The following is a 57671-nucleotide window of genomic DNA, read 5'->3' on the forward strand; positions in this document are numbered from 1 at the left end:
CCAGAGCGGATTCCGGCATGTCGTCAACCATCGGGTTCAGGACGTATTCGCCGTCGATATAACCAACACGCGCGCCGCCGATCGGGCCCATGAACGGAACGCCGGAAAGGGTCAGGGCAGCGGAAGCTGCAACCATGGCCAGGATGTCCGGAGCATTTTCCATGTCGTGAGACAGGACGGTGATCACCACCTGGGTGTCGTTCTTGTAGCCGTCTGCGAACAGCGGGCGGATCGGACGGTCGATCAGACGGGACGTCAGGGTCTCATGCTCGGACGGACGGCCTTCACGCTTGAAGTAGCCACCCGGGATCTTACCGGCGGCAAACGCCTTTTCCTGGTAGTTCACGGTGAGCGGGAAGAAATCCTGGCCCGGCTTCGGTTCCTTGGCGGAAACGACAGTCGCCAGAACCTTGGTTTCGCCGTAGGTTGCCATCACGGCACCGTCGGCCTGGCGGGCAACCTTGCCCGTTTCGAGGACGAGCGGACGTCCGCCCCACTCGACTTCTACACGATGAATATCAAACATCATCATTCCTTACAGCTTTGTGCGTCCCGCTGCTTTCGGTACAGCCTCTTGGGACGAACACATTCCCGGTCGGCCCCGGATGGGCCGGTTACCGGCTGACAGGTCACGGGCAAGACAACGAGCTGCTTTCAAGACCTTGAAAGAAAGCAGCCGGCAATCCTGCCCCATGACATGTCACGAGGCTTCTATAGAGTGTTCCTTTGCATATTGAAACACTCAAGAGCACCAACAGACCGCTGATCCGAACCGGATCGTTGCCGCAGCTGAAAGATGCTCTAGAAAAAACGCGGCGGGCAAGTCACCCACCGCGTAATCTTTTCACCGAACTTAGCGGCGGATACCAAGACGCTCGATCAGCGACTTGTAACGCTCTTCGCTTTTGCCGCGCGTGTAGTCCAGAAGGGACCGGCGCTGCGCAACCATCTTCAGAAGACCGCGGCGGGAGTGGTTGTCCTTGCCGTGACCCTTGAAGTGTTCAGTCAGGTTGTTGATCCGCTCAGTGAGGATCGCAACCTGAACTTCCGGAGAACCGGTGTCGCCGTCTTTGGTCGCGAATTCTTTGATGAGCTCAGCTTTGCGCTCTGCAGTAATCGACATCGCTCTTTCCTTTCAAAGAGTGGTGGCCAGTTAACCTGGCGCGTTGACATGCCGGAAACCCGGCCTGATCCGAATGTCTCCAGAGCCGAGATGTCGTTCAGCAAAGGATCCTTCCGGACGAATTGGACTGAAATGCCCAATGGCGGCGGTATATGGCAGAAAACGGGGGAAAAAGCCAGTGGTTTCTTTACACTCGTCTTCGCGCTCAAACTTGAAGATGAAACACCCGGCTCGGCTGGAAACGGCCCTTGTCGATTGAGCCGATGGCAACCGGCACGCTGGCATGGCTGGCAAAGGCGACTTCCGTGTTCAACGGTGCGTCCCGGCCTCGCAGAAGGACTGCCATGCCCTTTCGGATCTTGGCTGCATCATCAAGGGACACCGGAACCTCCACCAGCTCGTCCATGGCTTCGCGCACAGGCAGAACAAATTCTTCCACCAGGTCATCGATCCGCTGGCCTTCATCCAGCCTTTCGGCAGATTCCAGGATCTCGTCCAGGCCGATCATGTCCTCTTCCCCAAACGGACCGACCAACAGGCGACGCAGTTCGGTGACATGACCGCAGGTTCCCAGACGGCGGCCCAGGTCACGCGCCAGGGCACGCACATAAGTGCCTTTACCGCATTCAGCCTCGAAGACGGCCCGGTTTTCGTCCGGGCAATCCACCAGATCCAGACGATGTACATCGATCGGTCGGGCTTCCAACACGACCTCTTCACCATCCCTTGCCAGATCATAGGCCCGTTCACCGGCAACCTTGATTGCGGAAAATTTCGGCGGCACCTGCATGATGGTTCCGACGAACTCTCCCAGCACGGTAGTGATCGTGTCTACAGACGGACGGACATCCGACGTCGCGATAACTTCGCCTTCGGTGTCGTCCGTGTTGGTTTCTGTGCCCCAGGTGACCTCGAACCGGTAAACCTTGCGACCGTCCATCACGAACGGAACGGTTTTGGTGGCCTCGCCAAAAGCCACCGGCAACAGACCGGAGGCTCTCGGGTCCAGCGTGCCGGCGTGACCCACCTTTTGCGGCGAGAAGATACGCTTGATCTTGCCAAGGGCCTCGTTCGACGTGATCCCGTAAGGTTTGTCGAGCACCAACCAGCCGTTGATGGTGTTTTTCTTTCTTTTGAACTGTTTCTGGCGCGCCATTTTAAGTCCGTTTGCGTTCTTTCAGCGGTGCATCTTTCCGAGAGACCTTAAGAGTTCTCAGTGCCTGTCATCCCGGTTGGAGTGAAGCGCAAGGCCGGGATCCAGTAACCCCGGTGTCAATTTGAGCCGCATCTCCTTGTGCTTGCTGGATCCCTGCATTCGCAGGGATGACAACAGCAGATCATTTGAAGGTCTGTTCGGTTCGGTCACAAATCAACCACGCAGCGGTGGTTCAAACCATGGGGTGACTTGAATGTACGAAATTTGTTCCAAGCCCTAGGACTCAGTTCTCGTCCCGGTCCTCGTCGTCTGTATCCAGATCCCTGGAGACTTCGGGAGAGTGCAACAATGTGCCGATGCGATCGTCGTCGTCGAAACGGGTGTCGAGAACAAACCTGAGGTCAGGCATGTACTTCATCGTCAGGCGACGGGAAATCTGACCACGCAAATATTTGGCGCTGCGATTGAGGGCCTTTTCAACCTTTTCCGCGTTCACGCCACCGAGCGGCATGACCAGGCAGGTTGCCAGACGCAGGTCAGGCGTCATCCGCACTTCGGGGATTGTGACGATTACGCCATCCAGATCCGGATCGGAAAACCTGCCGCGCGTCAGAATGTCGGACAGCTCCTTGCGCACCGTTTCGCCAACTCGAAGCTGGCGTTGAGAGGGTCCACGGCTGTCCTGTCCGTGTTGTCTAGCCATTTTGTCATCCTATCCGCCGTCATTCCGGACAAGTGCAGCAACGCTGCCCGCTGATCCGGAATCTAGCGCATATGCCACGCCCTCGGCGCGTCCAATTGAAAAAGAGCGCGCTTTCGCGCGCCCTCATATCTGGATCCCGGATCGGCGCGCGGCTCAAGCCGCACTGGTCCGGGATGACGTAACCTGCTTCCGGCGCTTAGAGCGTTCTTGCGATCTGCTCGACGCGGAAACATTCGATGATGTCTCCAGGACGCATGTCCTGATACTTGACGAAGTTCATGCCGCATTCCTGACCGGATTCAACGGACTTGACTTCATCCTTGAAGCGCTTGAGCGTGCCCAGTTCGCCTTCGTGGATGACCACATCGTCGCGGATGAGGCGAACGTTGGCGCCACGTTCGACAACACCTTCCGTAACCAGACAGCCAGCCACCTTGCCGACCTTGGAAATGTGGAAGATCTCCTTGATCTCCGCGTTGCCGAGGAAGGTTTCGCGGCGCTCCGGCGACAGCAGGCCGGACATGGCCGCCTTGATGTCGTCCACGAGGTCGTAGATCACGTTGTAGTAGCGGATCTCGATACCATCGCGGGACGCCGCTTCACGAGCCTGCTTGTTGGCACGGACGTTGAACCCGAGGATCGGTGCATTGGAAGCAGCCGCCAGCGTGATGTCGCTTTCGGTGATACCACCAACACCTGACAGAAGGATACGTGCGCCGACTTCGTCGTTACCGAGCTCGTTCAACGCATGGGCGATCGCTTCAGCCGACCCCTGTACGTCCGCTTTCAGAACCAGCGGGAACTCCTTCTTGCCGCTCTTCTGGGCGCTCATCATCATCTGTTCGAGCGATCCGCGAGCCGCAGAAGCAACCACAGATGCCTTTTCACGGATCTGGCGCTGGCGGTACTCGGTGATTTCACGGGCGCGGGCTTCGTTTTCAACAACCGCAACCAGATCACCGGCAGCAGGCGTTCCCTGGAAACCCAGCACCTCGACCGGCTTGGCCGGGCCTGCTTCCTTCACCTGCTTGCCATTTTCATCAAGCATGGCGCGGACGCGGCCCCACTCGGCACCAGCGACAAGGATGTCGCCCGGCTTGAGCGTACCTTTCTGGACCAGAACAGTTGCAACCGGACCACGGCCTCGGTCGAGCTGAGCTTCGATAACGATACCTTCCGCTGTACGGTCCGGGTTGGCCTGGAGTTCCAGAACCTCGGACTGCAGAAGGATCATCTCCAGAAGCTTGTCGAGATTGGTTCCGTTCAGAGCGGAAACTTCAACATCGATAACGTCGCCGCCCATGGATTCGGTCACGAGTTCTTCGCTCAGAAGCTCGGTACGAACACGGTTGGGATCGGCACCCGGCTTGTCGATCTTGTTGATCGCGACAATGATCGGTGCATCCGCTGCCTTGGCGTGCGCGATGGCTTCCTTGGTCTGCGGCATGACACCATCGTCAGCGGCCACAACCAGGATCACGATGTCGGTCGACTTGGCACCACGGGCACGCATTTGCGAGAACGCTGCGTGACCCGGGGTATCGATGAAGGTGATCTTCTGACCATCCTGATCGACCTGGTAGGCACCGATATGCTGGGTGATGCCGCCGGCTTCACCGGAAACGACCTTGGACTTGCGGATCGCATCCAGAAGCGACGTTTTACCGTGGTCAACGTGACCCATAATGGTCACCACCGGCGGACGTGCTTCCATGGTGGAGGCGTCGTCTTCCTGGGTGAAGAGACCTTCTTCAACGTCTGCTTCGGAGACACGCTTGACCGTGTGGCCCATTTCTTCGGCGATCAGTTCGGCGGTATCGGCGTCGATCACGTCGTTGATCTTGAGCATCTGGCCCTGCTTCATCAGCAGCTTGATCACGTCAACAGCGCGCTCGGCCATACGGTTGGCGAGCTCCTGAATGGTGATTGCTTCCGGCAAGGTGACTTCACGCGAAATCTTCTCGCGAACAACCTGCTGCTGACCGCGTTTTGCCTTCTCCTGGCGGCGGCGCATGGAAGCGAGCGAACGTGCACGCTGCCCGTCGTCACCACCGGTAGCAGCGGAAATCGTCAGCTTGGAGCGACGACGGTCTTCACCACCACGCGGGCGAGTTGTCGGTGTCGGGGCCTGTTTCGGCCGCTTGACCGTGCGCAGACCCTTGTTGCTGCGATCGCCCTCGTCAGCTGCCGGTCTTGCATCCGGCTTCGCGCGGGTTTCAGCCGGTGCCTTCCGCTTGCCCATATCGTCGAGGCTGGGCGGTCTGCCACCATCTGCATGGGCAGGTCTGCGCGTGCCCGGCTTTTTCGGCTCGGCTTTCGCAGGCTTGCGGGCCTCGGTTTTGGCAGCAGGTGCTTCCTCAGCAGGCTTTGCGGCTTCGGCGACCTTGGCAGCGGCGGCTTCTTCCTTGGCCTTTTCTTCGGCAAGACGGGCTTCTTCAGCTTCGCGCTTGGCGCGCTCTTCAGCCTCAGCCTTGGCCCGTGCTTCTTCCTCAGCCTTGCGCTGTGCGGCCTCTGCGACGCGACGCTTTTCTTCCTCTTCACGGCGCTTGCGGTCTTCGACTTCGCGCTTCTTCGCCATCTCGAGTGCAGCCGCGCGGGCAGCAGCCTCTTCCTTGGTCAGAGTGCGCAACACGTTGCCGTTGCCCTTCTGACGCTGACCGGAAGCGGACCGGCGAGCCTGTTTGGCTGCCTGCGGGTCCGGCTGTTGCGGTTTGCGCGGCGCTTCAGCCGGCTTTTCAAGACGCTGCGTTGTCGGTGCGGGAGCTTCCGGTTTCGGGTCCTGCCCCGGAATTACAACACGGCGTTTCTTCTTTTCCACGACGACGGCTTTTGACCGGCCATGCGAGAAGGACTGCCGAACAGTCCCCTGGTCGCCACCACCACGCTTGAGGCCAAGCGTCTTGCCGCGCTCAACGCTGATTGTCTTGTCGCCTGGATTTTTCGTATCGCTCATATTGCCTTCAGTCCTGCGCAACCGCCCTGCTATGCGTTGCTCTGTTCTTCTCCTGCGACGGAATACCGGCGAAAATGCTCCAGGTCACGTACCCGTGCCAGAAAATTTTCGCTCGCATGCCCCGCAAGCAGTGCAGCATGTATCACATTTGACCGGCCCAATGCCAAATCCAATTGAGCCGAATCGAACAAACGGACGATTTGGCACCCGTTTGCCAGTTCCTCTCTGCCCGCGGCCACCGCCGCCAGCTTCCTCACCCCGTCTTCTGCAGCATCAGAGGCGTGGATCAGCCCGGCGACAGGATCCCGCCGCAGAGCCGCTTCAACTTTTGCATACCCGGTTACCAACTCACCGGCCTTGCGCGTTATGGAGAGCGCTTGCAGCGCTGCGCGTTCCATAATCGCATCGACACGATCTGCCAATCCGGGTTCGACAAGGGCTTCACCTTTAAACCCTCTGCCGAAGACTTTCTTCCGGTCCTTCTCGGCAACCGCCACAATATCATTCGTGGCCGTCACCCAGACACCGCGACCTGGAAGAACCCGCTTCAGATCCGGAACAACCTGCCCCTCGGGATCAAGGACAAACCGGATCAGCGAGCTGACGGGTTGAACCTCCCGGGTGACGGCGCATTGCCGTTCGGTTGGTTCATTCTTCCTTGGCACGCTGCCACTCCCTTAGATCAACCTGCCTTCGTGCGAAACACAAAAACAGAAAAGTCGATCGAAATTTCCAAGTTCAGAGCAACTTGCCGCAATCTGCAGCCGACAAGATGCTCAAGACAGAGGCTTCCGCCTCTTTTCGTTATCCGTTCAGGATCACGCCGCTTGGCGCTTCTTCTTCAACGGTTTCGATTTCTTCTTCTTCGGCTTCTTCCTCAGCTTCTTCAGCTTCGGCCGCCTGTGCTGCGAGTTCTTCTTCGGTAATCCAGCCAGCAGCAAGGCGGGCAGCCATCACCATGTTTTCCGCATCGGCCCGGGAAACATCAAAGTTGGACAGGGCGCCTTCAAACCGCTTGGTCTCGCCGTCCTTGCGCTCGGTCCAGCCGACAAGATCATCTGCTGCACAGCCAGCGAGGTCTTCCATCGACTTGATGTCGTCCTTGCCGAGAGCCACCAGCATAGCCGTTGTCAGGCCATCAATCGACCGAAGATCTTCCGAAACGCCCAACGCCTGGCGTTCTTCATCGAGTTTGGCTTCCAGCTCGCTCAGGTAATCCCTTGCGCGCGCCTGGATTTCCACTGCAGTGTCGTCGTCGAAGCCCTCGATTTCGGAGATTTCCTCAATCTCCACATAAGCGACTTCTTCAACCGAGGTAAAGCCTTCGGTCGCCAGAAGCTGGCCGACCATTTCGTCCACGTTGAGCGCTTCCATGAAGAGCTGGGAGCGTTCCTGGAATTCTTTCTGACGGCGATCGGATTCTTCCTGCTCCGTCATGATATCGATGGCCCAGCCGGTCAGTTGCGACGCAAGGCGCACGTTCTGGCCCCGGCGACCGATTGCCAGTGACAATTGGTCATCGGGAACGACAACTTCAATACGTTCCGCATCTTCATCGAGAACAACCTTGGCAACCTCGGCCGGTTGCAGCGCATTGACGATGAAGGTTGCAGGTTCGTCATTCCAGGGAATGATGTCGATCTTCTCGCCTTGCAATTCACCAACAACTGCCTGAACGCGGCTACCACGCATACCGACACAGGCACCAACGGGGTCGATGGAGCTGTCCTTGGAAATCACAGCGATCTTTGCACGGGAACCCGGATCACGGGCAACGGACTTGATCTCGATAACGCCGTCGTAGATTTCCGGCACTTCCTGGGCAAACAGTTTTGCCATGAACTGCGGATGGGTACGCGACAGGAAGATCTGCGGACCGCGCTGCTCGCGGCGGACATCATAGATGATGGCGCGGATACGGTCGCCGGTCCGGAAAATTTCACGCGGGATCAGCTCATCACGGCGGACAATACCTTCACCACGACCCAGGTCGACGATGACGTTGCCGTATTCGGCACGTTTCACAACACCGTTGATGACTTCACCAACACGATCCTTGAACTCATCATACTGGCGATCACGCTCTGCTTCGCGCACTTTCTGCACGATCACCTGCTTGGCGGACTGAGCTGCAATACGTCCAAAATCCAGCGGCGGAAGTGGTTCGGCAATGAAATCACCAAGACTTGCTTCCGGGTTGCGTGCCAGCGCGTCGGTCAGTGCGATCTCGGTCGAAACGTTCTCGACAGTCTCGACCACCTGCAAAAGGCGCTGCAGACGGATCTCACCGGTTTTCGGATTGATCTCCGCACGAACTTCCGTTTCCGTGCCGTAGCGGGAGCGGGCCGCCTTCTGGATCGCATCTTCCATCGCGTTGATGACGATCATCCGGTCGATCGATTTTTCCCGTGCTACCGCATCAGCGATTTGCAGCAGTTCCAACCGGTTCGCGCTGATTGCCATATTCCACTCCTCTTGCGCCAAGGATCAAGCCTGTTTTTGTCTGGCGCGTTTCTTTTGCCGCTAAGCCTGTCGCTTAGTTGGGCGTGTTGTCCTGTGTCAGTTCTTCATCCTGGCCGCGGGCGGCAAGTGCCGCCTTTTCGGCCTGAAGAGCTGCGGTAATCAAATCGTCGGTTAGCACCAGTTTCGCTTCGCCAACATTTTCAAGGGGCAAGGAAACAGTGTCTTCTTCACCTTCGCGGGCATCCGGCAAACGAACTTGGGCGGTTCCGTCTTCCGCCCCAAGCAGGGTTCCGCGGAACCGCTTGCGACCGTCCAGCATGACCGTCATCTCTACCTTCAGCTCATGTCCGGCCCAACGATTGAAATCGCCTTCGCGGACCAGAGGGCGGTCGATACCAGGAGAAGAAACTTCAAGATGATATGCCCGGTTGATCGGGTCTTCGACATCAAGAGCAGGAGAGACGGCGCGGCTGATTGTTTCACAGTCTTCCACCGTCATCGTACCGTCAGGGCGCTCGGCCATGATCTGCAGCGTGCAACCATTGGCCGCGCTGATCTTGGTGCGCACAAGACGGAAGCCGAGGTCCTCAATAACCGGCTCCACAATCGCTGCAACTCGGGCGTCCAACCCTTGTTCCGTAACAATTCTTGGTTCGTGTGCGCTCACACTTGGCTCCTGTCTAAAACCGTTGCCGGTTCCTTCGTTATCAGATGCGCCTGATTGTCGATTTACATAAGGCAATCCTGCTTAATTTGTTAGTTTCCGGCCCTGTGTAAGCAAAAAAGAGCGGGTCCCCGTTGGGCCCACTCTCAAAGTGCTCAGATAAGCCGTTTGAGGTGAAACACCGGCTGTATAACGCCAAAGCTGGCAAAAAGGCAATAGCCTCTACCTGAATCCCTCAAAGAAGTTGAACAGCTGCTCCATTCCCTTCGGAATTCCGCAACCTTCAGACCCGGAGAAACGTCAGATAGCGGCCGATGCGTCCTTCGCGGATAGCCTTCGCTTCATATCGCGTTCCCGGCCAGCCCTTCCATGGGGTCTTCCAGTCCCCTGCAGTCTCTGCCATCCATTCAAAGTCTGCGTGATCGCGGCAATTGCGCAGCGTCCAGTCGATGTAGGTGTCGATATCACTGGCAAACCGGAATTGGCTCCCCGGCTTGATCGCACGAGAGTACCGGGACAGGTTCTGCTGATTGATGAAACGGCGCTTCCAATGGCGCTTTTTCGGCCAGGGATCCGGATAAAGCTGGTACGCCAGATCGAGCGAAGCTTCAGGTAACCAGTCAAGGACGTTGACTGCATCGTCGTCGTAGAGGCGGACATTCTTCAACCCTTCCTCCACCACTGCCGTAACAACCTTGGCCATGCTGCCGACAAAAGGCTCCACGCCGATGAAACCGGCGCGCGGGTTTGTGCGCGCACGGTGCAGCAAGTGCTCACCGCCACCAAAACCGACTTCGAGACAGACTTCGTCGACATCCGTCTTGAACAGATCCTTGAGATCCGACGGCGCCGGACTGTTCAGGTCCAGCGACAGCCGCGGCAACTCGTTTTCCATAAGCGCCTCGCGGCGCGGGCTCAGCGGCTTGCCTTTGCGGCGGCCGTAAAAGGAACCTTCGTAACGATCGGTCATCTTCTTAAACTGCAGATCGCCGGCAATGAACCGGCGATCTCTTTCACATACTGATGTTGCGCGCTTATGGAACAGGTTACCCAGCAAGCGGGCGAAGTGAATCCACCAGGTCGGTCTTTTCCCAGGAGAACCCGCCGTCTGCCTCCGGCTGGCGGCCGAAATGACCATAAGCAGCGGTGCGCTCATAGATCGGATTGTTCAGCTTCAAGTGCTCGCGGATGCCACGCGGGCTCAGGCCCATGACTTCACGCAAGGTGCTCTCAAGGCGTGCCTCATCGCAGCGACCGGTGCCATGAAGATCAACATACACCGAAAGCGGATCGGAAACGCCGATAGCGTAAGACAGCTGAATGGTGCAACGATCCGCCAGATCGGCAGCAACAACGTTTTTCGCCAGATACCGGGCGGCATAGGCAGCGGAACGGTCAACCTTGGTCGGATCTTTACCGGAGAATGCGCCACCACCGTGCGGAGCAGCGCCACCATAAGTGTCTACGATGATCTTGCGCCCGGTCAGACCCGCGTCTCCGTCAGGGCCGCCAATCACGAACGCGCCGGTCGGGTTCACATGCCAGGCGGTCTCACTGGAGACCCAGCCCTCAGGCAAAGCCTTGAGGATATAGGGCTCGACGATTTTCTTGACGTCTTCCGACGTCAGAGCCGGGTCGAGGTGCTGAGTGGACAGGACGATAGAGGTTGCGCCGACCGGCTTGCCGTTTTCATAGCGAACGGTCACCTGGCTCTTGGCATCCGGACCAAGAACCGGTTCCGCACCAGACTTGCGGGCTTCGGCCAGCAACTGAAGGATCTTGTGTGAATAGAGAATTGGAGCCGGCATCAGCTCTTCGGTTTCGCGGCAGGCATAACCGAACATGATGCCCTGGTCGCCGGCGCCCTCATCCTTGTTTCCGGCAGCGTCCACGCCCTGCGCGATGTGCGCAGACTGCGCATGAAGGTGTACAGCGATATCACAGTTTTCCCAATGAAAACCGTCTTGCTCATAACCGATGTCTTTCACGGCCATCCGGGCGAGGTGAGCGATATAGTCATTTGTGATATGCGCCGGTCCGCGGGTTTCACCTGCAATCACGATTCGATTGGTGGTTGCCAAGGTTTCACAGGCAACGCGGGCTTCCGGCATTTCCCGCAGATAGGCATCCACAACCGCGTCCGAAACACGGTCACAGACTTTATCCGGATGTCCTTCGGACACGGATTCAGAGGTAAACAGGTAATTCTGACGTGCCATTGGCGATCGTCCTTCTGGGAATGAATATGACTGAAGCGGCGAGTGACATCGCCGCTTCAGCTGCATCAATCTTAGAAGTTACTCGCCACGTCAAGCGCGAGAATAAAATTTCTTAGTCGTCACCGCCCAGAGACCGGACAAGATCAACGATCCGGCGGCGGACCTTCGGGTCTTCGATGCGCACGAACGCCTTATTGAGAGACAGCCCTTCGGAAGAAGACAGGAAGTCCACGACGTAAGATGTCGGCTGTGTTTCCCCGAACCCTTCAGCCTCTTCCGGCGTACCCGGTGCGTCTTCAAAGAAGAAGGAAACCGGTACTTTCAGGATTGTAGCAATGTGCTGCAGTCGGCTGGCGCCAATACGGTTGGTGCCTTTCTCGTATTTTTGAATTTGCTGGAAGGTGATGCCTAGGCTCTCACCAAGTTTTTCCTGACTCATCCCAAGCATCATCCGCCGGAGGCGGACACGGCTACCAACATGAATGTCGATCGGATTAGGAGACTTCTTACTGGGCATCTGCGTCGCTCTTTCTTTTTTTCGCGGCGAATGTCCGCTCGTTTTCGTCTGTACAAGCGCTCCAGTGTCCTCCCACAAAGACCCAGAGACCGGAAGTTTGCCCGCAACCCTTCACTTGCACATGAAGCAGCCCTCAATCGGCTATTTCACGGTTGTATCACACTTTCTTCACTCAACTCAAACAAATTTCATCAATTTATACGCGAGTCGCGGTTGTATTGTGAAATGGCAGCAAAGGCCAAAAGAAAAATCGAAATAACCAGCACCGGTAGATCCCCGGTTGTACCATAAAGCGTTTTGACACTCCTTCGCGGCAATCTTCCGTCAATGATCCCTTTCTCGAAAATATCGAGCCTGGCAACTACGGAACCGTTGCCATCTACGATTGCGGAAATTCCGGTATTGGCCGCCCTGATCAGAGGAACCCCGGTTTCGATCGCTCTGAAACGAGCCTGCGCGAAGTGCTGGTGAGGGCCTGGTGTACGCCCAAACCAGGCATCGTTCGTAACGTTCAACAAAAACGCAGGACCATCTGACACTGCTGATGCAACGCCCGGAAAAATCGCCTCGTAGCAAATCAGCGGCAGAAAACCGAACCCGCCGGATGTCTCCAACGCGCGCCGCTGGTAGCCGGCCTCAAAACCTGAAAATGGTCCAGCGAGGCTCGAAATTCCTGTTTTTTCAAGAAGTTCCTGAAGCGGAACATATTCGCCGAACGGAACCAGCCTGACCTTGTCATAAATCCCCTGAACCGCACCATCGTTTCCGATCACGTAGACGCTGTTGAAATAGTCATATCCATCTGCACTTACTTCGGCCCGATTTGCGCCGGTTACCAGCTCGGTATTTTCCCCCAGGGCCCGAGCGATCCTGAAGAGAGCTCCCGGTTCCTGGGTCAGGAGAAACGGAACTGCTGACTCCGGCCAGACCACAAGCCTCGGTTGTCCCACTCTGGCGTCCCCGCTGAGCGGAGTTTCCGTCATATCCAGGTAAGTCTGAAAAATCTCTTCGCGCAGCTCCGGCCGCCACTTGTCCTTCTGGTCGATCGACGGCTGGATGATCCGGATGTCGAGATCCGCAAACTGCGTCGGCTTGTTCCAGAGACGGAAGGAGCCGAATGCAGCCATGAGGACCAAAAATACAACCGCCAGTCCAACCACAGCCATTCTTTGGTGAAGCGGCTTCGAATCGGCAAGCACCGCTGGTGTGGCAGAAATCGCAACAACCAGAAATGTCAGACCGTAAATCCCCACCAGGCTGGCAATTTGTGCAAGCGATAGATAGTCGGCAATTCCATAGCCGAATGCGTTCCAGGGGAAACCGGTCAGGACGTGGCCCCTGACCCAGTCGGCCAGGGTAAGGCTGGCGGCCAATAACAGGACCCTGTGAAACCTGTCGCTCCAGAAGAGCCCGGCAATGGCTGTCCCCACCCCCGTGAACAGGGCCAATCCGATCGGCATTGCCAGAACGGCAAAGGGCATGACCCATGCATACCGGTCAGCTTCAACCAGAAAGGCGGAACCGATCCACCAGAGACCCGACAAAAAATAACCGAAGCCGAAGAACCAGCCAAGCGCAAATCCGGTACGCAGGCGCTTGAACTTCTGGTCTGTTCCTGTTTCGAGCGCGCCGTCCAAAAGCCAGACAAGACAGGGAAATGTGAGCAGGAGGAGAGGCGCCAGCCCATAGGGAGGAAGCGCGAATGCGGTAATTGCGCCACATAAGACGCACAACAATCGGCGCTGCCACCCCCATGCCAGGAGGAAAGTGTTTGGCAGGACAGACAGCCGCTGAAGCAACAATTGCATAGATTACCGATCCCCTGTTTTAGCGGTCAGGAGGATTGGCGGCTCATGGCAGGTCGGTCAAGGCTTAATGTCAATCAGCGGCATTGCCTGTTCATGGCTGCCGGCAGGGAGACGCGCTGCCACCCATGACCGACAGGCAAAGGATTTCCAGACCGCGGCAACCCTTTGCCGCGATAACTGCATGAAAATGTTTTCGTTGTCAGGAATTCAATCGAGAAGCCGTCACTCGTTCGGAACCTGAGACATCTCGCGCATCCTTGGCCGGTTCAGCTGCCGGCATTCCAGGCCGCTTCGGCCGCCTGCGAAGATCCTGCTGGCGCGTTTCCGCGCGTCGACGGCGGATCTTGAGCCGTTTGATTCGCCTCGGATCGGCGTCCATGACCTCAAACTCAAATCCAGGCATTTCGTCGGGAACGAACAGAAGCTCCCCTCGTACGGGAACCCGTCCAACCGAAACGTAAAGGAGACCGCCCAGCGTATCGACGTCTTCGGAGATCTCTCCCTTCGTCAGATGCGTTCCGAGCGCCTGGTCCAGATCCTCGAGCGGCAGACGCGGATCGGCAATCCAGACGCCTTCACCCGCCGAGGCAAGCATTTCCTCTTCGTCTTCGTCGTGCTCGTCCTCAATGTCACCGACGACTTCCTCAACCAGATCCTCCAGGGATACCAGTCCGTCAGTGCCGCCATATTCATCAATGACCAGTGCCATTTGAACACGTCCGGCCTGCATCTTGGCCATCAGATCCGTTGCAGGCATGGAAGGGGGAACGAACAGCAGATCGCGAAGCAGGTTCGTTTCCTTGAGGGTAATCGACAGGTCAACACACGACAGATCCAGATCGGGCAGGTTGTGCCCCTTTCGGCCCGATCCGTTTTCCAGCGGTGCGTCTTCGCCTGCTTCCGTTACGTCGTTGTCCACAGAAGTTGCAAGGCGGCGCGCAGCACCCCGTTCCGCGATAAATGCCATCAGGTCCTTGATGTGAACCATTCCGCGGGGATCGTCCAGCGTGTCCTCATAGACGGGCATCCGGGAATGACCGCTCTTCCGGAACAGTTCCATAACCCGGCTGAGGCTGGTGTCGAGATCAACCGCGTCAATATCTGCGCGCGGTATCATGACGTCATCTACCCGGAGCTCGCGCAAGCGCAAAATGTTACCGAGAAGCATGCGCTCTTCGGGAGAGAACGCCGTGTCGCTACCGGCTTCACGCGCCAACTCGTCTTCCAGGTTTTCGCGCAAACTCGATGACTGACGCCCCAAGCGCAGCACGCGTTTGAGATTTTCAAGAAGCGCCGCAGATCTCTGCGGCTTCGTCTGTTGCGGGTCTTCCCCGTCCTGAGACTGTCCGGTGGCGGCGGCCTTCGGCTCGCTTGCCGGACTTTGCGGTTCAACTGCGCTCATCATCCATCAATACAAGAACTATACACCCCATGATGCCACTTAATCGCGGTCGGCCACAAGAGGCCTGTCCGCATAAGGGTCATCGACGCCCAAAGCAGCCAGAATGGACTTCTCAAGGCATTCCATCAGTTCTGCTTCATCGCTTTCCTGATGATCATAATCGAAAAGATGAAGCAAACCATGAACGGTCAAATGGGAAAGATGATCCGAGAAATCAACTCCCATCTCTTCAGCTTCCCTGACAATGGTATCATGGGCGAATACTATGTCGCCCAAAAGTGGTCCGTAGACATCCCCTTGCGGGTCGCTGCCGGGAAAGGAAAGAACGTTGGTCGGCTTGTCCTTGTCCCGCCATTGCTTGTTCAACCGACGAATTGACACATCATCGGTGAACAGCAGCGAAACCTCCGTGTTTTCAATCGCTTCCAGGTCAGCCTCCTGGAATGCCGCAGAGATGGCCCGCTCGACCAGCGCCCTGAGCTGACGTTCCTCGGGCCAGTTCCCCGCCTCGATCGCAAGATCGATCAAAAATCCTTCCGGTAAAGCCTCGGACATTGCCTTTACATCCGCTCTCAGGACGCCGCAGCTTTCGGAGACCGAGGAGAGCCATCGCCCTGCTCCGCTTCCCTTTGCCGTTCGGCATAGCGGCGTTCCCGGGATTCTGATGCCTCGCGGGCCGCGTTGTCGTAAGCGGTCACGATCCGTCCTACCAGCTCGTGGCGGACAACATCCGTTTCGTTGAAACGAATATGCGCAACCGCCGGAATATCGGTCAGAAGGCCGAGAGCTTCCCGCAGCCCGGATTTCTGCCCTGCCGGCAGGTCAATCTGGCTCGGATCGCCGGTCACGATCATCTTCGACCCTTCCCCCAAACGGGTAAGAAACATTTTCATCTGCATCGACGTCGTATTCTGTGCTTCATCGAGCAGAACAACCGCGTTGGAAAGGGTTCGTCCGCGCATGAAGGCGAGAGGCGCAACCTCAATCATTCCGGACTGCAAGCCGCGATCCACCTTTTCCGCCGGCATCATTTCGTAAAGGGCGTCGTAGATCGGCCGTAGATACGGGTCGACCTTGTCCTTCATCTCGCCCGGCAGGAAGCCAAGGCGTTCGCCTGCTTCGACGGCCGGCCGAGACAGGATAAGACGCGCAACATCGCCGCGTTCAAGCAATGCAGCCGCATAGGCGACCGCAAGAAAAGTCTTGCCGGTCCCTGCAGGGCCAGTGCCGAAAATCAGGTCAGCACGATCCATGGCACGGATATAGGCATCCTGTGTCGGCGTTCTGGCAACAATCGTTTTCCTGCGTGTTGCGATCTGGGCAAATGCCAGACGGGACTTGGGCTCAAGGGTCGGCAGGGGGAGTTGCGCTTCGGCAGCCGCCGCCATGCGCAGAGCGCCGTCAACATCGCCAGGATGAATTTCCTGTCCCTGCAACAGCCTTTGGTAGAGTGCTTCCAGAGCGGTTCTCGCCTGGGCACAGCCTGCTTGCGATCCCTTCAAGGTGACCTGGTTGCCACGTGCGATCGCATCGACACCCAAACGTTGCTCAATCAGCGCCAGGTTCTGGTCGAACTGCCCGAACAGATCGCCAATCAACCGATTGTCTTCAAAGGCAAGGACGATGTGAGTCATGTCGGAGGCCGGCGCGGCCGCGGAATTCTGATCCGAAGACTTGCGGGAAGAAGATTGGCTGTCGCGCGTCAAATGACGTCTCCCTTAGACCGCCGAGGCCGGGATGGCCCCGGAAACACCGGTTTCATCTTGCCCGGCAATCAGCCGTCCGAACAGTGAATTAGAACCAATCTCGACGATTTCCACCGCTTGTATGCTGCCGATCAAATCTTCCGGCGCGTCGAGCTGTACAGGCTGCAACCATGGTGACTTGCCAACCAGCTGCCCTTCGTTGCGGCCCTTCTTTTCCAGAAGAACATCGCAGGTCATTCCCATTCGGGACGCATTGAACGCCTTCTGCTGCTCGCTCACCAGCGCTTGCAATTCAGCCAGGCGTGCGGATTTCACATCCTCCGGCACCTGATCATCCATTGTAGCACCGGGAGTTCCGGGACGCTGGCTGTATTTGAAAGAAAACGCTGAGCCATACTCGACACGCCGGATCAGATCCATCGTGTCTTCGAAGTCCTGGTCCGTTTCCCCGGGAAAGCCGACAATGAAGTCTCCTGACAGGGCAATATCGGGGGCAGCTTCACGAATCCGGTCCAGTAAACGGAAGTAGTCGTCCCGTGTGTGCCGCCGGTTCATCGATTTCAGGATCTTGTCGGAGCCTGATTGCACAGGCAGATGCAGGTAGGGCATCAGGCTCTTCAGGTCACGGTGCGCTTCGATCAAATCGTCATCCATGTCACGCGGATGGCTGGTGGTGTAACGCAACCTGTCGAGGCCATCGATTTCGGCAAGGCGGCGCAACAAGCGCCCCAGTCCCCAGGTCGCGCCATCAGAAGCTTCACCGTGATAGGCGTTGACATTCTGGCCGAGCAGAGTGACTTCGCGTACGCCCGATGCCGCCATGCGTTCCGCCTCGGTGACAATCTGTTCAACCGAACGGGACACTTCCGCCCCGCGCGTGTACGGCACGACGCAGAAAGTGCAGAACTTGTCGCAGCCTTCCTGAACGGTCAGAAACGCAGACGGCGCGCGCTTTTGCACCGGCTGTTCCGCGCGTTTCGACAGGTGACCGAATTTGGCATCGATATCGAATTCGGTCTCGACAATCTTCGTGCCCTGACGCGCCTTGCTCAGAAGCGAGGGCAGCTGATGATAGCTTTGCGGTCCGACCACCAGATCGACGATGGGTGCGCGTCTGGAAATTTCCTCGCCTTCAGCCTGGGCAACGCAGCCGGCAACGCCAACCATCATCTCCTTGCCCGACCTGGCACGCTCTTCCTTGACCTTCCTGATCCGGCCAAGTTCGGAATAAACCTTCTCCGCGGCCTTTTCACGGATATGACACGTGTTGAGAATGACGAGATCCGCATCTTCAAGGTCTTCAGTTGTCTGGAAGCCTTCCGGCGCAAGGACATCTGTCATGCGCTCGCTGTCATAGACATTCATCTGGCAGCCATAGGTGCGCACGAACACCTTGCGGGCGTTGCTGCCTTTTTCTGCTGCTGCATCTTCACTCAGGGCAACGGCGGCTGGGGTCGTTTCCTGATCTGCTTCCGGACGGCTCGTCATTCGTTCCTCATGGCCTTTTCATTCGGCCTGTATGTTCTGATTGCGAGTGCTGTGGGGACGGAAATTCAAATGATCCGTCTCGCATCACGTCTCCTGCACAGCCTTCACGGCGGGCGGCACTCCAAATTCAGGCGCCAGCTTTAACGGTTTTTTCCGCGTTTGAGAAGAACTCGTGTGATTCGACGATGTCAGAATCTTCACAGAGGTCTGATTCAAGCTCCTCGACCGGCTTCTGCAACAGGGAAGCAATCGTCATGGCCCTGACTTCACGCTCCAGCCGGAGGGTCAAAGCCTTTCGATCAGTTGTCCTGTCGACCAGAACCGGTTCGCCCCAGCGCACGACGACATCAAGTGCGCCTCGGGAAAAGATACCCCACAAGTGCCCTGCCAGTTCCATGTCACCATACCAGGCAACATGCGGCCGATGAGCCCGGCCCATCGGCAATCCGTAAAAGCCCTGGTAGGCTACAGACAGGGGCTGAACCCAGACCTTCGAGTTTTCATCCTCACCAAGAGCCCGGGTTGCCGCACCCAGAAGTGCTGAGCGAAACGGTAGGACGCGATTGCCGTCATTGGAGGTCCCCTCGGCAAACAGAACCATGGCATCGCCGGCCGCCATCCGTTCTGCGATCGCATCGGCAACCTGCGCAGTCTCAGAACGTTTGGTCCGGTTCACGAACACAGTCCGCTGGAGCTTGGCAAACAGGCCGAATATCGGCCAGCCGGACACTTCCGACTTTGCGATGAACGACAGCGGCATCAGCGAGCCGACCACCGTGATATCGACCCAGGATGCATGATTTGACGCAATCAGAAGCGGCCGGTCGGTAGCGGGTTGCCCAATCTGGCGTATATGGATGCCGACAAGGCGGGTTGCGATCTGGTGCCAGATTTGCGGAAGTTTTTTCCGAATCTGAAGCCGAAGCCTAATCGCAATCCACTGCAGTGGAATGAGAACCAGCGAAACGATCGTCAGGACAAAAATGATCAGAACGGCCTTGATCTCAGCCATCGTCCTCTTTGTCCTTTGAAGCTTCCAGCGGCACGCCATACAACTCGAGCCTGTGATCGACCAGCTTGTACCCAAGTTTCTTGGCAATGAATTCCTGCAAGGCCTCGATTTCCTCGTTCCGGAATTCGATGACGCGACCGCTGCGCAAGTCGATCAGATGATCGTGATGCTCGTCCGGAACGGTTTCATACCGTGAACGTCCGTCCCGGAAATCGTGACGTTCGATCATGCCCGCATCTTCGAACAGTTTGACGGTACGATAGACGGTCGAGATGGAAATGCCCGGATCAATTGCCACGGAACGGCGATAAAGCTCTTCCACGTCCGGATGTTCTTCCGAGGCCTGTTCGATAACGGAAGCAATAACGCGTCTTTGCTCGGTCATGCGCATGCCCTTCGCAACACACATATCCGCCAGCGATGACTGCCGCTCTTCCGCCATTGAAATACCGCCCGGTGACTGTTTCAAAATTTCGCACTACAGCGCTTAGCGAAGATCTATGCGCATGACAAGCGCCGTACCGTCTCCTCCACTGTCGCTGTAATAGCCCTTGCGCTGCCCGACTTCCTTGAAGCCGAGGCTCCGGTAAAGCAGCAATGCTGCCTCGTTGGCCGCGTCCACTTCAAGAAACAGCTGCTTGCACCGCTCCGTGTATAACCTGAAAAGGCTGGCTTCCATCAGCTTCTTGCCGACCCCGCGGCCGCGTTGACGGGGATGCACCGCGATTGTGATGACCTCGGCTTCATCTGCGGCAATTCTCAATATGACAAAGCCGAGTGGCGCACGCGTACCGTATGGGCTCGCCCGGCGGGCAACCAGAATGATGGTTCCCTCCTGCGCTTTCATACGCGCAAGCTCATCCACATTCCATTTATGTGAAAAAGACGTTTCGTGGATTTCGGCAATCTTCGGCAGATCTTCGTCCAGCGCCTCTTCAACGACCGGCGGCTGGGCCCAGAACCACCAAAAACTCATTGCCGTTCAATCCTTCCCTTTTTTTGCGGTGTAGCATCCGGCGGCCGCAAGTAGAGCGGCGACGGAGACGATACAACCGGATCGGCCGTCAGCCCGAGCTCGGCAACATCGCGAATACCCGGATAGCCGCTGCGCGACAGGACTTGCTCCGGCGCGGCCCCCAGTACATCGGCAACTTTATCGGCCGCCGATCCTGCCAACCTTATGCTTTGAGGTAATGTGGCTGCAAGATCCGACAAGGTCTGGACCCCTGCCTCACCTGCAGGTTCTCCACAGGCAGTGAATTCCTGGCAATAAACCTCTTCTCCCTTTCCCGTCAGGGCAACAAGCAAGGGAGTGCCTTCGTCCGCCGGCGCACAGGAGCGCGCAATGGCGGCCAGGGTTGTGATTCCGACAACAGGCTTACCAAGAACGAGACCAAAACCGCGTGCCACGGAAAGCCCGACACGAAGGCCGGTAAAACTTCCGGGACCGACCGTGACCGCGACACGATCCAAATCGGAAAAGGCAGTTGAGGTTTCGGCCATGACCTCACCGATCATGTCCATCAACCGCTCGGCATGCCCACGACCGATTTCTTCACCACACGCTTCAAAGCAGGCGGTCTCTGCACCGTTGTCCAGGACCGCGGCGGCGCAATTGGAAAGAGCTGTGTCTATAGCAAGTACACGCATACTGATTGCCACTACCCCGGCGCGGCGTCGGAGTCGAGCCGAGCTTTGGACCTACGTCCAATGGGGGGCTTGCCTTCCACAAAGAAAGCGGGTTCGAAAATAAAAAACCCGGCGATTTCGCCGGGCTTTTACGAGAATGCTGGAAATCGCGTCAAATCGGCCGAACTTCCTCGACCTCCGGAACGAAATGCCGCAACAGGTTCTGAATACCGTGCTGCAACGTTGCCGTTGACGACGGGCACCCTGCGCATGCACCGCGCATGGAAAGATAGACAACACCCTCCTTGAAACCTTTGAAGGTGATGTCGCCGCCATCCTGGGCGACCGCCGGCCGAACACGCGTTTCAAGAAGTTCCTTGATCGTGTTGACGGTCTCCGTATCGCTTTCCTCGAAAAACTCGCCTTCTTCGATGTCTTCGGACTGACCTGCCGTCATGACCGGCTGGCCGGACATGAACTGCTCCATGATCACGCCGAGGATCGCCGGCTTCATGTGCTGCCAATCGGTTTCGTCCTTGGTGACCGTGACAAAGTCATGGCCGAAGAAGACGGCTACAACGCCCGGCACGTCAAAAAGCTTCTCGGCAAGCGGCGAAACGCCCGCATCCGCCCTGGAGCGGAAATCATAAGTACCTTCCTGCAGAACGACTCGTCCTGGAAGGAATTTCAGTGTGGCCGGATTCGGAGTTGCTTCCGTTTGAATGAACATCGTCTTTGTCCCTGCGCTTCAACAACGCGCCCGTTTGACTAGTGTGCCTTGCGCCTCTCCCTCATCGCAAAACACCGATGGGTCCTTCTAACCCATCTTTCAGCAGTTTGGAATAGTTAAAAACTAGATAGGCGCGAATCCCGACCGATCAAGCTTAGAGGACCAGAATCCGGACATATCTAGGCCAATGCGGCGATGGAATCGTCATCCAGATTGCCCGGCACGATCGTTACCGGAATCGGGAATGTACCAGCAGATTTGCCGGCGATGGACGACACCAGAGGTCCGGGACCTTCCGACCCTGTGCTGGCAGCCAGCACAAGAATCGCGATGTCCGCGTCCGCCTCGATCAGTTCCATGATTTCTTCAGCCTTCGTCCCTTCGCGAACCACCGTTTCGGGTTCGGTCCGAGCCACGGAGCGAACCCGCTCCGAAGCCTTGGCAAGGGTTGCTTCGGCTTCTTCCTGGGCTTCCGCCCGCATGATATCCTCAACTCCCAGCCAGTGCTGGAAGTCTCCAGGGGCGATGATGAACAGCAGTGTAACAACGCCCCCGGTGCGCGCGGCCCGCTTGGCTGCATACACAATCGCCCGATCACATTCGGGCGTTTCATCGACCACAACCAGGAACTTCCGGCGGTGGCCTTCCTCGTTACTTTTTCGAATAGCTACCATGGCTGCATGCTGCCATTGGCGCGCATGCATCGCAAGCGGCTAAATTGCCGCTCGCAATGCCGCCGGATCAGAGAATGAACTTGGACAGATCGACGTTCTTCGCCAGATCGCCAATGTTCTCTCTGACAAAATCAGCCGTTATCTCAACCGTTTCGCCCGGCCGGTCCGGTGCCGTGAACGAGATCTCGTCGAGGATCCTTTCCATCACGGTTTGCAGACGCCTTGCACCGATGTTCTCAACAGAAGCGTTCAGATCAACCGCAACCGAGGCAATTTCGTCGATCGCATCCTCGGTAAAGGCGAGTGTAACCGATTCTGTTTCCATCAATGCAACATACTGCTTGATAAGGCTCGCTTCCGGCTCCGTCAGGATTGCCTGGAAGTCGTCCTTGTTCAATGCACGCAGCTCAACACGGATCGGCAGGCGCCCCTGCAGCTCCGGCAGAAGATCCGACGGCTTTGCCACATGGAATGCCCCCGATGCAATGAACAGGATGTGGTCCGTCTTGACCGGGCCATGCTTGGTCGAAACAACAGTACCCTCGATCAGAGGCAGCAGATCACGCTGCACACCTTCTCGGGAGACATCGCCACCTGCGCGGCCTTCGCGGGCACAGATCTTGTCGATCTCATCCAGGAATACGATGCCGGAGTTTTCGACAAGAGAGATCGCTTCCTCGACAACCTTGTCCTCATCCAGAAGCTTGTCGGATTCTTCGTTGATCAGAAGTTCGTAGGAATCGATGACGGTTGTCCGCTTGGTCTTGGTCTGACCACCGAATGCCTTGCCGAGCAGATCGGAAACATTCATCACGCCGACGCTGGCGCCGGGCATGCCAGGCAGATCGAAGCTTGGCATCTGTGCCTGGGCGCGCACCTCGACTTCAATTTCCTTGTCGTCCATTTCGCCGTTGCGCAACTTGGTCCGGAAGCTGTCCCGGGTAGCCGGGCTTGCATTCGCACCGACAAGCGCGTCCAGAACACGTTCTTCGGCCAACACGTGCGCCTTCGCCTTCACAGCTTCACGTTTCTGATCACGAACCAGCGTTATGCCGGCCTCAACCAGGTCGCGGACAATCTGCTCGACGTCGCGGCCGACATATCCAACCTCGGTGAACTTGGTAGCCTCGACCTTTGTAAACGGCGCATTGGCCAGCTTTGCCAGGCGGCGCGAAATCTCGGTCTTGCCGACACCGGTCGGCCCGATCATGAGGATGTTCTTGGGCAGAACTTCTTCACGCATCTGGCCCTGCAGCTGCTGGCGGCGCCAGCGGTTGCGAAGAGCGATGGCGACCGCACGCTTGGCATCTTTCTGGCCAACGATATAACGATCGAGTTCCGAGACGATCTCACGCGGAGAAAAATCAGTCATTTGTTAAGACACGCCTTCCGTATCCTGGTGTTCCATTAGCAAGCAATCGCCGGTTCGACCCATCAGGTCCGCGATCTCACGAAAACCTGCCTTGCGATAGGCCTTCACAGCCCTGAGGTTTTCCGGATCCGGATCGATAAGGATCCGGTCGTACCCCTCGCGCCGCAGCTTCCGGACGAAAGCCCGCAATACTTCAGTTCCAATTCCCTTCGACAACTCATCCTGGTCGGCAAGCGACAAATCAACCCCCACCGCGTTTCGCGGCAGAAGCTCAAGCCAGGGATACTCCCTGATCCAGTCGCTATCCTGCTGATCCTTCACGAACCAGACCTGGATATAGCCCTTGTCGGTTCCATTCAGTTGAAAGATGAAGGGCCGTGTCGTATCGCGCCCTTCAATCATGTCCTTGATGTAACCGAGTTCCGTCTCCGGGTCGCCCCACCATTCGCGCCAATGCGGCCTTGCCAACCATTCGGAAAGCAAGGGCAGATCTTTCTCACTGACGGGGCGGAACGAAATCATTTTTGGTCACTCGACGGCGTCGAGTGACTCGACCGTGACACTTTCGTTTGTGTAAACGCAGATTTCCGCGGCCACCGCCATCGCCTTGCGGGCAATTGTTTCAGCATCATAGTCGGTATCTGCCAACGCCCTGCCAGCGGCCAAAGCGAAGTTGCCACCCGAGCCAATGCCCATGACGCCACCTTCAGGCTCAAGCACATCTCCAGTCCCGGTGAGCACCAGGGAAACATTCTTGTCCGCCACGAGCATCATGGCTTCAAGACGGCGCAGATAGCGGTCCGTTCGCCAATCCTTGGCAAGCTCGACGCAGGCGCGCATCAATTGACCCGGATACTGTTCCAGTTTGGCTTCCAGGCGCTCAAACAAGGTAAAGGCGTCGGCTGTCGCTCCGGCAAATCCGGCAATCACTTCACCTTTGGCAAGCGGCCGTACCTTGCGGGCAGAGTGTTTGATCACGGTCTGGCCGAGAGACACCTGTCCATCACCGGCAATGACGACCTTGCCGCCTTTGCGCACCATCATGATCGTCGTACCGTGCCACTGGGCCGGTTCGCGCGTTTCGCTCATTCAATCCTCTTGAATCTAACTTTTCTTGCCGCCCTATGTAGGCGGCAATAGCGGTTTTTCCAAGCTGCCAGCTTTTTACGGCTCAATTCAAGCCGCAGATTTCAATCCTTCATAAAAACAATATGGGAACAAACCCGGCAACAATCTAATGCGACATCTCGATGCGGGTCGCCTTGAGCAGACCGTCAACCAGCTTGTCGAGCTGCCCGCTGATCCGTTCTTCGATCAGATCTCCTTTGTCATTGAACGCGCCAACCGCCTTGGGCACCGATACCATCTGCGGCAACACCATGGCGCCCAGACCGACTTCAAGGATCGTTCGCATGCCGATCAATCCCCGCATACCACCGAATCCCCCCGGTGACACGGCGCCCAATGCAAAGACCGTGTTCTTGAACGGATCTCCCGGTTCCTTTGCGCGGCTGATCCAGTCCAGCGTGTTCTTGAGCAGCGGTGTGATACCGGCGTTGTATTCCGGGCATGACAGGAAAGCACCATCCTGCCCATGCAGCAATCGGTTGAGTTTCTTGGCATTTTCCGGAACGCCGTCCGTCTCTTCCAGATCGCCGTCATAGATCGGGAGTGGATAGTCCCTCAGCGACAGATGTGTCACTTCCGCATCCAGAATCGCAAGACGCTTGGCCACGAGTGCGGTGAGCTTTCCGTTATGCGATCCGCTTCGCACCGAACCGGAACAGACAAGTATCTTTGGATTGCGCATTTGAGGCCCCTTCCCAACCCTGCGGACATGGCTGCCCGGTTTCCGGAATATGGCAAACGGCCAGGGGATAATCCAGTTCTACGAATACGGAAAAAGTGAAAGCGGACGCAACCAGACCGTTGCGTCCGCTTTCAACTCTCAAGGCGACCGGTTCTAGAACAGGCTGGCGATGAAGCCCGGAATGCTTTTCACGGCGTAGCTCCAGTCATCCTTCCGCCATTTCGACATTTCGTAGACGGAGTCTCCAAGATCCTCGCCCATTTCGGCAAACACCTTGGTCGGCCCCTGTTTCATGCGGTCGACAAGACGGCTCAGGCGCGCCATGTCGATGTTGCCGGTCTGGATGAGATGTACGGTTCCAAGCACCAGGGTCGTCATGCTGTCGATGCCGGAGGCTCCAAGACCGATCGGGTCACAGGCCCGGATCACCTTGAAAATCCTGGTGTTCTTGACCGAGCCCGGTGCGATCGCCTCAACAAGGCTCTGCAATCCTTCCACCATTCCAGCCCATGGGATCGCTTTGCCCATAAAGTGCTTGTAAAGTTCTGACGTCCCGTAAAGGTAGTCACCCTGCTCGAACTTGTCCGCAACTTCGATCATTGTGATGACGTGTCCGGCCATACCTGCCTTGCTGCCGGCACTGCCAAGGAACCTGCCGAATTTCGACGTTGGTGATCCGATGGCATCAAGTGCTCCGAACTGGCGCCCTTTCATGCCTGAAATCGCCTTCATCACATCGCGCGCTTCGGAGGTCGCAAATCCCCATTTGCGCAACTGTGACCAGGCCGCGATCACTTTTCTCGCGTCCTCGGCCCGACCAATCGTGCCGAGGAACTTCTTCATATCGGGAAAGCTCTTGTCGATCAGTTCCCGCCTGAATTCGTCAAAGGCTTCACTGTCTCCGATGTTTGCGGCTTCCTTCGCCAGCAGTTTTTCCGCAGGCGTCAATCGGTCGTCGCGCTTGGTATCGTTTGCCACCGAAATCGGGTTGGCAACAGGTGGAATGCACATGCGCTGCCAGATCGACGCGGAGTTGGGGTCGTTCAAGGCCCGGATCGTTCGATTGTCCGGGTCAACCCGGCCGTCGGGATAGCGCAGCCGCACGACACTGGCCTGGAAATCCTTGATGGCCCCAATCGTCTTGGAGCCGACCTTGCCATCAACCGCCAGCTCCTTGCGCGACGTTCCCATCAACGCGTTCAGCCGGGTCTGAACGGTCTTCACGTCGAGCATTTCGTTTTTGCCGAACCGGCCAACCGAGCCGGAAATACCGATGCAGGAATTGATCATGTTCACGAGATCCCATCACGTCTGAAACCAGCCCGATGCAATTCGTCAGAAATATGAGAAAAATACGGTTTCGTTCTGTGACTCTCGTCACCGTGAGTACAAATATTTGCTGGAACTCTTTTGCCGACTGCAAATACTCAAAGCAAAATCCATGCGGGGGAAATTCACGGTAGCAAGATCATAGCAGATTTTGTCACCGCATGGTCACATCGATCTCGACACATCAAAGCAAGCTGCGGGCGAGCGAAACCGGCGCTGCCGCTGCTTTCCCGGACACGTTTTCTGATTGCTTCGGTGGACGCAATTCACGCATGCAGGACCACGCGGTGAGGCACTCGCATCGAGGCCAATTCATACCGCCTTATCAACAAGATAGATGGACCAGGTCCTAGTGACCTTTGCGATACACCCAAACGCGAGCCGGGGGCAGGTTTTTCCAGACCCATTCGGAACTGAAGACCGACACGGCACGGCTGGACGGCTTCACCGGCGCCACCAGACCATAGGAAAACTGGATAAAGGGCGCACCAGGCTTCAAAAGCCGGAATGCCTCTGCCAACAGAGCCCGGCGTACGGGTTCCGGACGGGTCAAAAGCGGCAATGAAGAAACTATGCCATCAAGCGAATGGTCTTTTTCGCCCGCTCCGGCGAGAAAACCACCAGGTGCCTCCAGTGTGTCCGCCAAGGCATAGGCGTCTCCCTGCAGCACCGGAAGTCCCGGATAGCGCAAGCTCAAAAGCTCACAGAATTCCGGGCTGTACTCGATCAGATTCAGGTGCTGGTGTGCAAAGCCCCGGTCGAGAAGAGCTTTGGTAACGACTCCTGTTCCAGGGCCCAGTTCGACCACGCGCGAATGAGGCCGTGGCGTCAAAAACGACGCCATCTTGGCGGCAAGATCGGGTCCGGAGGGGGCTACCGCGCCGGTACGAAGCGGGTTTTGCGCCCAGGATCGGATGAACTTGACCTCGTCGAGAACCTTGGTCCTGACCACGTTCGCCTTGTTCAGCTTTTCCCTTAGGGTTTCGGCCCGTCCGCCGCTACGCTTGAGCATGCCACCTCCTCATATTCGAAAACAGAATATAGGAACGTTCGCAGGCAGATGCTACCGGTTGCAGGCTCAAGCACCGAGATTATCGATGAAATCCTTCACCTTGGAGAAGAAACCCGCGGATTCCGGATGGTTTTCGCCAGAGGATTCTTTTTCGAATTCGGCCAGTAGTTCTCGCTGACGGCGCGTCAGATTGGTCGGTGTCTCGACCGTAACCTGAATATACATGTCGCCATGCTGGCTGGACCGCATCACAGGCATGCCCTTGCCGCGCAAGCGAAACTGTTTGCCGGTCTGTGTCCCTTCCGGCACCTTGACCCGGCTTGTGGAGCCTTCAACGGTCGGAACGTCGAACTGCCCGCCCAATGTTGCGGTCGACATGGAAATCGGCACGCGGCAATAAAGGTCCGCACCCTCGCGCTGAAACAGGTCGTGCGGCTTGATGGACAAGAATATGTAAAGATCGCCCGCAGGACCGCCGCGAACGCCGGCTTCCCCTTCACCGGCAAGGCGAATGCGGGTGCCGTCTTCAATGCCGGCCGGAATGTTGACCGACAAGGTCCGGTCCTGGGTCTTGCGCCCGGAACCACCACATCCTTCGCACGGATCGGAAATCACCTGACCGCGCCCCTGACAGCTCGGGCAGGTCCTCTCAAGCGTGAAAAAGCCCTGAGCCGCACGGACACGGCCAGCACCGCCGCAAGTACGGCATGTTGTCGGGCTGGTGCCTGATTTCGCGCCTGTTCCTGAACACATGTCGCAGGTGATGCTGGTCGGAACCTCGATTTCCACCGTCTTACCGGTAAAAGCGTCTTCCAGGCTGATGTCGAGATTGTATCGCAGGTCAGCGCCACGCTCACGCCCGCCGGAGCGGCGTCCGCCGCCGCCCATGCCGAAAAACTCTTCGAAGATGTCCGACATGGTCGAGGAGAAATCGTTGGCGCCGGCACCGCCGCCGCCACCAAAACCGCCATTTTCAAATGCGGCATGACCGAATCGGTCATAAGCGGCACGTTTCTGGCCGTCTTTCAGAGTATCGTAGGCTTCATTGACTTCTTTGAACTTGGCTTCGGCTTCCGTATCTCCCGGATTGCGATCGGGATGAAATTGCATTGCCATCTTGCGGTAAGCGCTCTTCAGCGCCTTGTCGTCCGCATCGCGCGATACGCCCAGCACCTCATAGAAATCACGTTTGGACATCAAGATCTCTCGGTCTTGTTGTTGCGCCGCTGGCCGCCTGGAATAATCCGGCGCCATTTACGGCGAAAGCGCCGGACACAAGTGCCTTTTTCAAAAGGCAATCAAGCAACCGGCGCCGGGAACCATTTTACAACCTAAATCAGCCAGCCGGAAACCGGCTGGCTGCAGCTTTACTGTTAAGCGGACTTCTTGTCGTCTTCGTCTTTGACTTCTTCGAAATCCGCATCAACGACATCGTCGTCTTTTTCGGAAGCAGCCTCTTCACCAGCTTCTCCGGCTTCACCGCCTTCAGCTTCAGCCTCGGCCTGAGCTGCCTGATACATGGCTTCGCCAAGCTTCATGGAAGCTTCAGCAAGCGCCTGTGTCTTGGCCTTGATGCCTTCAAGGTCTTCACCTTCAAGAGCTGACTTCAGATCTTCCAGAGCCGATTCGATCGCGGACTTGTCGTCGGCGGAAACCTTGTCGCCGTAGTCCTTGAGCGATTTGTCGGTGGAGTGGACCAGAGATTCACCCTGGTTCTTGGCTTCCACCAGCTCTTTGCGCTTCTTGTCTTCGTCGGCATGAGATTCAGCGTCCTTGATCATCTGATCAATGTCGCTGTCGCTCAGACCACCAGAAGCCTGGATGCGGATCTGTTGTTCCTTGCCGGTGCCCTTGTCCTTGGCGGACACGTTGACGATACCGTTTGCATCGATGTCGAAAGTGACTTCGATCTGCGGTACGCCGCGCGGTGCCGGTGGCAGGCCGACCAGGTCGAACTGACCGAGGACCTTGTTGTCCGCAGCCATCTCACGTTCGCCCTGGAAGACGCGGATGGTCACAGCCGTCTGATTGTCTTCAGCGGTCGAGAACACCTGGCTCTTCTTGGTCGGGATCGTCGTGTTGCGGTCGATCAGACGGGTGAAGACACCACCAAGGGTCTCAATGCCGAGGGACAGCGGGGTAACGTCGAGCAGGAGAACGTCCTTGACGTCGCCCTGAAGAACACCAGCCTGAATGGCGGCACCCATGGCCACGACTTCGTCCGGGTTCACACCCTTGTGCGGCTCTTTGCCGAAGAAGTTCTTCACGGTTTCCTGAATCTTCGGCATACGGGTCATGCCGCCGACCAGAACCACTTCGTCGATTTCACCAGCTGCAAGGCCTGCATCTTTCAGAGCAGCCTTCATCGGGTTGATCGTGCGCTTGACCAGATCCTCTACGAGCGATTCGAACTTCGCGCGGGTCAGCTTCAGGGTCAGGTGCTTCGGACCGGAGGCATCTGCGGTGATGAACGGCAGGTTGACTTCGGTCTGGGACGAGGAGGACAGTTCAATCTTGGCCTTTTCAGCAGCCTCTTTCAGGCGCTGCAGAGCCAGCTTGTCCTGCTTCAGGTCGATGCCCTGGTCCTTCTTGAACTCAGCTGCCAGATAATCGACCAGATGCATGTCGAAGTCTTCACCGCCGAGGAAGGTGTCACCGTTGGTGGACTTCACTTCGAAGACGCCATCGCCGATTTCCAGAATGGAAACGTCGAAGGTACCACCACCAAGGTCGTAAACCGCGATGGTCTTGCCGTCGTTCTTGTCCAGACCGTAGGCAAGGGCCGCAGCGGTCGGCTCGTTGATGATGCGCAGAACTTCCAGACCGGCGATCTTGCCGGCATCCTTGGTTGCCTGACGCTGAGCATCGTTGAAGTAGGCCGGAACGGTGATAACCGCCTGGGTCACGGTTTCGCCGAGATAGCTCTCAGCGGTTTCCTTCATTTTCTGAAGAATGAACGCGGACACCTGAGACGGGGAATACTTGTCGCCGTTGGCCTCGACCCACGCATCGCCGTTGTCTGCCTTGACGATTTCGAACGGGACAAGCTTCTTGTCCTTGTCGACGGTCGGATCGCTGTAGCGGCGGCCGATCAGGCGTTTGACTGCGAAAAGGGTATTTGTCGGGTTCGTGACCGCCTGGCGTTTCGCCGGTTGGCCAACAAGACGCTCACCATCGTCGGAAAATGCCACCATGGAAGGGGTGGTGCGGGCGCCTTCTGCGTTTTCAATAACTTTGGAATCTTTACCGTCCATGACGGCGACGCACGAGTTGGTCGTGCCGAGGTCGATACCAATGACCTTTGCCATATCTGCCTCTCTTTCTAGCAAACCGGATAGACCCATGAAGGCGTCAGTCCGGCTCCTCTCACTTGGGTTCCGGGATTGCCCCGGACATCGCGCCCGAACATTAAGCTCAAGATTTGGCGCGAAGCTTGCTCGCTATATAGGTGGATGAAACTTTACCTGCAAGACATCTGTTCACTGTCATTTACAGGTTCTGCATCTCTTGACCGATATTTCTTCCCAGATCGTTACCGGAGTGGTCAAACTTGTCGCAGTCCCTTTCTTTTTAGAGATCCGCCCGGCGGTCCTGTTATCGATTTCGCAACCAGGAGCATGATCCAAGACTACTACCCGAAACCGCCAGCGAGGCACAACGTGCAGGATCCCGACCTCTGGAACCGTATCTGTTCCGCTCATCCGGACACTCTTGAGGCCAACTTTCCGTTTTCGGCCCGACTTGCTCGCGAAAATGGCTGGACCCGCGACTATGCCTTGCGCGTGATCGGAGAATATCTGCGATTTGCCTATTTAAGCCAGATCAGCCCGACTGTCGTGACCCCCAGCGAGGATGTGGACCAGGCCTGGCATCTGCACCTTACGTTTACACAACATTATTGGGGACCGTTCCGGCAGGCCCTGGGCGGCGTTCTGCACCACATACCGACAACCGGCGGCGCGGGACAGGCCCGCTTATTCCGCGAGGCATATGATAAGACAATTGCGCTCTATGCTCACGAATTCGGAGCGCCTCCAGAAGATGTCTGGCCAAGCCCGGATGTCCGCTTCAGCACAGGCGCCCGCTACCAGCGCGTGAATACGAACAACGTATGGCTTGTTCCAAAGCCGCAAGTTCCGGGAGCTCTTTCCAAGGCTCTCGGGAAGGCATGGAAAATCCGCAAAGTTGTTTATGGCGCGGCTTTCGCCCTCACTTCAATTCTGTTCGGTTCACAGATCGCCCTCGCCCACGGCGAGACTTCTGGTGACGGTTTTCTTGAAAAATTTTTCAACACGGTGGTGCACTGGGTTACCGGTCATACGACAGAAATGCTGGTTGCCGTCGTCGTGATCGCTCTTGTCGTGTTTGCTATTCTCGGCGAACGGAGATCCAAGAAGCGTAGGAGGTCTTCCAAAGGTTCTTCGTCGAATTATGGTGGTTGCAGTTCGAGTTCCGGCGATTCCGGAGACTCCAGCGGTTGCAGCTCCTGCGGAGGTGGCGGAGACTGAAGCGGCCGAGATCGAAGAAGCAGCAGACAAGCCGGAAGTAACAGCAGATGCCAATGCGGGAAATTGCAATCAGTGACCTCACGGGCCTTCGATATCTGCCGGATTACTTCGACCGGAGTGGTCAAGAAGCGCTTCTTGAGGAGATCCGGCAAATTGTCGCAAGGGCTCCTCTCTATCAACCGGTCATGCCGAAGACCGGAAAACCTTTTTCGGTCAGAATGAGCAATTGCGGACAGCTTGGCTGGGTTTCGGACATCAATGGCTATCGGTATCAGCCGGAGCACCCCGGCACGCGGCAACCCTGGCCGGACATTCCAGATGTGCTGACCTCACTTTGGCAAGATCTTGCGCCCGAAGCTCCCGAGCCGGAAGCCTGCCTCATAAATTTCTATGAACCGACTGCCAGAATGGGGCTCCACCAGGATCGTGACGAACAGACCTTTGACGCCCCCGTCATTTCGGTCTCTCTGGGGGATACGGCCACGTTTCGTGTCGGTGGTTTGAACCGCAAGGATCCGACCAGGTCCTTCCGATTGCAGTCAGGCGATGTGGTGGTTCTTGGCGGCGATGCACGGCTCGCCTTTCATGGCGTCGACCGGATCCTGAAAAACAGCTCCACACTGTTGAAAAACGGAGGGCGGATCAACCTGACGCTGAGACGGGTCACCAAACCATGACCCTGCGGGTAAATACCAGTGTTCTCTGTCGCAGAGGCGCAACGGCTTCGATCATTCTGCGAACTTTCTCCGGAACGCGTTGAAAGCCTCTCTTCAGTGTCGTAAAAAATGTTTTCCTCGTGTTGCCGCGGCTGCTGACCACGACAACCTGAGGACAAATCAGATGACGCACCCGGCAGACAAAGGTTTGCGGCGCACGCTCGCGCGCAAGCATACCAAACGCCGTTTCCCGCCCAAACCGACTTTCGGCGATCCCAAGCAGTGGAAGCTGATCTACCTTCGAAGCAACAAACTGATCCGGGCCCGGAAAACCGGCAGGCTCTGGCCACATCCGAAACAGGAATGGGACCTGCTCTTGGCTGATACCGCCCTCCTCAACGTTCTGTTTGTCTGCAGCCGTAATCAGTGGCGCAGCCCGACAGGTGAAGCAACGTTCCGCAAAGTGCCGGGTGTTGCAACGCGCTCAGCCGGCACCAGCAGGAATGCGCGCCGAACCGTTTCGATGGCGGACATAAGGTGGGCAGATCTGATCTTTGTCATGGAGCAAAAGCATCGCGACAGATTGCGCGCCGAGTTTCGCCAGGCACTCCAGCACAAGAAACTCCATGTACTTGATATTCCTGATGAATACCGCTTCATGGATACGGAACTGGTTGAGCTGTTTGAAGACCTGGCGGGACCGCTGATCGAAGCAGCCCTGCAAGAATAGCGGTTCGAAGCTCAATCCGCTCGAATTGCCCGCCCTTTCTGCAACCAAGGGGCGGGCGACTTCTTTTTGATTTGATCAGAAGAACAGGACATTCGCCGTCAAAGCGGCCAACGAAGCAGCAATCACCCAGAGCGCTACACGCCCTGATCGGGTGTGCCGGGCTTCGGACTTGCCGATCTGCTCTGCGGTTTCCTCGTCGAACCGCAGGCCTTGCGTTGTCATCTTTTCCAGCTCGCCGGACATGCGCCCGATGCGGTCGGCAAACAGCGGCAGGTCATTTGCCACACGGGTGAGAGCGGAAATCGCATCACCCGCATCGCGCAGTTTGCCGACCGGTCCCAGATGTTCCTTGATCCAGTCGCCGACAACAGGCTCCGCCGTCTTCCACATGTCCAGATTGGGATTGAGTGAGCGCGCGACCCCTTCGACCACCACCATGGTCTTTTGCAGCATGATCAACTGGGTCTGGGTGCGCATTTCGAACAGTTCGGTGACCTCGAACAGCTGCGTCAGCAGCCGGGCCATGGAGATTTCGCTGGCATCGTGACCATGTATCGGCTCGCCGATCGCACGGATCGCCTGGGCGAACATGTCGACATCCTGGTCGGCCGGAACATAGCCGGCTTCGAAATGCACTTCGGCCACGCGCTTGTAGTTGCGGGTGATGAACCCAAACAGGATTTCGGCAAGAAACCGGCGCTCACGCTTGCTCAATCGGCCGATGATACCGAAATCGACGGCAACAAGTGTCCCGTCCGGTTCTACAAACAGATTGCCCTGGTGCATGTCCGCGTGGAAGAAACCGTCGCGCAACGTGTGCCGAAGGAAGCTCTGAATGACTGCGGCACCAAGTGCTTCCAGGTCGTGTCCGTCTTCCCTGAGACCTTCGACGTCCGACATCTTCCGGCCGTCGATCCACTCCATGGTCAGGACACCCTTGCTCGTATAGAGCCACTCTACCCCCGGAACCCTGAAACCAGGGTCGTCGGCGGTGTTTTCAGCCATTTCGGAAAGGGCGGCAGCCTCCAGACGGAAGTCCATCTCTATGGCAACGGATTGCGCCAGCGTGTCAACGACGGCAACGGGGCGCAGGCGCCTGGAGGGCGCGTGAAACCGTTCTGCCAGACGGGCAACGAGGTAGTAGCTCTGCAGGTCTCGCTGAAACCGGCGGGAAACGCCCGGGCGCAGGACCTTCACCGCGACCTTGCGCTCATTGCCGTCCTTGTCGCGAATAACGGCAGGGTGCACCTGTGCTATCGACGCTGCGGCAACCGCCTCGCCGAATTCGACAAAGACTTCGTCCACAGGGCGGCCCAACTGCTCTGCAACAGCCGCTTTGGCTTCCTGGTGATCGAAAGCGGGCAGCTGGTCCTGCAAGGCAGACAATTCACGCGCGGCGTCCTTGCCGACGACATCGGCCCGGGTGGCCAGAAACTGGCCAAGCTTGACGTAGGACGGTCCCAACTTGTTGAGCGCATCGGACAGGCGCAGATTGGCACTCTTGGTCTTGACCGCCCGGCGCTCGAGCAGGCGTGCCATGGCGATCGCCAGTCTGGGGCCGGTCGGCAGGTCGGGCAGATACACCAGCCCGTAGACGCCTTCGCGCGCCATCACAAATCCCGCCCGCACCAGGCGAAAGAAAGGCATCACAGGAAGCGCCATCTACTAGAGTTTCCATCCCGAATGCAGAGCGGCGATGCCGCCCGAATAATTGCGGAAGCTTACTTTCTCAAACCCGGCGTCCCGGATCATTTCCGCGAAACGCTCCTGGCTCGGGAACTTGCGGATCGATTCCACCAGATACTGGTAGGGATCGGCATCCCCTGTCACCCACTTGCCCATAGCCGGAATGGCATTGAAGGAGAAGGTGTCATAGACCTTGTCCAGCAACGGCACGTCGACTTCGGAAAATTCCAGGCACATGAAGCGGCCACCCCGCTTCAGGACACGGCGGGCTTCCCTGAGAGCCTTCGGGATATCGGGAACGTTCCGAATACCGAAGGCAATGGTATAAGCATCGAAACTCCTGTCCGGGAACGGCAGGTCTTCCGCATTGCCCTGGCTGAAGGTGATCAGATCCGAAAGCCCGGCTTTTTCGGCCCGGTCGCGACCTACACCCAGCATCGATTCGTTGATATCGCAGACCACGGCCTCGACCGTTTCGTTCGAACGGCGTACAACACGTGTCGCGATGTCTCCCGTGCCACCCGCTACATCAAGAAGCCGCCAATTGGCCGATCCGGACTTGGGCGGCGCCAGATAGGAGACCATCGCGTCTTTCCAGACCCGATGAAATCCACCGGACATGAGGTCGTTCATCAGATCGTAACGATCCGCCACCTTGTGAAAGACGTCGTCCACCAGCGCCTGCTTGTGCCCTTCGGCCACTTTGGTGAAGCCAAAGCTCGTCGGCATCTCCTCCGGCGACCGGTTGGTTGCGCCGCTCTGTCCTTGTGCCTGTTGCGTCATGAACGCCTCTCCTGGCGGATCTTCATATCTATCAATCTTCAATTTGCGGCGGACCATAGTACAAGCGCCTGCCAAGCGCTATGTTTGCCGACCGAAGAAACCCATATGCCGCAGGCCTATACAGCGCAAGCGAAGCGGAGACCAGCCCACAGATGCCTGAATTGCCGGAAGTAGAAACTGTCAAACGCGGTCTTGCACCGACTTTCGAAGGCGCAACCATTGTCGCCGTCGACCAGAACCGACCGGATCTGCGTTTTGCCTTTCCCGATCAGTTCGTAGACCGCCTGACGGGAGCGGAGGTACGCGCGCTTTCACGCCGGTCGAAATACCTTCTTGCCGATACCGACCGCGGCGACGTTCTGGTCATGCATCTGGGAATGTCTGGATCGTTTCGGATAGAAAACGATAATTCAGAAGCAACCCCCGGAGCCTTCGCCCACAAGAAAGGCAAGGACACCAAGCATGACCACGTGGTCTTCCACCTGAAAACACAAAGCGATGACAAGGCCCGGATTATCTACAACGACCCGCGCCGCTTCGGCTTCATGGATCTCGTCCCCCGGCCGCAGCTTGCCGAACACGCCTACTTCAAAGAGTTGGGACTGGAGCCGCTTGGCAATGACCTGAGCGGCGAAACGCTGGCAAGGCTCTTCGAGGGGCGCAAATCACCGCTAAAGGCAGCGCTCCTGAATCAGAAACTGATCGCGGGTCTCGGCAATATATATGTGTGCGAGGCCCTCTGGCGCACCGGCCTCAGCCCGCGCAGAGCTGCAGGCACGCTTGTTACAAAGACAGGAAACCCCTCCAAAAAGGCTGAAGAACTCGCAGCAAACATCCGCGCGACGCTTCAGGATGCCATCAAGGCCGGCGGCTCGAGTTTGCGCGACCACACCCAGACAGACGGCACGCTCGGCTATTTTCAACATTCCTTTGCGGTCTACGACCGGGAGGGTGAAACCTGCAGGACCGAAGGATGCTCCGGGACGATCGAGCGAATCGTCCAGTCCAATCGCTCCACCTTCTATTGTCCTAATTGCCAATCCTGAACCGAGCCCTACCCAATCGGCCAGCCTTGCAAGACCTACCCCGGTCGGTTAGGCATGATCCGAAGTTTTGACATGTCCTGGCACTGGGAGTGGGCAATATGGGATATGAGAACATCCGCGTCGAAAAACGCGGAAAAGTCGGCCTGATCACGCTTGACCGGCCGAAAGCCTTGAACGCGCTGAACTCGGCGCTGATCGCAGAGCTGGGAACGGCGCTGGACAGCTTTGATGCAGATGAGCGGATCGGCTGTGTGGTGATTACCGGGTCGGAGAAGGCCTTTGCCGCGGGAGCGGACATCAAGGAGATGCTGCCGCACAACTTCTCCTCCGCCTACCAGACCGACCTGATCACGCCGTTCGACCGTGTTTCGCAGAACCGCAAGCCGATCATCGCAGCCGTTGCGGGCTATGCGCTTGGCGGAGGCTGCGAGCTGGCGATGCTGTGCGACTTCATCATTGCCGCCGATACTGCAAAGTTCGGCCAGCCGGAAATCACGCTGGGCGTTATTCCGGGTGCAGGCGGAACGCAGCGCCTCACCCGGTTTGTCGGCAAGTCCAAAGCCATGGATATGGTGCTGACAGGCCGCATGATGGATGCCGATGAAGCCGAAAGAAGCGGTCTTGTCAGCCGGGTCGTGCCGGCGGACGAATTGCTGGAAGAAACCATGAAGGCTGCCGAAAAGATCGCCGACTTCTCGCTACCGGTTGTCATGATGGCGAAGGAAAGCGTGGATCGGGCCTATGAAACAACGCTTTCGGAAGGTGTCCGCTTCGAACGGCGCGTGTTCCAGGCCATGTTCGCCCTGGAAGATCAAAAGGAAGGCATGACCGCTTTCAGCGAGAAGCGTGCACCGCAGTTCCACAACAAATAATCTTCAGCGTTTCAACGATAAAGCCGTTGACGGAAGCGCCAAGCACGATTATAAGCAGCGCCCAATCGGTGGCGGTCTTCCGCCGCCGTTGTTTTTTGATCGGGTCATACGGCACTGGCGCCTTGGTCCCGATCGCCACCGGACATTAGTCCCAATTACCGATCAGGATTGAGCCCATGGCCAACACACCATCGGCCAAGAAGGCGGCCCGCAAGATTGCCCGCCGGACGGCCACGAACAAAGCTCGCCGGAGCCGCGTACGCACCTACCTGCGCAACGTTGAAGAAGCTATTGCTTCTGGCGATCAGAGTGCCGCAAACGAAGCCTTCAAGGTCGCACAGCCGGAAATCATGCGCGCAGCGTCCAAAGGCGTCATGCACGCAAATACGGCTTCCCGGAAGGTTTCCCGCCTCAATGCTCGCATCAAGGCTCTCGGCGCGTAATTCTTCCGTCACATGACCGTTAAAAAGACCCGGCCTCAGTGCCGGGTTTTTTTTAGCCGCGCAAATTTGTGGATGAAGCATCTCGACAACCAGTGCGCGCAATATTGTCAATTTTACCAGCTACGATACTGACAGAAAAAAGCCTTTTATATCAATATCTTATGCACATGTAGGGGTTGAATAACCCAATCAAACCGGATTCGATACGAGTCAAGCCGTCCATCGTGAATTTTTTTTTAAAATTGTTGTTTTTGAATTGTGACACCGTCCTGCAAAGCAAAAAGTCATTGCTGCCAAAAGCGTTTGGTCAATCGGCAACACAACGCAAATAATCGATGACGCTGGGGTAGAAGCGCATATCACCGACCATACGGCAAATCCCGCTGTTGCTCCGTTCCGCTCGGTCTGTATATTAACAATTGGCTGGCAGGGAAAAAGATCAGCGAACAACCTAAAAACAGTGCTTGGATCAAAAATGAACAAGTCAATTTTATATATATCTGGGCACGGGGCATTAAGAGCACGGTATGAATACAGTAATGTATTCACTAAGCTGGGCGCTTAGCGACTTTTAGGCTTAGTTCTCTTTCCCAAAATTCTTGTTATTACTTTTAATCAATAGCCGCTGGCTATTGAAGGGGGCTGTTGTGCAAATTGAGGGTAGCTACGCTGGAAATGTGAACTCCCAAGAAGCATTTGACGCGCTTTCCAGTGAGCAGAACGCGGTTCTGGTCGACGTCAGAACGCAGGCCGAATGGGCGTTTGTCGGAGTTCCGGATTTGCGTTCGATCGGTAAGGAAACCTTGCTGATCGAATGGCAGAGCTTCCCTTCCTCCGGCCCCAATCCGGAATTTGCCACGACAGTTTCAGACCAGCTGGTCAAAAAAGGACTTGACCTTGGCGCTCCAATCTATTTTCTGTGCCGCTCCGGCGCACGGAGCCAGGCAGCAGCGATAGCCCTGACGCAGGCCGGTTACACAAAATGCTTCAACGTTTCTGACGGTTTCGAAGGCCCGCTTGACGCGGAGAGCCATCGCGGGACCCAGTCCGGTTGGAAGGCCGCCGGACTGCCTTGGACACAAAGTTAGACACCCTTTCTTCGCGAAAGGTACAGGCGGCCGGTTGATTTCGGGCGTCAACAACCATAACCGTCCCAAAAAGGGACAAAATAATGCTGCAAAAGCAGCAAGGCGTCGAAGAACGGCTGTGGCGGATCGTTCTTCATTGAACAGGAGGCAGATGACATGCAGGTTCAGGAGGCAGGCGGCTCCGAACATTGGAAGCGGGTTAAGAAGCAGCTTCGCGCAGAATTGGGCGATGATGTTTTTACCAGCTGGTTTGCACGTGTAGACCTCGAGGAACACCAGGACGGCACTGTGCGTCTTTCAGTTCCCACCCGCTTTCTCAAGCAATGGATCCAGAACAACTACAACGACCAGCTGATGGGGTTGTGGCAGCGTGAATGCGATAATGTGCATCGCATTGAACTGACTGTCCGTGGCGCAATCCGGCCACGTCAGACCCCGGTTGCCAAGCCGAGCCTCGCAGCTCCGTCGGGCGCAAAGCCCGTGTCTGCAGATTCCCGCGGCGATGCTCTGGTCGATGCGACACAGGTAACACGCGCTCAGGCGGCAACGGCAGCTCTCGGACGCGGCGAAACGGCCGCCGACAGCACGCGTGACGTTCTGCAGGGTGCAGCGCTCGATCCCAAATACACTTTCGAGACGTTTGTTGAAGGTGAATCCAACAATCTGGCTCTCGCCGCAGCCCGCCAGGTTGCTGCAGGCGGTGCCGTGACCTTCAATCCACTTTACCTCCATGCCTCGGTCGGTCTGGGCAAGACCCACCTGATGCAGGCGGTCGCGGCCAAGGCACGGGCTGGCGGTCGCAAGGTGCTTTACCTCACGGCTGAGCACTTCATGTACAAATTCGTGGCAGCTCTGAAATCCCAGTCCGCACTGGCATTCAAGGAAACGCTACGCACCATCGATCTGCTTTTGATCGACGACATGCAGTTCTTGCACGGCAAGCAGGTACAGCAGGAGTTCTGTCACACCCTGAACGCGCTGATCGATGGCGCGCGCCAGGTGATCGTGGCAGCCGACCGGGCTCCGTCCGAGCTCGACACACTGGATGACCGGGTGCGTTCGCGCCTTTCCGGCGGTCTGGTTGTCGGCATCCAGGAACCCGACTTCGTCTTGCGCCGGAATATTCTGGTATCCCGCGTCGACATGGCACAGAAGAACTATCCGCAGTTCGACGTGCCGGACAGTGTTCTGGACTACGTTGCCCGGCACGTCGCGTCTTCCGGCCGCGACCTTGAAGGTGCGCTCAACCGTCTTGTTGCCCACAATCAGCTGACCAATCAGCCGATCACGCAAGAGATGGCTGAAATGACCTTGCGCGACCTGGTGCGCTCCAGTGAACCGCGCCGGGTCAAGATCGAAGACATTCAGCGTGTGGTGTCAAAGCACTACAATGTCACCAAGGCCGACTTGCTGTCGGCTCGCCGGACCCGGACCATCGTCCGCCCGAGGCAGATCGCAATGTATCTCGCCAAGGTGATGACACCCAGGTCGCTTCCGGAGATTGGCCGCCGATTCGGCAATCGCGACCATACAACTGTGCTGCACGCTGTGCGGAAAATCGAAGAAATGGCCCGTGGTGACTACGCGCTTGCGCAGGAACTCGAACTGCTCAAGCGCATGCTGGACGCCTAATCCCGGGACTCGCCACACAGGCCCAGGGTCTGCGTGGCGCGATGCTCGGGCGAAGAGCAATTCCTTCTTTTGTGTGAAAACTCGCCAAAGAAGAAAAATTGAGTGCTCTCAGGGTTAAAATACACGATATTCTACCATTTTCGGGGGCGTTCCAGGCGAACGCCCCCTTGCTTTTGGCGGCTGTAGAGGGCAGTGTCTTCCCCCCGCTCCTAACAGGAGCCCCTAAGTCCAGTTTTGCCAGGCGGTTCCGTCTGGCTTTTCATGAGTACGGAATGAGCGTATGAAAGCGACCCTCGAGCGGACCGACCTCCTCAAGTCCTTGACCCATGTTCACCGGGTGGTCGAGCGCCGAAATACCATTCCCATCCTGTCGAATGTATTGCTGCGTGCCGATGGCGGCGCCCTGAACCTCAAGGCTACCGACCTCGACCTTGAGATCGTTGAAGCGGTGCCGGCGATGATCGAAATGCCTGGTGCGACCACCGTACCGGCACACATGTTCTACGACATCGTGCGTAAGCTCCCGGAAGGCTCCCAGGTCGTTCTGGAAACGACGAGCGACAATGCTACTCTGGAGATCCGGGCAGGCCGATCGAAATTCACACTACAGATGCTTCCGGAAACCGACTTCCCGGATCTGACGGCGGGTGAATTCACGCACGGGTTCGCACTGACGGCGGCCGATATCCGCAAGCTGATCGACACAACGCAATTCGCGATCTCGACGGAAGAAACCCGCTACTATCTGAACGGTATCTACCTGCACACGGTTGATGCCGCCAACGGCCAGCAGTTCCGCGCCGTGGCAACTGACGGGCACCGTCTGGCCCAGGCCGAGGTTCCCGCTCCTTCCGGCGCTTCCGGCATGCCGGGCATCATCGTACCGCGCAAGACGGTGGGCGAGATGCAAAAGCTTCTTGAAGATCCGGAAGTTGACGTCCAGATCGAGCTGTCCGACACCAAGATCCGGATCACCACCGGCTCCATCGTGTTGACCAGCAAACTGATCGACGGCACCTTCCCGGACTACGGCCGCGTCATTCCTCAGGGCAATGACAAGGAAATGCGGGTTGACCGGGACGAATTCAAGGAAGCCGTCGACCGTGTATCGACGATTTCTTCCGAGCGCGGCCGTGCCGTCAAACTCTCGCTCGACGAGGGGCGGATGGTCCTGACCGTCAACAACCCTGATTCAGGCAGCGCAACCGAGGAACTTGCTGTCGAGTATGACGCAGAACCGCTCGAAATCGGCTTCAACTCGCGTTACCTGCTGGATATCGCCAATCAGCTGAGCAGCGATACGGCCTTGTTCCGACTGGCGGATTCCGGTTCACCGACCCTCATTCAGGACAATACCGTTGACGATTGCCTGTTCGTCCTGATGCCGATGCGAGTCTAAGGACCGTAAAAGGCTAAGAAGACGGAAGCGGTTTGATGAGTGAATTCCGGACGGCGCAACTGACCCGCCTGTCCCTGACCAACTTCCGGAATTATGAAAGCCTGTCGCTGAACCTTTCTGCGAAACTGGCGGCATTTGTCGGCGCCAATGGCGCCGGCAAGACAAATATTCTCGAAGCGATCTCTTTTCTCACCGCCGGGCGTGGCATCAGGCGGGCGAGCCTGGCCGATGTCTCAAGAAAAGACGGAGACGGCAGCTGGAGCGTAGCCGCGACTGTTCTGCTTGACGACCTGGAGACCAAAATCGGCACGGGTCTGATGGCCGGCACCAGCGGCAGGAAAGTGCGGATCGACGGCGAAGAAGTGCGCGGGTCGGAAACTCTTCTCGACTATGTTCGCGTGTTGTGGCTGGTTCCGGCGATGGACGGTCTCTTCACCGGTTCGGGCTCGGACCGTCGACGGTTTCTCGACCGTTTGACGCTTGCAATCGATCCGGCCCATGGACGACGGGTCAGCGATTTCGAAAATGCCTTGCGTCAGCGCAACCGGCTTCTGGATCAGGGAGGGTCCGACGCTTTCCTGAGCGCCCTTGAAATTCAGGTGGCAGAACTCGGGACAGCCGTTTCCATTGCAAGAAACGAAACGGTCGGCCTTCTCAGCCAGATGATTGCGGACCAGGCCAAACAGGAGCTCCCGTTCCCGCATGCCGCAGTGGCGCTGGAAGGAGCCTTTGAGGCTGAAACGATCGGTCTCAGCGCATCTGACAGGGAAGACCACTATCGGCGAGTGTTGCATGAGGGACGCCCGCGCGACCGGGCTGCGGGACGAACACTTACCGGCCCGCATCTGAGCGACCTGAAAGTTCGTCATGCCGCTAAGGACATGCCGGCGGCGCAGTCTTCAACCGGCGAACAGAAAGCTCTTCTGATCGGCCTCATTCTGGCTCATGCGGAATTGACCGCAAAGGTGTCCGGAATGACCCCCGTTCTGCTGCTGGACGAGGTTGCCGCCCATCTGGATCCGAACCGCCGGGAAGCGCTGTTCACCAAGCTGAATGCCCTTGGCGGACAGGTCTTCATGACCGGAACGGACGAAGCGCTTTTCGAAGCCTTGCCGTCCGGGGCCGAAGTGTTTGAGATCAAGGATCACGGCAGCCGTCTCCTCAGAGGTGGGCAAACCTCATAAAACCGCCTGAATCTTATGGTTTTCCACCAGAATCCCTTTGCTGGCTTGCTTACAGCCCCCGCGTGGTTGAACGCCCCAAGGAACCCCGTATAACGGGGGTAGAAAAGACAAACCGATTGGTGATTGATTCGCATGAGCGACACATCCACGTCAGAGCCTGTTCCAACGCCTGAAACCGAGAACGGTGCCGAGTATGGCGCAGAGTCCATCAAGGTCCTGAAAGGTCTCGATGCCGTGCGCAAACGGCCCGGTATGTATATCGGCGATACAGATGACGGCTCCGGGCTTCATCACATGGTTTACGAGGTGGTGGACAACGCCATCGACGAGGCCCTGGCCGGTCACGCCGACCACGTAACCGTCACGTTGAACCCGGACGGTTCTGTTACCGTATCCGACAACGGCCGCGGCATCCCGACCGACTTGCACCCGGAAGAAGGTGTTTCTGCAGCAGAAGTGATCATGACCCAGCTGCATGCTGGCGGGAAGTTCGACCAGAACTCTTACAAGGTCTCCGGCGGTCTTCATGGCGTTGGCGTTTCGGTGGTGAACGCTCTCTCCACAAGGCTCGATCTGCGCATCTGGCGCAACGACCAGGAACACTTCATGACGTTTGCGCATGGCGAAGCGCAAGGCGCCCTGGAAGTGGTGGGCCCGGCAAATGGCAAGAAAGGAACTGAAGTCACCTTCCTGCCTTCGCCGGAAACCTTCACCAGGACGGAGTTCGACCTGAGCACGCTTGAACACCGTCTGCGGGAGCTGGCGTTCCTCAATTCCGGTGTCCGCATCATCCTGACGGACAAGCGCGGCGTGGAAGACGTGGTCGAGGAGCTCTTCTACGAAGGCGGACTGGAGGCGTTTGTCCGTTACCTGGACCGGGCCAAGCATCCGCTGATCGAAGATCCGATCAACATGCGCGCCGAACGCGATGGCATCACGGTTGAAGCCGCCATGTGGTGGAACGACAGCTATCACGAGCAGGTCCTGTGTTTTACCAACAACATTCCGCAGCGCGATGGCGGGACGCACCTGGCAGGCTTCCGTGCAGCCCTGACCCGTCAGGTTACCGGATATGCGGAATCGACCGGCCTGATGAAAAAGGAAAAGGTTTCCCTGTCCGGAGATGATTGCCGTGAAGGGCTGACCTGCGTCCTTTCGGTAAAGGTTCCGGATCCGAAATTTTCCTCGCAAACCAAGGATAAACTGGTTTCTTCGGAAGTCCGGCCTGTCGTTGAAAACCTGATTTCCCAGATCCTGAACGAGTGGCTTGAGGAGAACCCGGCCCCGGCAAAGACCATCGTGTCGAAGGTGGTGGAAGCCGCGTCCGCTCGCGAGGCCGCCCGTAAGGCACGTGAACTGACCCGGCGCAAGGGTGCTCTGGACATTGCGTCGCTGCCGGGCAAGCTCGCCGATTGCCAGGAACGGGATGCTTCCAAGGCCGAACTGTTCCTGGTGGAGGGTGATTCCGCGGGCGGCTCGGCCAAGCAGGGCCGTCATCGTGAAAACCAGGCCGTCTTGCCGCTGCGAGGCAAGATCCTCAACGTTGAGCGTGCCCGTTTCGACAAGATGCTGTCTTCAAACGAAATCGGCACGTTGATCACCGCGCTTGGCACCGGAATCGGCAAGGAAGAATTCAACGTCGAAAAACTGCGCTATCACAAGATCATCATCATGACCGATGCTGACGTCGATGGCGCGCACATCAGGACGCTTCTCTTGACCTTCTTCTTCCGGCAGATGCCGGATCTGATCGAAAACGGCTACGTCTATATCGCTCAGCCGCCGCTCTACAAGGTCAAGCGCGGCCAGTCGGAGCAGTATCTGAAAGATCAGGCCGCTCTGGAAGATTACCTTATTGCACAAGGACTTGACGATGCATCGCTGACGCTTTCGGGCGGCGAGGTTCGCACCGGTCAGGACCTGCTTTCAGTCGTTGAGATGGCGCGCAAGATTTCCGATATCTTCGACGGTCTGCACTCCCGTTACAATCGCGATGTCGTTGAGCAGGCTGCGATTGCCGGTGCTCTCACAGCGGAAATCCTGGAAGACCACTCGAAGGCGGAGGAGGCTGCAGCCTACATCGCCCGGCGCATGGACATTCTGGCCGATGAATTTGAACGTGGCTGGACGGGTGAAGCACGTGACGACGGAAGCCTGGTCTTCAGGCGCACCGTGCGCGGTGTCGAGGAAGTGGCCACGATCGACGCCGCCCTGCTCGGCTCGGCAGATGCCCGCCGTCTTGCAGCTCACGCTGAACACCTGCATGAAGTCTACGGCAAGGCTGCAGTTCTTCGCCGCAAGGACATTCCGACGGAAATTCGCGGGCCGCGGGCGTTGCTTCAGCAGGTCTATTCCTATGGACAAAAGGGGATCTCCCTACAGCGCTACAAGGGCCTTGGAGAAATGAACCCCGAGCAGCTCTGGGAAACCACACTGGATCCGAATGTCCGGTCCCTGCTGCAGGTCAAGGTGAAAGAGGCTGATGACGCCGACGACATCTTCACCAAACTGATGGGTGACGAGGTCGACCCGCGCCGCGAATTCATTCAGGACAACGCCCTGGCGGTGGCCAACCTCGACATCTGATAAATAACTGCGTCAGACAACGAACAGGAGCGGCGATTTCGCCGCTCTTTTTGTTTGGCCTCACACAACGACCACTGCATCTTCCTCAGGACGTCCAGGGTTCGGGTTTGCCGAAATAGAAGCCTTGCGCCGCTTCAATGTTGAACTCCTGCAGCAGCTGCGCCTCTTCTGCCGTTTCGACATGCTTGGCTATCACCTTGATGCCAAGCTCATGAGCTGCCCTGACAAGGCCGTTCAAGATTGCTGCCTTGGCGGGTTCATCGACAACCTGTTGGGTCAGGCTCGATTCCAGTTTGAGCCATTCCACGCGCAGGCCCGTCAGGCGCGACAGAACAGGCCAATGTCCGGCAAAGTCGTCAATCGCGGTCTGGCAGCCGAATTCACTGACAAAGTTGAAGAAAGATTCCACCGTTGCAGGCTCGCGCAGGAAATCTTTTTCAACAATCTCCAGGCAAAGCCGCGATGCCAGCAATGGATTGACCGACAGGCGGTGATAGAGACCATCACGAAAATTCGGGTCGCGTGCAGACTCAGCTGAGACGTTCATGGTCAACAAGGAACGCACGGGATTGCGCTCGGCCGCGTCCAGGACCTTGTCCAGCGCCCAGGCGTCGACCTGCGCAATGAAGCCCGATCGCTCGGCCGCCGAAATCCAGGCCCGTGATGATATTCCTCCCGCCCGATCTCCCTGAAGCCGCAGGAGAACCTCCGATCCACATATCTTGTCATTTTTCAGGCACATGATGGGCATCGCATAAAGCGCCAACTCGCTTGCACGGAAGCTGCCCGGCTCAGGCAATTCCTTCAAATCGTTGCGCCTGGTCTGACAATCGCCTGATTGGACGGAATGAATTTGAACTGATTGCCCGCCGTATCTCTTCCCGCGCAAACAGGCCCTGTCGGCCAATCCCAGTATGCTGGCCGCATCGCCATCCTTCAGCGAGACGCCACTGTCGATGAACGCAACACCGACCGATCCTCCGATGGTAAAAACCCGCTCACCGACTTCGAGCCGGATCCGGTCAAACCCGTCCAGAATCTTCTCTGCGATCTCCAGAGCCGCTTCTTCATTGGCTGCCGGAACCATGCCCGCAAACTCGTCACCGCCTATGCGAGCAACGGTTCCAAATTCACCGAGTGTCAGGCGAAGGCAGGCCGCAACCCGCAGGAGCATGTCATCGCCTGCATCATGACCTCCGAGATCATTCACTTTCTTGAACTCGTCGAGGTCGATGTAAAAGACTGCGAGCCCCGTTTCTGTGTCCGCCGACAAGCGAACCAGTTCGCGGTTCAGAGCCTTCTTGAAGGCCCGACGGTTTTCAAGTCCCGTCAAGGGGTCCTGATAAGCCAATCGCCGGTTCTCGGCAACTTCCTGCGGGCAATCGACATTTCGCCTGATGATCGCCATGGAGACCGGTTGGCTTTCCGCGCCGTTCCGAACCTTCGGAAGCGGAAACATCCGAACTTCGCACATCCGGCGGTCTGTTCTTCCGGAAGGATCGGTTTCGCCATTTTGCGGAATGTAAAACGTTTGCGGCAGATCCTCACCGATGGAGGCCAGCATTTCGATCAAACGATGCAGGTCATAATTGCAACCTGTCATCTCCAGAAGCATCGAGGCTTTCCGCTCGTCGGTCTCCGTGCCATCGAATATCAGAACGTCGTCAGGAAAATGTTCAAGCAGACCTTTTTCAAGACCGGCAGCTGTGTCCCGCGCTCCGTGCTCGCCAGGGTCCGTCCGGCCGTTGATTTCGTCCTGTCCGACGTCTTCCATATCGAACTGCACCAGCACAGCCTTGCGTTCCCCTGTCAGGGAAATGAAGGATGTACAAATCATGTGGTGACAGAAGACAGTGCCGGACTGAAGGTAGATTGCACCACTGGCTTGTGCCGGAACTCCGCTGAAGGCAGCGGACAACACAACCTCGCACCGTTTCCAGCTGGCCTCGGACAGCAGGTTCTTAAGGTTTGAAGGAACTTCGGCAATCGCCAGGGCTGCGCATTCGGTAGCCATATGCTTGTTGGAGACCAGAATACTGCCGTCTCTGGCGATATAAGCGGCAGCGTGCGGCAGCACCTCCAGCAAGGACGTGTGAAAATCCGTGAGCGTTTTACCGTCTGCACTCCCGGATTTCCCCCGCCGGTCATTTACTAACCGATGGCTGATTTGCACCAGATCGCCCTTTCAAATAAATCTTCGTAACTGGCGCTCACTCAAATACAACAACGCGCCGTCTTTATGCTGAAATCTTTAACACAGTTTAACGTGTAAACTTGCGCGAGGAAAACTTCCCACAAGTCTTCGATTTCTTATGGTTAATAAAAAATTAATCTATAATCAGCTTATTTCGTTAAAATTTTAACTTACCTTTACATAATCCACACATCCCCCGCACCTGCCTGCCACATTTTCATCACCATGCTGACGTATGGGCGCGCCGCGAATTGATGTTCATTGATTGACGATTGTCCCTGACCGGGTCCATGTACCCCACACCCAAATGGAACCACTCATGAATTTCTCGACCAAACCGGAATTCAATTGGCCGGTTGTTGCCTGCACCTCTGCCATTCTGATTTTTGTCAGCCATTTCGCCGCCGCTGCCGAAGACTTCGAGCAGTGCGGTAAGGCCTCCTGGTACAAGCTCGGAGGCAAGACCGCCAGCGGGGAACGAGCAGACCCAAATGGCCTGACCGCGGCTCACAGGACACTTCCCTTTGGAACGATGGTGAATGTGACAAACCTGTCGAACGGTAGAACCGTTACGGTCCGTATCAATGACCGAGGCCCTTTCACCAAGGGGCGTGTCATTGACGTGACCCTGGCGGCAGCAAAGGAGCTTGGCTTCGTCGGCAAAGGGATCACACGGGTTCGTGTGACCGGCAAGGACGATCAAATTGACGCAGGGCATCGTGAAAAATGCCAATAAGCTGCTGAAAATACTGACGCAGCGGTCTTGGCGCGCATGACGTTAAGGAAAATCAGCTTTATTTAACCCTTTGAATCTTATTCGCAAATATACGCGAACAAAAGTTTCGTATTTGACTCAGTATGAATAACGATCAGTCGCATTACGGTGAATCAAAAAATAAAATATTTTACGGTAATGACATTCGTTAAAGATGCCGCTAGAGTTGCCGCCGTGGTCGATGGGGCCACGTGCACAGTAACTTTATTCGCGCAGTCTTCCCGGCTGCGCGTTTTTTTTATGGTACGCGAAAAAATTACAGATTGCTGTGGCTGGGGCATACGCGACTTCCAAAAAACGCACTGGCTGCTGCTTGGGTTTCAGAGGTCTTTGTAGATGTCAGCTGCGTAAGTTTCCTTCCGCTGCGAACCGCTACGCCGGTGTCCTCTGCGTCAGTCTTTTTTCGCCCCTCGTTTCAGATCCCTTCCCCAGGATTGACTGGTCACTCGATCAGCGACTTCAGTTCTTCGTACATCCACCAGGTCGCCGGCCCGTGCGTTGTTTCCTTTGCCGTGAGAATCTCCACGGGAGGACTCCAGGGTTTGTGATCGAAACGAATATTCATGCGTTGCATCTTGGCTTGAGCGATCCAGTCCTCTGCCAGAAATGCCGGCAAATAGGCCCACCCGAGACCGTCGATCACCATGGCGCAGATCGTGCGGTAATCATTCGCGAACCAGGCAAGCGTCGACATCTTGGGAAATGCATCCAGACCTGCTTGCTCAGAGCCGCGCAAAAGCAGCTCCCTGTAGGGGATCAGATCATTCATTGAGAGTTGCTGACGGCCGGCCAGCGGATGGTCGATGGCGCAGACGGCATGAAACGGCAGATTTCCGATGAAGCAGTGCTCCACCTCATTGTCGATTTCGGCTTCGGAGATAATCAGTCCAAGGTCCACCCTGCCTGATTTCACGAGGCTACCAATATCCGGACTGGCTATCGAGGCGACATCAAGGGAAGTGGTCGGAAACCGTTCGCTGAAATCGTGAAAAATCCGGTGCAGGTGCGGCAACGCCAGGGCGCTGTCCATCGCGAGCCGAACTTCCGCTTCCTCGCCATGGTGAATGGAAGCTGTTGCTGCGTTGAGATCATCAACCTGTCGCAGGATGGAACGGGCGAATTCCAGAATGCGACTGCCCTGTGCCGTCAGGGTCGGCTTGCGTGTGGAGCGGTCGAACAGTTCGACATCCAGATCCACCTCCAGAGAGGCGATCCCCTGACTGACTGCAGACTGCACCTTGCCAAGCTTGCGCGCACAGGCCGAGAAAGAACCCGTTTCCACCGTTTCGGCAAACATTCTGAGGTGTTCCAGACTGTACATGACGCCCCTCCCGGTGAACCCACAAATATCATCATGATTTCTGATAGTAATTGATTTTTTCATATCATGAAATTTGATTAAAGGAGCTCCGAGATTTTGGAGTTTCATTCATGACGATTAAAGAACGGGTTCTGCATTCGGTCCTTTTTGAGGTGATTGCGCTGATCCTTTTCGTGCCCCTGGCGATGATGGTGACGGGCAAGGGTGCGGGCACCATGACCGCGGTAAGCATCAGCCTGTCGCTGATCGCCATGGTCTGGAACTTTATCTATAACTGGGGATTTGACGGTCTGTTCGGCACCGACCGGCTGTCACGGCACCTGCCCTTGCGCCTGTTTCACGGACTGTGCTTCGAGCTGGGCCTGATCTTCGTATCGCTGCCACTGCTCATGTATGTCCTCCAGGAAAGTTTCCTGACGGTTCTGGCCATGGACCTTGGCGCAGTGGTCTTCTTTCTCGTTTATGCCGTTGTTTTCAACTGGGTCTATGACATCACCCGCGACCGCCTCTTTTCCTCGGTGCCCGCAGGCAAATAAACCTGGCCCCTCAAGCGCTCCTCCCTGCCACAAGCTCAGTGAGCGTTGCCATGATATCTTGTCCATAAGCACAGAAAGCCATTGCCGAAGGCAACCGGATCTTGTAAGAGGACGCTCTATCCGCCGCATGGTTCACCAGCGGCCTGATACGCACCCGTAGCTCAGCTGGATAGAGCGCTGCCCTCCGAAGGCAGAGGCCAGAGGTTCGAATCCTCTCGGGTGCGCCAATTCCCCAAGAATTCTCCTTCCGAGCAATATGGTGCCTCAGGGCACGGTTCATGCATGCTTGGCGCTCAGGCGTTCCAACTTGTCCGCATGCGCGACACCGGATGTCGGAGCCGGTGTATTTTCAGAATCGGAAAACCGGGCTAAGTCAGCCGGCGACCAGCCGCAGGCTGTTGCGATGAAAAGGATTCCAAATGACAAAAGTGGCGCTCGTGATCATGGATGGGGCGGGTTACGACTCGGTCGTCAGCGAATGCGGCTATCTGGAAGGTGCTGTCACGCTTGGTCAGGCGCGGCGCTGGAAAATGCATACCGCGACCCCGAGCCTGTCGGGCCCGATGTATGAAACGATCCACACCGGTCTGTGGCCGCATGAGCATGGCATCGTTTCCAACGAAGCCGTGCGGCGGTCCTCTTCCTCCAACATCTTTTCCCTGGCACGCGCTGCCGGCAAGACGACCGGTGCCGTTGCCCAGGAATACTTCCACCGGCTCTATATCGATGAAGCATGGGATCAATTGCGCTCCGTCGAACACCAGGACGAAAACGCGCACATCCAGTTCGCGCGGTTCTATTCGATGGAAGGTTATGGCCCGATCAATGCGGTCGCACCGGCGGAAATCGATCTTTGCGCGCAGACCACGCTGCTGATGGAGCGCCATGCACCGGACTATATGTTGCTGCACACCTGCTCTGCCGACACGCTCGGCCACACCTACGGTGGCGACAGCAAGGAATACCGCCGGCAGATCTGGCACATCGACAATGCGCTTTCACGCGCCATCCCGGTCTGGCGCAAGCTTGGTTACGACATCATCGTGACCGCGGATCACGGCATGACGGCGGACCACTGGCATGGCGGCACCACAGCGGCTGCGACCGAGATCCCCTTCTACCTGTTTTCCGACGCCGTGGCTCCGGCGGAAACGGAAGAACTTTCGCAGCTCCGCATTGCCGCATCCATTCTGGCGCTTCTGGGCATCAAAGTTCCGGAAGGCATGCGTGAAGCCTTCATCACGCCAAAGAAATAGGCTGAACTGCCAAATAGAAGGCGCACGATCCCTGGTGCGCCTGTTTTCTATTTCGCCGCCACTGTCCTGCGGGCCACTTCCATGAAGTGGCGGATCACCTTGACTTCCCGCCGCTGCGCGAGATGGACAAGCGTCTCGCTCATTTTCAGATCGACATCGGTCAGATTGATCTGCACCAGCCGGTCATCGTGACCGAACTCGGCCTTTGACACGAAGCCGATCCCGGCTCCCGAAGCCACCACTTCGCGCACCGCTTCACGGCCTTCGGCAACGATGGCCGGCTTCAGCCGGATGCGATGCTCGGCAGCTGCCTCGACCAGTTTGGCACGCGTCTTGGACCCTTCTTCCCGGAAGATCAGCGGCAGTTTGGAAAGCTCTTTTAGGCTGAGACCACGTTTGCCCCCAGGCAGAAATCCGCGTTCCGCAAACGCGGTGATTTCCGTCGAACCAAGATTGAGCGTATCCATGTCCTTGCCGGGATCGACGCTGCCCGCGATCCCGATTTCCGCGTTGTAGGCACGAAGTTCTTCGACGATTTCCTTGGTGTTGCCCACTCTCAGAGACACAGTAACATCCGGATACTTCTTGCGAAATTCCGTCAGGATTTCGGTCACATGGTGCGCGGAATCGGCAACGATACGAAGCTCGCCTTCGATCGCAGCGCTGGTTTCGGACATGTATTCCTCGATCTGTTGTTCGATCTCGAAATACTGTTTGGTCATACGGAACAGTGTTTCGCCTGCCTCTGTCAGATGCACCCGCTTTCGTTCCCGGTGAAACAGCAGCACGTCATGGTCCTGCTCCAGTTTGCGCACCTGTTCGGAGATGGCCGGCTGGGTATGGCAAAGCGCTTCGGCAGCGCGCGAAAACCCGCCCAGAAGAGCAACGTGATGAAAGGCCTTCAACTGACTGTGGCGCACAGCAAACCTCCGACATTCGACATATAAGCCCCACCTATATTTCGATTGAAAATTGCAATTTCACATATAGATATAATTGCTGCAAAGGTATTCGGGAACCACCAATCTTGGAGAGCTTCCGATGAACGCCCATAACCCACGGATTGAGCCACCGCGCCTGGGTGAACCTTATCTTCTGACGCCTGGACCGCTGACCACCTCCTATGCGGTGAAGGAGGCCATGCTCGTGGATTGGGGAAGTTGGGACGGTGACTTCCGCGCCATGACCCGCGAATTGCGCCAACGGCTGATCGATCTTCTGGGCGACGGTTCGGACGATTTCGATTGTGTGCCGATGCAGGGTTCCGGAACCTTTTCCGTTGAGGCCATGCTGGCTTCCTTCATCCCGAAGGACGGCAAGGCTTTGGTGCTGGCAAACGGTGCATACGGGCTCAGGGCTGCGCAAACGCTCGATTACCTGGGACGTGACTACCAGCTGCTCGACAAGGGCGATTATCTGCCTCCGCGTGGTTATGAGGTGGCCCAGATCCTGGCGGAAGATCCGGCGATTACCCATGTCGTGGCGATCCACTGCGAAACGTCCTCCGGCATTTTGAATCCGGTAGAGGAAATTTCGGAAGCCGTTTATGCGGCCGGACGGAAGCTGCTGGTCGACAGCATGTCAGCCTTTGGCGCCATTCCACTGGAAGTCTCCCAAATCCGCTATGAAGCCATGGTCAGTTCGGCCAACAAGTGCATCGAAGGGGTTCCGGGTTTCGGCTTCATTCTGGCGCGCAAGTCCGAGTTGGAAGCTGCCAAAGGCAACAGCCATTCTCTCAGCCTGGATGTCCATGCCCAATGGGCGCACATGAACAAGAGCGGCCAATGGCGCTTCACGCCTCCGACCCATGTCGTTGCCGCCTTCCTGGAAGCCTTGCGAGCGCATGAAGCCGAAGGTGGTGTCGCCGGGCGCGGGCGCCGCTACACCCAGAATCGGGACGTCATGGTCAAGGGCATGCGCGAGCTCGGCTTTGAAACGCTGCTCGACAATCGCTGGCTGTCACCGATCATCGTGACCTTCTTCTGCCCGGCGGATCCGAATTTCATTTTCAATCGCTTTTACGAGCTCATGAAAGACAAGGGCTTCATTATTTATCCGGGCAAGCTGACCGTGGTCGACAGTTTCCGTGTCGGCTGCATCGGTCAGATGGATGAACACGTTATGCGGCAGGTTGTTGTTGCCGCCAGAGAATCGCTGCGCGAGATGGGCGTTGCTTCCGCCACCCCTCCCCCGGCAGCTTTGGAAGAACGCGCCAAACTGGCCTCCTGAGAGTACAAGGAACAAACATGACAATTCACACGAGCGTTGAAGCAAACGAGCGCGTTTACCAGGGACCGAAAGTACCGGCCATCGCGATCTGCCTTGATGGGTGCGAACCGGAATACTTGGATGTGGCGATCGCCAAGGGCCTGATGCCAACCCTGAAGAAAATGCGCGAGGAAGGCACCGACAAGCTGGCGCATTCCGTCATTCCTTCCTTCACCAACCCCAACAACCTGTCCATCGCGACGGGCCGCCCACCGATCGTGCACGGCATCTGCGGCAACTACCTGATCGATCCGGACACGGGTGAAGAGGTGATGATGAACGACGTGCGTTTCCTGCGCGCACCGACCCTCTTTTCCAAGTTCTACGAAGCCGGTGCCCGCGTTGCAGTGGTGACCGCCAAGGACAAGCTGCGCGCACTGCTGGGTGCTGGCCTCAAATTCGATGAAGGCCGCGCCATCTGCTTCTCCTCGGAGAAGTCCGACCAGGCGACACTTGCCGAAAACGGTATCGACAATGCTTCCAAGTGGCTGGGCATGGACGTGCCGGAAGTCTACTCCGCAGAGCTTTCCGAATTCGTCTTCGCGGCGGGCGTGAAGCTCCTGAAGGAATTCAAACCGGACGTGATGTACCTGTCGACCACCGATTACATCCAGCACAAGTTCGCTCCGGATCAGCAAGGTGCGCTCGACTTCTACGCCATGTTCGACAAGTATCTGGCCCAGCTGGATGAATTGGGCGCGGCCATCGTTGTCACCGCTGACCACGGCATGAAGCCGAAACACCTGGCGGACGGTTCTCCTGCCGTTGTCTACGTTCAAGACCTCATGGACGAGTGGCTGGGCAAGGACCAGGCTCGCGTGATCCTGCCGATCACCGACCCTTACGTCGTTCACCATGGTGCCCTTGGTTCCTTCGCGACCGCTTATCTTCCGGAAGGTGCAGACCAGGCCGACATCATTGCAAAACTGCGCGCAACTGACGGCATCACGCATGTGCTGACCAAGGAAGAAGCCATCAAGGAATACGAGCTGCCGGGCGACCGGATCGGTGACCTTGTCATGGTTTCGGGCGAAAACATCTGCATTGGCACTTCCGAAGACCGTCATGATCTGGCAGCGTTGAAAGAGCCCCTGCGCAGTCATGGTGGACTGACCGAGCAGGTGGTTCCGTTCATCGTCAACCGCAAGATCGATCTGCCGGAAGCGCCGGTCCTGCGGAATTTCGATGCCTTTTATTACGCAACAAGTGCAGCGGCCCAGTGAGATGACCATCAACGTAGAAATCCGCAACGAGGGGATGCGCATTGGCGGTGAAGAGGTCTTCACCGACGATGTCGTGCCCGTGCATTACCCGTACACGAACGAAATCATCGGAACCGTTCCGGCAGGAAAGGCAGAACACGCAGCGCGCGCCTTCGAGATTGCGGCGAATTACACACCGGTTCTGACGCGCTACGAACGCCAGCAGATCCTGTTCCGCGCTGCGGAACTGATCCGTGAAAAACGCGAATGGCTGGCCAAGTGGCTGACACTGGAGCTCGGGATCTGTCATCAGCATGCGCTGTATGAGACCGGACGGGCGTATGACGTTTTCACCCTTGCCGGTCAGATGGCGATCCTGGACGATGGTCAGATCTTTTCCTGCGACCTGACACCCCAGGGCAAGGATCGCAAGATCTTTACCAAACGGGAACCGGTGCGGGCGATCTCTGCAATCACGCCGTTCAACCACCCGCTCAACATGGTTTCGCACAAGATCGCGCCGGCGATCGCCACCAACAACTGCGTGGTCTGCAAACCGACAGAGCTGACACCTCTGACCGCGATAGCACTGGCGGATATCCTTTACGAAGCAGGCCTGCCGCACGAGATGTTCCAGATCGTCACGGGATGGCCGAAGGATATCGGCGAAGAGATGATCACCAACGAGAACATCGACATCATCACGTTCACCGGCGGCGTGCCGGTGGGCAAGATGATTGCCGAAAAGGCCGGCTACAAGCGGACCGCCCTGGAGCTCGGCGGCAATGATCCGCTGATCATTCTCAATGACCTGTCGGATGCCGACCTGGAAAAGGCGGCCTCGATTGCCGTTGCAGGTGCAACAGGCAACTCCGGCCAGCGCTGCACCGCGGTCAAGCGCATTCTTGTTCAGGAAAGCGTCGCAGACCGTTTTGTTCCGCTGGTTCTGGAAAAGGCCAAGGCGATCCGGTTCGGTGATCCGATGGATTCTGAAACGCAGCTTGGATGCGTGGTTCATGCCCAGGCGGCGGAACTGTTCGAGAAGCGGGTCCTGATGGCCGCCGAAGAGGGAGCGGAAATCCTTTATCACCCGGGCCGCCAGGGTGCCTTGCTGCCGCCGATCGTTGTGGACAAGGTTCCGCATGGGTCGGAGCTGGTCATGGAAGAGACCTTTGGCCCAATCGTTCCGATCGTTCGGGTTCCGGACAATGACGAGGAAGTCATGGCGATTTCCAATTCAACGGAATTCGGTCTGAGTTCCGGTGTCTGCACAAACGACCTGAACCGCGCAATTGCCTATATCAACGGCTTGAATGTTGGCACCTGCAACATCTGGGAGCAGCCAGGCTATCGTATCGAAATGTCTCCGTTCGGCGGCATCAAGGACAGTGGCAACGCGGTGAAGGAAGGTGTTCTGGAAGCGATGAAGTTCTTCACCAATGTGAAGACCTATTCCCTGCCCTGGCCACGATAAGCCGGGGCGTTCCTCCCTGGACTGCGAGGCCCATGTGGCCTCGCCCTTTTCTGTCGATCTAGAGGCTGCACGTTCTGCGTGGCAGCGAGAGGAAAATCATGACGCAACTCGTCCATACGGAAGGTGAATCCAATACGTCCGATGCCCGCAAGGCGTGGCTGAAAAAGTCGATCGGGCCCAAGTCTGCACCTCTTCTGGAACGGGACGCGAATGCCTTCCTGCACCAATCGCTTTCCTCCCCTTGCGTCTCGACCATCGCAAA

General features: G+C 57.1%; 53 protein-coding genes and 1 tRNA gene (2 of these 54 only partly in view). 19 read left to right on the forward strand and 35 right to left on the reverse strand.

From position 1 onward, the window contains the following. The 30 genes from pnp to dnaK all read right to left on the reverse strand — a co-directional run. On the reverse strand, positions 1-526 hold the 5' end (the start) of the coding sequence (gene pnp, locus ABLQ08_RS21725; protein ID WP_352946277.1) for a polyribonucleotide nucleotidyltransferase. 1604 nt of this gene lie to the left of the window's left edge; 526 of the gene's 2130 nt are visible here — the first part of the coding sequence; the start codon lies at positions 524-526; its stop codon lies beyond the left edge, outside the window. Positions 527-853: 327 nt separating this feature from the next. Further along, positions 854-1123 (reverse strand): 30S ribosomal protein S15, encoded by a 270-nt coding sequence (gene rpsO, locus ABLQ08_RS21730; protein ID WP_352946279.1) that lies wholly within the window; start codon positions 1121-1123, stop codon positions 854-856. Positions 1124-1328: 205 nt separating this feature from the next. After that, a complete protein-coding gene (truB, locus tag ABLQ08_RS21735) occupies positions 1329-2279 on the reverse strand; it encodes a tRNA pseudouridine(55) synthase TruB (RefSeq protein WP_352946280.1) in 951 nt (316 codons plus the stop codon). Positions 2280-2562: 283 nt separating this feature from the next. Beyond that, positions 2563-2982 (reverse strand): 30S ribosome-binding factor RbfA, encoded by a 420-nt coding sequence (gene rbfA / locus ABLQ08_RS21740; protein ID WP_352946282.1) that lies wholly within the window; start codon positions 2980-2982, stop codon positions 2563-2565. Positions 2983-3178: 196 nt separating this feature from the next. Further along, positions 3179-5935 (reverse strand): translation initiation factor IF-2, encoded by a 2757-nt coding sequence (gene infB, locus ABLQ08_RS21745; RefSeq protein ID WP_352946284.1) that lies wholly within the window; start codon positions 5933-5935, stop codon positions 3179-3181. Positions 5936-5964: 29 nt separating this feature from the next. Next, positions 5965-6600: an RNA-binding protein gene (locus ABLQ08_RS21750; protein ID WP_352946285.1), complete on the reverse strand. Its 636-nt coding sequence runs from the start codon at positions 6598-6600 to the stop codon at positions 5965-5967. A gap of 139 nt (positions 6601-6739) precedes the next feature. Beyond that, positions 6740-8398, reverse strand: a complete 1659-nt coding sequence (nusA, locus tag ABLQ08_RS21755) for a transcription termination factor NusA (protein WP_352946288.1) — start codon at positions 8396-8398, stop codon at positions 6740-6742. A gap of 73 nt (positions 8399-8471) precedes the next feature. Beyond that, positions 8472-9065: a ribosome maturation factor RimP gene (rimP, locus tag ABLQ08_RS21760; RefSeq protein ID WP_352946290.1), complete on the reverse strand. Its 594-nt coding sequence runs from the start codon at positions 9063-9065 to the stop codon at positions 8472-8474. Positions 9066-9345: 280 nt separating this feature from the next. After that, complete coding sequence (gene trmB / locus ABLQ08_RS21765) at positions 9346-10032, reverse strand: tRNA (guanine(46)-N(7))-methyltransferase TrmB (protein WP_352946292.1); 687 nt, start codon at positions 10030-10032, stop codon at positions 9346-9348. Between the two features lie 76 nt (positions 10033-10108). Next, a complete protein-coding gene (gene metK, locus ABLQ08_RS21770) occupies positions 10109-11281 on the reverse strand; it encodes a methionine adenosyltransferase (protein ID WP_352946294.1) in 1173 nt (390 codons plus the stop codon). Between the two features lie 112 nt (positions 11282-11393). Then, entirely contained in the window at positions 11394-11798 is a 405-nt protein-coding gene (locus ABLQ08_RS21775; RefSeq protein ID WP_352946296.1) for a helix-turn-helix domain-containing protein, read from the reverse strand. Positions 11799-11989: 191 nt separating this feature from the next. Continuing rightward, the gene (lnt, locus tag ABLQ08_RS21780) at positions 11990-13606 is read right to left on the reverse strand and encodes an apolipoprotein N-acyltransferase (RefSeq protein WP_352946298.1); all 1617 of its coding nucleotides are present in this window, start codon (positions 13604-13606) and stop codon (positions 11990-11992) included. A gap of 199 nt (positions 13607-13805) precedes the next feature. Then, positions 13806-15011: a hemolysin family protein gene (locus ABLQ08_RS21785; RefSeq protein WP_352946301.1), complete on the reverse strand. Its 1206-nt coding sequence runs from the start codon at positions 15009-15011 to the stop codon at positions 13806-13808. A 36-nt stretch (positions 15012-15047) separates the two neighbouring features. Beyond that, positions 15048-15563 carry an rRNA maturation RNase YbeY gene (gene ybeY / locus ABLQ08_RS21790; RefSeq protein WP_352946303.1) on the reverse strand — a complete coding sequence of 172 codons (516 nt, stop codon included), beginning with the start codon at positions 15561-15563 and terminating at the stop codon, positions 15048-15050. A gap of 17 nt (positions 15564-15580) precedes the next feature. Next, complete coding sequence (locus tag ABLQ08_RS21795; RefSeq protein ID WP_352946858.1) at positions 15581-16642, reverse strand: PhoH family protein; 1062 nt, start codon at positions 16640-16642, stop codon at positions 15581-15583. A gap of 84 nt (positions 16643-16726) precedes the next feature. Continuing rightward, entirely contained in the window at positions 16727-18202 is a 1476-nt protein-coding gene (gene miaB, locus ABLQ08_RS21800; protein WP_352946306.1) for a tRNA (N6-isopentenyl adenosine(37)-C2)-methylthiotransferase MiaB, read from the reverse strand. 127 nt (positions 18203-18329) lie between these two features. Beyond that, positions 18330-19214 carry a lysophospholipid acyltransferase family protein gene (locus ABLQ08_RS21805; RefSeq protein WP_352946309.1) on the reverse strand — a complete coding sequence of 295 codons (885 nt, stop codon included), beginning with the start codon at positions 19212-19214 and terminating at the stop codon, positions 18330-18332. Further along, a complete protein-coding gene (locus tag ABLQ08_RS21810; RefSeq protein ID WP_352946312.1) occupies positions 19207-19656 on the reverse strand; it encodes a Fur family transcriptional regulator in 450 nt (149 codons plus the stop codon). Before ABLQ08_RS21810 ends, ABLQ08_RS21805 begins: the two co-directional genes overlap by 8 nt. A gap of 45 nt (positions 19657-19701) precedes the next feature. Further along, entirely contained in the window at positions 19702-20190 is a 489-nt protein-coding gene (gene rimI, locus ABLQ08_RS21815) for a ribosomal protein S18-alanine N-acetyltransferase (RefSeq protein ID WP_352946314.1), read from the reverse strand. After that, entirely contained in the window at positions 20187-20864 is a 678-nt protein-coding gene (gene tsaB, locus ABLQ08_RS21820) for a tRNA (adenosine(37)-N6)-threonylcarbamoyltransferase complex dimerization subunit type 1 TsaB (protein WP_352946316.1), read from the reverse strand. Before tsaB ends, rimI begins: the two co-directional genes overlap by 4 nt. 151 nt (positions 20865-21015) lie before the next feature. Next, the gene (locus ABLQ08_RS21825; RefSeq protein ID WP_352946319.1) at positions 21016-21573 is read right to left on the reverse strand and encodes a NifU family protein; all 558 of its coding nucleotides are present in this window, start codon (positions 21571-21573) and stop codon (positions 21016-21018) included. 179 nt (positions 21574-21752) lie between these two features. After that, on the reverse strand, positions 21753-22247 hold the full coding sequence (locus ABLQ08_RS21830) for a universal stress protein (RefSeq protein ID WP_352946321.1): 495 nt from the start codon (positions 22245-22247) through the stop codon (positions 21753-21755). Between the two features lie 67 nt (positions 22248-22314). Beyond that, the gene (gene hslU / locus ABLQ08_RS21835) at positions 22315-23619 is read right to left on the reverse strand and encodes an ATP-dependent protease ATPase subunit HslU (RefSeq protein WP_352946323.1); all 1305 of its coding nucleotides are present in this window, start codon (positions 23617-23619) and stop codon (positions 22315-22317) included. 3 nt (positions 23620-23622) lie between these two features. Continuing rightward, the gene (locus ABLQ08_RS21840) at positions 23623-24141 is read right to left on the reverse strand and encodes a GNAT family N-acetyltransferase (RefSeq protein WP_352946325.1); all 519 of its coding nucleotides are present in this window, start codon (positions 24139-24141) and stop codon (positions 23623-23625) included. Positions 24142-24147: 6 nt separating this feature from the next. Beyond that, positions 24148-24708: an ATP-dependent protease subunit HslV gene (gene hslV, locus ABLQ08_RS21845; protein WP_352946328.1), complete on the reverse strand. Its 561-nt coding sequence runs from the start codon at positions 24706-24708 to the stop codon at positions 24148-24150. Positions 24709-24853: 145 nt separating this feature from the next. Continuing rightward, positions 24854-25429 (reverse strand): NADPH-dependent FMN reductase, encoded by a 576-nt coding sequence (locus tag ABLQ08_RS21850; RefSeq protein ID WP_352946331.1) that lies wholly within the window; start codon positions 25427-25429, stop codon positions 24854-24856. 153 nt (positions 25430-25582) lie between these two features. Continuing rightward, a complete protein-coding gene (locus ABLQ08_RS21855) occupies positions 25583-26719 on the reverse strand; it encodes a peptidoglycan-binding domain-containing protein (RefSeq protein ID WP_352946333.1) in 1137 nt (378 codons plus the stop codon). Positions 26720-27107: 388 nt separating this feature from the next. Beyond that, positions 27108-27770 (reverse strand): class I SAM-dependent methyltransferase, encoded by a 663-nt coding sequence (locus ABLQ08_RS21860; protein ID WP_352946335.1) that lies wholly within the window; start codon positions 27768-27770, stop codon positions 27108-27110. A 66-nt stretch (positions 27771-27836) separates the two neighbouring features. After that, positions 27837-28967 carry a molecular chaperone DnaJ gene (gene dnaJ, locus ABLQ08_RS21865; RefSeq protein ID WP_352946338.1) on the reverse strand — a complete coding sequence of 377 codons (1131 nt, stop codon included), beginning with the start codon at positions 28965-28967 and terminating at the stop codon, positions 27837-27839. A 176-nt stretch (positions 28968-29143) separates the two neighbouring features. Further along, positions 29144-31078 carry a molecular chaperone DnaK gene (gene dnaK, locus ABLQ08_RS21870; protein WP_352946340.1) on the reverse strand — a complete coding sequence of 645 codons (1935 nt, stop codon included), beginning with the start codon at positions 31076-31078 and terminating at the stop codon, positions 29144-29146. A 309-nt stretch (positions 31079-31387) separates the two neighbouring features. Here dnaK and ABLQ08_RS21875 point away from each other — a divergent pair, with 309 nt between their 5' ends. From ABLQ08_RS21875 to ABLQ08_RS21885, 3 genes are all read left to right on the forward strand, one after another. After that, positions 31388-32278 (forward strand): glycine-rich domain-containing protein, encoded by an 891-nt coding sequence (locus ABLQ08_RS21875; protein ID WP_352946343.1) that lies wholly within the window; start codon positions 31388-31390, stop codon positions 32276-32278. Between the two features lie 53 nt (positions 32279-32331). After that, positions 32332-32955, forward strand: coding sequence for an alpha-ketoglutarate-dependent dioxygenase AlkB (locus tag ABLQ08_RS21880; protein WP_352946346.1), 624 nt, complete (start codon positions 32332-32334; stop codon positions 32953-32955). Positions 32956-33118: 163 nt separating this feature from the next. After that, positions 33119-33664 (forward strand): low molecular weight protein tyrosine phosphatase family protein, encoded by a 546-nt coding sequence (locus ABLQ08_RS21885; protein ID WP_352946348.1) that lies wholly within the window; start codon positions 33119-33121, stop codon positions 33662-33664. A 75-nt stretch (positions 33665-33739) separates the two neighbouring features. Here the strand turns inward: ABLQ08_RS21885 and ubiB are convergent, their stop codons facing one another. Then, entirely contained in the window at positions 33740-35326 is a 1587-nt protein-coding gene (gene ubiB / locus ABLQ08_RS21890) for a 2-polyprenylphenol 6-hydroxylase (RefSeq protein ID WP_352946351.1), read from the reverse strand. Between the two features lie 3 nt (positions 35327-35329). Next, positions 35330-36079: a bifunctional demethylmenaquinone methyltransferase/2-methoxy-6-polyprenyl-1,4-benzoquinol methylase UbiE gene (ubiE, locus tag ABLQ08_RS21895; protein WP_352946861.1), complete on the reverse strand. Its 750-nt coding sequence runs from the start codon at positions 36077-36079 to the stop codon at positions 35330-35332. Positions 36080-36285: 206 nt separating this feature from the next. On the opposite strand from ubiE, the gene mutM reads away from it, so the two are divergent. The 8 genes from mutM to gyrB all read left to right on the forward strand — a co-directional run bounded on the left by mutM (position 36286) and on the right by gyrB (position 46383). After that, positions 36286-37179, forward strand: a complete 894-nt coding sequence (mutM, locus tag ABLQ08_RS21900; protein WP_352946354.1) for a bifunctional DNA-formamidopyrimidine glycosylase/DNA-(apurinic or apyrimidinic site) lyase — start codon at positions 36286-36288, stop codon at positions 37177-37179. Positions 37180-37277: 98 nt separating this feature from the next. Beyond that, the gene (locus ABLQ08_RS21905; protein WP_352946357.1) at positions 37278-38051 is read left to right on the forward strand and encodes an enoyl-CoA hydratase; all 774 of its coding nucleotides are present in this window, start codon (positions 37278-37280) and stop codon (positions 38049-38051) included. A 176-nt stretch (positions 38052-38227) separates the two neighbouring features. After that, positions 38228-38494: a 30S ribosomal protein S20 gene (gene rpsT / locus ABLQ08_RS21910; protein WP_352946359.1), complete on the forward strand. Its 267-nt coding sequence runs from the start codon at positions 38228-38230 to the stop codon at positions 38492-38494. 653 nt (positions 38495-39147) lie between these two features. Further along, on the forward strand, positions 39148-39582 hold the full coding sequence (locus ABLQ08_RS21915) for a rhodanese-like domain-containing protein (RefSeq protein WP_352946863.1): 435 nt from the start codon (positions 39148-39150) through the stop codon (positions 39580-39582). Positions 39583-39738: 156 nt separating this feature from the next. Then, entirely contained in the window at positions 39739-41214 is a 1476-nt protein-coding gene (dnaA, locus tag ABLQ08_RS21920) for a chromosomal replication initiator protein DnaA (protein WP_352946361.1), read from the forward strand. 280 nt (positions 41215-41494) lie between these two features. Further along, on the forward strand, positions 41495-42613 hold the full coding sequence (gene dnaN / locus ABLQ08_RS21925; RefSeq protein ID WP_352946363.1) for a DNA polymerase III subunit beta: 1119 nt from the start codon (positions 41495-41497) through the stop codon (positions 42611-42613). A gap of 35 nt (positions 42614-42648) precedes the next feature. Then, positions 42649-43797, forward strand: coding sequence for a DNA replication/repair protein RecF (gene recF, locus ABLQ08_RS21930; RefSeq protein ID WP_352946366.1), 1149 nt, complete (start codon positions 42649-42651; stop codon positions 43795-43797). A gap of 132 nt (positions 43798-43929) precedes the next feature. Next, positions 43930-46383: a DNA topoisomerase (ATP-hydrolyzing) subunit B gene (gene gyrB / locus ABLQ08_RS21935; protein WP_352946369.1), complete on the forward strand. Its 2454-nt coding sequence runs from the start codon at positions 43930-43932 to the stop codon at positions 46381-46383. Between the two features lie 85 nt (positions 46384-46468). On the opposite strand, the gene ABLQ08_RS21940 is transcribed toward gyrB, so the two are convergent. Continuing rightward, on the reverse strand, positions 46469-48556 hold the full coding sequence (locus ABLQ08_RS21940) for a GGDEF and EAL domain-containing protein (protein ID WP_352946372.1): 2088 nt from the start codon (positions 48554-48556) through the stop codon (positions 46469-46471). A gap of 340 nt (positions 48557-48896) precedes the next feature. Between ABLQ08_RS21940 and ABLQ08_RS21945 the strand changes: the two genes are divergently transcribed. Next, positions 48897-49313, forward strand: coding sequence for a septal ring lytic transglycosylase RlpA family protein (locus ABLQ08_RS21945; protein ID WP_352946374.1), 417 nt, complete (start codon positions 48897-48899; stop codon positions 49311-49313). Positions 49314-49794: 481 nt separating this feature from the next. Here ABLQ08_RS21945 and ABLQ08_RS21950 read toward each other — a convergent pair whose 3' ends face one another. Further along, the gene (locus tag ABLQ08_RS21950; RefSeq protein ID WP_352946377.1) at positions 49795-50673 is read right to left on the reverse strand and encodes a LysR family transcriptional regulator; all 879 of its coding nucleotides are present in this window, start codon (positions 50671-50673) and stop codon (positions 49795-49797) included. Between the two features lie 110 nt (positions 50674-50783). On the opposite strand from ABLQ08_RS21950, the gene ABLQ08_RS21955 reads away from it, so the two are divergent. The 3 genes from ABLQ08_RS21955 (at position 50784) to ABLQ08_RS21965 (ending at position 52465) form a co-directional block, all read left to right on the forward strand. Beyond that, positions 50784-51209 carry a PACE efflux transporter gene (locus tag ABLQ08_RS21955; RefSeq protein WP_352946380.1) on the forward strand — a complete coding sequence of 142 codons (426 nt, stop codon included), beginning with the start codon at positions 50784-50786 and terminating at the stop codon, positions 51207-51209. A 150-nt stretch (positions 51210-51359) separates the two neighbouring features. After that, positions 51360-51436: transfer RNA gene (locus ABLQ08_RS21960), tRNA-Arg, on the forward strand. A gap of 192 nt (positions 51437-51628) precedes the next feature. Continuing rightward, positions 51629-52465: an alkaline phosphatase family protein gene (locus ABLQ08_RS21965; protein WP_352946382.1), complete on the forward strand. Its 837-nt coding sequence runs from the start codon at positions 51629-51631 to the stop codon at positions 52463-52465. 47 nt (positions 52466-52512) lie between these two features. Here the strand turns inward: ABLQ08_RS21965 and ABLQ08_RS21970 are convergent, their stop codons facing one another. Beyond that, positions 52513-53385 carry a LysR substrate-binding domain-containing protein gene (locus ABLQ08_RS21970; RefSeq protein ID WP_352946385.1) on the reverse strand — a complete coding sequence of 291 codons (873 nt, stop codon included), beginning with the start codon at positions 53383-53385 and terminating at the stop codon, positions 52513-52515. 121 nt (positions 53386-53506) lie between these two features. Between ABLQ08_RS21970 and ABLQ08_RS21975 the strand changes: the two genes are divergently transcribed. The 4 genes from ABLQ08_RS21975 to pbfA all read left to right on the forward strand — a co-directional run. Continuing rightward, positions 53507-54694, forward strand: coding sequence for a 2-aminoethylphosphonate--pyruvate transaminase (locus ABLQ08_RS21975; RefSeq protein WP_352946388.1), 1188 nt, complete (start codon positions 53507-53509; stop codon positions 54692-54694). A 17-nt stretch (positions 54695-54711) separates the two neighbouring features. Beyond that, on the forward strand, positions 54712-55956 hold the full coding sequence (phnA, locus tag ABLQ08_RS21980; protein WP_352946391.1) for a phosphonoacetate hydrolase: 1245 nt from the start codon (positions 54712-54714) through the stop codon (positions 55954-55956). A 1-nt stretch (position 55957) separates the two neighbouring features. Beyond that, entirely contained in the window at positions 55958-57409 is a 1452-nt protein-coding gene (gene phnY, locus ABLQ08_RS21985; protein ID WP_352946394.1) for a phosphonoacetaldehyde dehydrogenase, read from the forward strand. Between the two features lie 98 nt (positions 57410-57507). Beyond that, positions 57508-57671, forward strand: partial view of a (R)-1-hydroxy-2-aminoethylphosphonate ammonia-lyase gene (gene pbfA, locus ABLQ08_RS21990; protein WP_352946397.1) — the beginning only. Its footprint extends 1189 nt past the window's final position; the window shows 164 of its 1353 coding nt (coding positions 1-164); the start codon lies at positions 57508-57510; its stop codon lies beyond the right edge, outside the window.

It is taken from the genome of Roseibium sp. SCP14, assembly GCF_040329475.1.
Classification (GTDB): Bacteria; Pseudomonadota; Alphaproteobacteria; order Rhizobiales; family Stappiaceae; genus Roseibium.

Coding starts and splice junctions, on each gene's coding strand:
- lnt (WP_352946298.1), bottom strand. CDS start 13,606: ATGCAATTGTTGCTTCAGCGGCTGTCTGTCCTGCCAAACACTTTCCTC.
- dnaJ (WP_352946338.1), bottom strand. CDS start 28,967: ATGTCCAAACGTGATTTCTATGAGGTGCTGGGCGTATCGCGCGATGCG.
- ABLQ08_RS21875 (WP_352946343.1), top strand. CDS start 31,388: ATGATCCAAGACTACTACCCGAAACCGCCAGCGAGGCACAACGTGCAG.
- ybeY (WP_352946303.1), bottom strand. CDS start 15,563: ATGTCCGAGGCTTTACCGGAAGGATTTTTGATCGATCTTGCGATCGAG.
- metK (WP_352946294.1), bottom strand. CDS start 11,281: ATGGCACGTCAGAATTACCTGTTTACCTCTGAATCCGTGTCCGAAGGA.
- ABLQ08_RS21840 (WP_352946325.1), bottom strand. CDS start 24,141: ATGATTTCGTTCCGCCCCGTCAGTGAGAAAGATCTGCCCTTGCTTTCC.
- rpsT (WP_352946359.1), top strand. CDS start 38,228: ATGGCCAACACACCATCGGCCAAGAAGGCGGCCCGCAAGATTGCCCGC.
- dnaN (WP_352946363.1), top strand. CDS start 41,495: ATGAAAGCGACCCTCGAGCGGACCGACCTCCTCAAGTCCTTGACCCAT.
- nusA (WP_352946288.1), bottom strand. CDS start 8,398: ATGGCAATCAGCGCGAACCGGTTGGAACTGCTGCAAATCGCTGATGCG.
- trmB (WP_352946292.1), bottom strand. CDS start 10,032: ATGACCGATCGTTACGAAGGTTCCTTTTACGGCCGCCGCAAAGGCAAG.
- ABLQ08_RS21905 (WP_352946357.1), top strand. CDS start 37,278: ATGGGATATGAGAACATCCGCGTCGAAAAACGCGGAAAAGTCGGCCTG.
- ABLQ08_RS21885 (WP_352946348.1), top strand. CDS start 33,119: ATGACGCACCCGGCAGACAAAGGTTTGCGGCGCACGCTCGCGCGCAAG.
- rimI (WP_352946314.1), bottom strand. CDS start 20,190: ATGAGTTTTTGGTGGTTCTGGGCCCAGCCGCCGGTCGTTGAAGAGGCG.
- ABLQ08_RS21810 (WP_352946312.1), bottom strand. CDS start 19,656: ATGGCGGAAGAGCGGCAGTCATCGCTGGCGGATATGTGTGTTGCGAAG.
- rbfA (WP_352946282.1), bottom strand. CDS start 2,982: ATGGCTAGACAACACGGACAGGACAGCCGTGGACCCTCTCAACGCCAG.
- phnY (WP_352946394.1), top strand. CDS start 55,958: ATGACCATCAACGTAGAAATCCGCAACGAGGGGATGCGCATTGGCGGT.
- truB (WP_352946280.1), bottom strand. CDS start 2,279: ATGGCGCGCCAGAAACAGTTCAAAAGAAAGAAAAACACCATCAACGGC.
- phnA (WP_352946391.1), top strand. CDS start 54,712: ATGACAATTCACACGAGCGTTGAAGCAAACGAGCGCGTTTACCAGGGA.
- ABLQ08_RS21825 (WP_352946319.1), bottom strand. CDS start 21,573: ATGTTCATTCAAACGGAAGCAACTCCGAATCCGGCCACACTGAAATTC.
- ABLQ08_RS21965 (WP_352946382.1), top strand. CDS start 51,629: ATGACAAAAGTGGCGCTCGTGATCATGGATGGGGCGGGTTACGACTCG.
- ABLQ08_RS21860 (WP_352946335.1), bottom strand. CDS start 27,770: ATGCTCAAGCGTAGCGGCGGACGGGCCGAAACCCTAAGGGAAAAGCTG.
- recF (WP_352946366.1), top strand. CDS start 42,649: ATGAGTGAATTCCGGACGGCGCAACTGACCCGCCTGTCCCTGACCAAC.
- ABLQ08_RS21775 (WP_352946296.1), bottom strand. CDS start 11,798: ATGCCCAGTAAGAAGTCTCCTAATCCGATCGACATTCATGTTGGTAGC.
- ABLQ08_RS21795 (WP_352946858.1), bottom strand. CDS start 16,642: ATGACTCACATCGTCCTTGCCTTTGAAGACAATCGGTTGATTGGCGAT.
- ubiB (WP_352946351.1), bottom strand. CDS start 35,326: ATGGCGCTTCCTGTGATGCCTTTCTTTCGCCTGGTGCGGGCGGGATTT.
- ABLQ08_RS21945 (WP_352946374.1), top strand. CDS start 48,897: ATGAATTTCTCGACCAAACCGGAATTCAATTGGCCGGTTGTTGCCTGC.
- ABLQ08_RS21855 (WP_352946333.1), bottom strand. CDS start 26,719: ATGATCAATTCCTGCATCGGTATTTCCGGCTCGGTTGGCCGGTTCGGC.
- dnaA (WP_352946361.1), top strand. CDS start 39,739: ATGCAGGTTCAGGAGGCAGGCGGCTCCGAACATTGGAAGCGGGTTAAG.
- ABLQ08_RS21805 (WP_352946309.1), bottom strand. CDS start 19,214: ATGGCTGAGATCAAGGCCGTTCTGATCATTTTTGTCCTGACGATCGTT.
- ABLQ08_RS21880 (WP_352946346.1), top strand. CDS start 32,332: ATGCGGGAAATTGCAATCAGTGACCTCACGGGCCTTCGATATCTGCCG.
- hslU (WP_352946323.1), bottom strand. CDS start 23,619: ATGACTGATTTTTCTCCGCGTGAGATCGTCTCGGAACTCGATCGTTAT.
- rpsO (WP_352946279.1), bottom strand. CDS start 1,123: ATGTCGATTACTGCAGAGCGCAAAGCTGAGCTCATCAAAGAATTCGCG.
- mutM (WP_352946354.1), top strand. CDS start 36,286: ATGCCTGAATTGCCGGAAGTAGAAACTGTCAAACGCGGTCTTGCACCG.
- miaB (WP_352946306.1), bottom strand. CDS start 18,202: ATGACGAGCCGTCCGGAAGCAGATCAGGAAACGACCCCAGCCGCCGTT.
- ABLQ08_RS21830 (WP_352946321.1), bottom strand. CDS start 22,247: ATGGTAGCTATTCGAAAAAGTAACGAGGAAGGCCACCGCCGGAAGTTC.
- tsaB (WP_352946316.1), bottom strand. CDS start 20,864: ATGCGTGTACTTGCTATAGACACAGCTCTTTCCAATTGCGCCGCCGCG.
- ABLQ08_RS21785 (WP_352946301.1), bottom strand. CDS start 15,011: ATGATGAGCGCAGTTGAACCGCAAAGTCCGGCAAGCGAGCCGAAGGCC.
- infB (WP_352946284.1), bottom strand. CDS start 5,935: ATGAGCGATACGAAAAATCCAGGCGACAAGACAATCAGCGTTGAGCGC.
- ABLQ08_RS21950 (WP_352946377.1), bottom strand. CDS start 50,673: ATGTACAGTCTGGAACACCTCAGAATGTTTGCCGAAACGGTGGAAACG.
- ubiE (WP_352946861.1), bottom strand. CDS start 36,079: ATGCCGACGAGCTTTGGCTTCACCAAAGTGGCCGAAGGGCACAAGCAG.
- gyrB (WP_352946369.1), top strand. CDS start 43,930: ATGAGCGACACATCCACGTCAGAGCCTGTTCCAACGCCTGAAACCGAG.
- hslV (WP_352946328.1), bottom strand. CDS start 24,708: ATGAGCGAAACGCGCGAACCGGCCCAGTGGCACGGTACGACGATCATG.
- dnaK (WP_352946340.1), bottom strand. CDS start 31,078: ATGGCAAAGGTCATTGGTATCGACCTCGGCACGACCAACTCGTGCGTC.
- ABLQ08_RS21955 (WP_352946380.1), top strand. CDS start 50,784: ATGACGATTAAAGAACGGGTTCTGCATTCGGTCCTTTTTGAGGTGATT.
- ABLQ08_RS21975 (WP_352946388.1), top strand. CDS start 53,507: ATGAACGCCCATAACCCACGGATTGAGCCACCGCGCCTGGGTGAACCT.
- ABLQ08_RS21850 (WP_352946331.1), bottom strand. CDS start 25,429: ATGCGCAATCCAAAGATACTTGTCTGTTCCGGTTCGGTGCGAAGCGGA.